The 54,773-nt window shown below is 73.3% G+C and carries 59 protein-coding genes and 1 pseudogene (1 of these 60 running past the window's edge); 25 read left to right on the top strand and 35 right to left on the bottom strand.

The features are described 5' to 3' along the window. Together ACL02O_RS14150 and ACL02O_RS14145 are read right to left on the bottom strand one after the other, a co-directional pair. Positions 1-850, bottom strand: the 5' portion of a protein-coding gene (locus ACL02O_RS14150) for a HAMP domain-containing sensor histidine kinase (RefSeq protein WP_412818511.1). 503 nt of this gene lie to the left of the window's left edge; only the first 850 of its 1,353 coding nucleotides appear in the window; the start codon lies at positions 848-850; its stop codon lies beyond the left edge, outside the window. After that, a complete protein-coding gene (locus ACL02O_RS14145; protein WP_412818510.1) occupies positions 847-1,515 on the bottom strand; it encodes a response regulator transcription factor in 669 nt (222 codons plus the stop codon). The genes ACL02O_RS14150 and ACL02O_RS14145 overlap by 4 nt, the downstream gene beginning before the upstream one ends. 152 nt (positions 1,516-1,667) lie before the next feature. Between ACL02O_RS14145 and ACL02O_RS14140 the strand changes: the two genes are divergently transcribed. From ACL02O_RS14140 to ACL02O_RS14125, 4 genes are all read left to right on the top strand, one after another. Then, a complete protein-coding gene (locus tag ACL02O_RS14140) occupies positions 1,668-2,108 on the top strand; it encodes an STAS domain-containing protein (RefSeq protein WP_412818509.1) in 441 nt (146 codons plus the stop codon). A 9-nt stretch (positions 2,109-2,117) separates the two neighbouring features. Then, positions 2,118-2,462 (top strand): hypothetical protein, encoded by a 345-nt coding sequence (locus ACL02O_RS14135; protein WP_412818508.1) that lies wholly within the window; start codon positions 2,118-2,120, stop codon positions 2,460-2,462. Next, positions 2,459-3,010, top strand: a complete 552-nt coding sequence (locus ACL02O_RS14130) for an STAS domain-containing protein (RefSeq protein ID WP_412818507.1) — start codon at positions 2,459-2,461, stop codon at positions 3,008-3,010. Before ACL02O_RS14135 ends, ACL02O_RS14130 begins: the two co-directional genes overlap by 4 nt. A gap of 65 nt (positions 3,011-3,075) precedes the next feature. Further along, positions 3,076-3,366, top strand: coding sequence for a BON domain-containing protein (locus tag ACL02O_RS14125; RefSeq protein ID WP_412818506.1), 291 nt, complete (start codon positions 3,076-3,078; stop codon positions 3,364-3,366). A gap of 18 nt (positions 3,367-3,384) precedes the next feature. On the opposite strand, the gene ACL02O_RS14120 is transcribed toward ACL02O_RS14125, so the two are convergent. After that, the gene (locus tag ACL02O_RS14120) at positions 3,385-3,486 is read right to left on the bottom strand and encodes a hypothetical protein (protein ID WP_412818524.1); all 102 of its coding nucleotides are present in this window, start codon (positions 3,484-3,486) and stop codon (positions 3,385-3,387) included. A 178-nt stretch (positions 3,487-3,664) separates the two neighbouring features. Here ACL02O_RS14120 and ACL02O_RS14115 point away from each other — a divergent pair, with 178 nt between their 5' ends. Continuing rightward, entirely contained in the window at positions 3,665-5,122 is a 1,458-nt protein-coding gene (locus ACL02O_RS14115) for a cellulase family glycosylhydrolase (protein WP_412818505.1), read from the top strand. 48 nt (positions 5,123-5,170) lie between these two features. On the opposite strand, the gene ACL02O_RS14110 is transcribed toward ACL02O_RS14115, so the two are convergent. Then, positions 5,171-6,064 carry an AurF N-oxygenase family protein gene (locus tag ACL02O_RS14110; RefSeq protein ID WP_412818504.1) on the bottom strand — a complete coding sequence of 298 codons (894 nt, stop codon included), beginning with the start codon at positions 6,062-6,064 and terminating at the stop codon, positions 5,171-5,173. 48 nt (positions 6,065-6,112) lie between these two features. Here ACL02O_RS14110 and ACL02O_RS14105 point away from each other — a divergent pair, with 48 nt between their 5' ends. Together ACL02O_RS14105 and ACL02O_RS14100 are read left to right on the top strand one after the other, a co-directional pair. After that, positions 6,113-6,829, top strand: coding sequence for a TetR/AcrR family transcriptional regulator (locus ACL02O_RS14105; RefSeq protein WP_412818503.1), 717 nt, complete (start codon positions 6,113-6,115; stop codon positions 6,827-6,829). Next, entirely contained in the window at positions 6,826-7,176 is a 351-nt protein-coding gene (locus ACL02O_RS14100) for a DUF4873 domain-containing protein (RefSeq protein WP_412818502.1), read from the top strand. The genes ACL02O_RS14105 and ACL02O_RS14100 overlap by 4 nt, the downstream gene beginning before the upstream one ends. A gap of 147 nt (positions 7,177-7,323) precedes the next feature. On the opposite strand, the gene ACL02O_RS14095 is transcribed toward ACL02O_RS14100, so the two are convergent. The 4 genes from ACL02O_RS14095 to ACL02O_RS14080 form a co-directional block, all read right to left on the bottom strand. Next, positions 7,324-8,031 carry a VOC family protein gene (locus tag ACL02O_RS14095; protein ID WP_412818501.1) on the bottom strand — a complete coding sequence of 236 codons (708 nt, stop codon included), beginning with the start codon at positions 8,029-8,031 and terminating at the stop codon, positions 7,324-7,326. 205 nt (positions 8,032-8,236) lie between these two features. Continuing rightward, on the bottom strand, positions 8,237-10,825 hold the full coding sequence (locus tag ACL02O_RS14090) for a discoidin domain-containing protein (RefSeq protein ID WP_412818500.1): 2,589 nt from the start codon (positions 10,823-10,825) through the stop codon (positions 8,237-8,239). Between the two features lie 326 nt (positions 10,826-11,151). Further along, entirely contained in the window at positions 11,152-11,274 is a 123-nt protein-coding gene (locus tag ACL02O_RS14085; protein WP_412818499.1) for a 50S ribosomal protein L36, read from the bottom strand. 131 nt (positions 11,275-11,405) lie between these two features. Next, on the bottom strand, positions 11,406-12,686 hold the full coding sequence (locus ACL02O_RS14080; RefSeq protein ID WP_412818498.1) for an extracellular catalytic domain type 1 short-chain-length polyhydroxyalkanoate depolymerase: 1,281 nt from the start codon (positions 12,684-12,686) through the stop codon (positions 11,406-11,408). Positions 12,687-12,964: 278 nt separating this feature from the next. Between ACL02O_RS14080 and ACL02O_RS14075 the strand changes: the two genes are divergently transcribed. After that, complete coding sequence (locus ACL02O_RS14075; protein WP_412818497.1) at positions 12,965-13,888, top strand: serine hydrolase domain-containing protein; 924 nt, start codon at positions 12,965-12,967, stop codon at positions 13,886-13,888. A 6-nt stretch (positions 13,889-13,894) separates the two neighbouring features. Here the strand turns inward: ACL02O_RS14075 and ACL02O_RS14070 are convergent, their stop codons facing one another. Next, the gene (locus ACL02O_RS14070) at positions 13,895-14,785 is read right to left on the bottom strand and encodes a winged helix-turn-helix transcriptional regulator (RefSeq protein WP_412818496.1); all 891 of its coding nucleotides are present in this window, start codon (positions 14,783-14,785) and stop codon (positions 13,895-13,897) included. A gap of 83 nt (positions 14,786-14,868) precedes the next feature. Between ACL02O_RS14070 and ACL02O_RS14065 the strand changes: the two genes are divergently transcribed. After that, positions 14,869-16,134, top strand: a complete 1,266-nt coding sequence (locus tag ACL02O_RS14065; protein WP_412818495.1) for an MFS transporter — start codon at positions 14,869-14,871, stop codon at positions 16,132-16,134. 4 nt (positions 16,135-16,138) lie between these two features. Here the strand turns inward: ACL02O_RS14065 and ACL02O_RS14060 are convergent, their stop codons facing one another. Then, on the bottom strand, positions 16,139-16,303 hold the full coding sequence (locus tag ACL02O_RS14060; protein ID WP_412818494.1) for a winged helix-turn-helix transcriptional regulator: 165 nt from the start codon (positions 16,301-16,303) through the stop codon (positions 16,139-16,141). A 43-nt stretch (positions 16,304-16,346) separates the two neighbouring features. After that, the gene (locus ACL02O_RS14055; RefSeq protein ID WP_412818493.1) at positions 16,347-17,420 is read right to left on the bottom strand and encodes a DUF4037 domain-containing protein; all 1,074 of its coding nucleotides are present in this window, start codon (positions 17,418-17,420) and stop codon (positions 16,347-16,349) included. 102 nt (positions 17,421-17,522) lie between these two features. Here ACL02O_RS14055 and ACL02O_RS14050 point away from each other — a divergent pair, with 102 nt between their 5' ends. Together ACL02O_RS14050 and ACL02O_RS14045 are read left to right on the top strand one after the other, a co-directional pair. Then, on the top strand, positions 17,523-17,744 hold the full coding sequence (locus ACL02O_RS14050) for a hypothetical protein (RefSeq protein ID WP_412818492.1): 222 nt from the start codon (positions 17,523-17,525) through the stop codon (positions 17,742-17,744). A gap of 63 nt (positions 17,745-17,807) precedes the next feature. Beyond that, complete coding sequence (locus ACL02O_RS14045; protein WP_412818491.1) at positions 17,808-18,725, top strand: 5'-3' exonuclease; 918 nt, start codon at positions 17,808-17,810, stop codon at positions 18,723-18,725. Positions 18,726-18,839: 114 nt separating this feature from the next. Here ACL02O_RS14045 and ACL02O_RS14040 read toward each other — a convergent pair whose 3' ends face one another. Next, positions 18,840-21,641: a DEAD/DEAH box helicase gene (locus tag ACL02O_RS14040; protein WP_412818490.1), complete on the bottom strand. Its 2,802-nt coding sequence runs from the start codon at positions 21,639-21,641 to the stop codon at positions 18,840-18,842. Between the two features lie 86 nt (positions 21,642-21,727). Between ACL02O_RS14040 and ACL02O_RS14035 the strand changes: the two genes are divergently transcribed. From ACL02O_RS14035 to ACL02O_RS14025, 3 genes are read left to right on the top strand one after another with little or no spacing between them, the layout of a single operon-like run. After that, positions 21,728-22,492, top strand: coding sequence for an HAD family hydrolase (locus ACL02O_RS14035; RefSeq protein WP_412818489.1), 765 nt, complete (start codon positions 21,728-21,730; stop codon positions 22,490-22,492). 36 nt (positions 22,493-22,528) lie between these two features. After that, positions 22,529-23,548, top strand: coding sequence for a helix-turn-helix domain-containing protein (locus ACL02O_RS14030; RefSeq protein ID WP_412818488.1), 1,020 nt, complete (start codon positions 22,529-22,531; stop codon positions 23,546-23,548). A 22-nt stretch (positions 23,549-23,570) separates the two neighbouring features. Then, positions 23,571-24,530 (top strand): EamA family transporter, encoded by a 960-nt coding sequence (locus ACL02O_RS14025; RefSeq protein WP_412818487.1) that lies wholly within the window; start codon positions 23,571-23,573, stop codon positions 24,528-24,530. Here ACL02O_RS14025 and ACL02O_RS14020 read toward each other — a convergent pair. Then, complete coding sequence (locus tag ACL02O_RS14020; RefSeq protein ID WP_412818486.1) at positions 24,493-25,419, bottom strand: diacylglycerol kinase; 927 nt, start codon at positions 25,417-25,419, stop codon at positions 24,493-24,495. The two genes, ACL02O_RS14025 and ACL02O_RS14020, sit on opposite strands and share 38 nt — an antisense overlap. A 152-nt stretch (positions 25,420-25,571) precedes the next feature. Between ACL02O_RS14020 and ACL02O_RS14015 the strand changes: the two genes are divergently transcribed. Beyond that, positions 25,572-26,360 (top strand): RNA ligase family protein, encoded by a 789-nt coding sequence (locus ACL02O_RS14015; protein ID WP_412818485.1) that lies wholly within the window; start codon positions 25,572-25,574, stop codon positions 26,358-26,360. A 76-nt stretch (positions 26,361-26,436) separates the two neighbouring features. On the opposite strand, the gene ACL02O_RS14010 is transcribed toward ACL02O_RS14015, so the two are convergent. The 5 genes from ACL02O_RS14010 to ACL02O_RS13990 all read right to left on the bottom strand — a co-directional run bounded on the left by ACL02O_RS14010 (position 26,437) and on the right by ACL02O_RS13990 (position 31,422). Further along, entirely contained in the window at positions 26,437-26,727 is a 291-nt protein-coding gene (locus tag ACL02O_RS14010; protein WP_412818484.1) for a GNAT family N-acetyltransferase, read from the bottom strand. A 230-nt stretch (positions 26,728-26,957) separates the two neighbouring features. Next, on the bottom strand, positions 26,958-28,001 hold the full coding sequence (locus ACL02O_RS14005) for a zinc-dependent alcohol dehydrogenase family protein (RefSeq protein WP_412818483.1): 1,044 nt from the start codon (positions 27,999-28,001) through the stop codon (positions 26,958-26,960). A gap of 162 nt (positions 28,002-28,163) precedes the next feature. Beyond that, positions 28,164-28,859 carry a cupredoxin domain-containing protein gene (locus tag ACL02O_RS14000; protein ID WP_412818482.1) on the bottom strand — a complete coding sequence of 232 codons (696 nt, stop codon included), beginning with the start codon at positions 28,857-28,859 and terminating at the stop codon, positions 28,164-28,166. A gap of 137 nt (positions 28,860-28,996) precedes the next feature. Then, positions 28,997-31,048: an amylo-alpha-1,6-glucosidase gene (locus ACL02O_RS13995; RefSeq protein ID WP_412818481.1), complete on the bottom strand. Its 2,052-nt coding sequence runs from the start codon at positions 31,046-31,048 to the stop codon at positions 28,997-28,999. Next, positions 31,045-31,422, bottom strand: coding sequence for an SCP2 sterol-binding domain-containing protein (locus tag ACL02O_RS13990; protein WP_412818480.1), 378 nt, complete (start codon positions 31,420-31,422; stop codon positions 31,045-31,047). Before ACL02O_RS13990 ends, ACL02O_RS13995 begins: the two co-directional genes overlap by 4 nt. Positions 31,423-31,618: 196 nt before the next feature. On the opposite strand from ACL02O_RS13990, the gene ACL02O_RS13985 reads away from it, so the two are divergent. After that, positions 31,619-32,503 (top strand): ABC transporter substrate-binding protein, encoded by an 885-nt coding sequence (locus tag ACL02O_RS13985; protein ID WP_412818479.1) that lies wholly within the window; start codon positions 31,619-31,621, stop codon positions 32,501-32,503. 60 nt (positions 32,504-32,563) lie between these two features. Here the strand turns inward: ACL02O_RS13985 and ACL02O_RS13980 are convergent, their stop codons facing one another. From ACL02O_RS13980 to ACL02O_RS13955, 6 genes are all read right to left on the bottom strand, one after another. After that, the gene (locus tag ACL02O_RS13980) at positions 32,564-32,950 is read right to left on the bottom strand and encodes a hypothetical protein (RefSeq protein WP_412818478.1); all 387 of its coding nucleotides are present in this window, start codon (positions 32,948-32,950) and stop codon (positions 32,564-32,566) included. Positions 32,951-33,120: 170 nt separating this feature from the next. Further along, positions 33,121-34,056: a twin-arginine translocase subunit TatC gene (tatC, locus tag ACL02O_RS13975; protein WP_412818477.1), complete on the bottom strand. Its 936-nt coding sequence runs from the start codon at positions 34,054-34,056 to the stop codon at positions 33,121-33,123. An 18-nt stretch (positions 34,057-34,074) separates the two neighbouring features. Continuing rightward, positions 34,075-34,356 (bottom strand): Sec-independent protein translocase subunit TatA, encoded by a 282-nt coding sequence (tatA, locus tag ACL02O_RS13970; RefSeq protein ID WP_412818476.1) that lies wholly within the window; start codon positions 34,354-34,356, stop codon positions 34,075-34,077. 215 nt (positions 34,357-34,571) lie between these two features. Beyond that, complete coding sequence (locus tag ACL02O_RS13965) at positions 34,572-34,820, bottom strand: hypothetical protein (protein WP_412818475.1); 249 nt, start codon at positions 34,818-34,820, stop codon at positions 34,572-34,574. A 10-nt stretch (positions 34,821-34,830) separates the two neighbouring features. Next, positions 34,831-35,838, bottom strand: coding sequence for a helix-turn-helix transcriptional regulator (locus ACL02O_RS13960; RefSeq protein ID WP_412818474.1), 1,008 nt, complete (start codon positions 35,836-35,838; stop codon positions 34,831-34,833). Then, on the bottom strand, positions 35,835-36,833 hold the full coding sequence (locus ACL02O_RS13955) for a helix-turn-helix transcriptional regulator (protein ID WP_412818473.1): 999 nt from the start codon (positions 36,831-36,833) through the stop codon (positions 35,835-35,837). Before ACL02O_RS13955 ends, ACL02O_RS13960 begins: the two co-directional genes overlap by 4 nt. 180 nt (positions 36,834-37,013) lie before the next feature. Between ACL02O_RS13955 and ACL02O_RS13950 the strand changes: the two genes are divergently transcribed. Further along, positions 37,014-38,015: a cation diffusion facilitator family transporter gene (locus ACL02O_RS13950; protein ID WP_412818472.1), complete on the top strand. Its 1,002-nt coding sequence runs from the start codon at positions 37,014-37,016 to the stop codon at positions 38,013-38,015. Between the two features lie 60 nt (positions 38,016-38,075). Beyond that, positions 38,076-39,161 carry a DUF3866 family protein gene (locus tag ACL02O_RS13945; RefSeq protein ID WP_412818471.1) on the top strand — a complete coding sequence of 362 codons (1,086 nt, stop codon included), beginning with the start codon at positions 38,076-38,078 and terminating at the stop codon, positions 39,159-39,161. A 323-nt stretch (positions 39,162-39,484) separates the two neighbouring features. On the opposite strand, the pseudogene ACL02O_RS13940 reads toward ACL02O_RS13945, so the two are convergent. From ACL02O_RS13940 to rfbA, 5 genes and pseudogenes are all read right to left on the bottom strand, one after another. After that, positions 39,485-40,446: pseudogene (locus tag ACL02O_RS13940) on the bottom strand (winged helix DNA-binding domain-containing protein). Between the two features lie 122 nt (positions 40,447-40,568). Then, complete coding sequence (locus ACL02O_RS13935) at positions 40,569-40,787, bottom strand: hypothetical protein (RefSeq protein WP_412818470.1); 219 nt, start codon at positions 40,785-40,787, stop codon at positions 40,569-40,571. Positions 40,788-40,845: 58 nt separating this feature from the next. Further along, positions 40,846-42,204 carry a Pup--protein ligase gene (gene pafA, locus ACL02O_RS13930; RefSeq protein WP_302764030.1) on the bottom strand — a complete coding sequence of 453 codons (1,359 nt, stop codon included), beginning with the start codon at positions 42,202-42,204 and terminating at the stop codon, positions 40,846-40,848. Between the two features lie 68 nt (positions 42,205-42,272). Continuing rightward, positions 42,273-42,896 carry a dTDP-4-dehydrorhamnose 3,5-epimerase family protein gene (locus ACL02O_RS13925; protein ID WP_412818469.1) on the bottom strand — a complete coding sequence of 208 codons (624 nt, stop codon included), beginning with the start codon at positions 42,894-42,896 and terminating at the stop codon, positions 42,273-42,275. Further along, positions 42,893-43,774, bottom strand: a complete 882-nt coding sequence (gene rfbA, locus ACL02O_RS13920) for a glucose-1-phosphate thymidylyltransferase RfbA (RefSeq protein ID WP_412818468.1) — start codon at positions 43,772-43,774, stop codon at positions 42,893-42,895. Before rfbA ends, ACL02O_RS13925 begins: the two co-directional genes overlap by 4 nt. Positions 43,775-43,863: 89 nt before the next feature. On the opposite strand from rfbA, the gene rfbB reads away from it, so the two are divergent. From rfbB to ACL02O_RS13890, 6 genes are read left to right on the top strand one after another with little or no spacing between them, the layout of a single operon-like run. Further along, positions 43,864-44,865 carry a dTDP-glucose 4,6-dehydratase gene (gene rfbB, locus ACL02O_RS13915; protein WP_412818467.1) on the top strand — a complete coding sequence of 334 codons (1,002 nt, stop codon included), beginning with the start codon at positions 43,864-43,866 and terminating at the stop codon, positions 44,863-44,865. After that, positions 44,862-45,749, top strand: a complete 888-nt coding sequence (gene rfbD / locus ACL02O_RS13910; RefSeq protein WP_412818466.1) for a dTDP-4-dehydrorhamnose reductase — start codon at positions 44,862-44,864, stop codon at positions 45,747-45,749. Before rfbB ends, rfbD begins: the two co-directional genes overlap by 4 nt. Then, positions 45,746-46,132 carry a DUF2304 domain-containing protein gene (locus ACL02O_RS13905; RefSeq protein ID WP_412818465.1) on the top strand — a complete coding sequence of 129 codons (387 nt, stop codon included), beginning with the start codon at positions 45,746-45,748 and terminating at the stop codon, positions 46,130-46,132. The genes rfbD and ACL02O_RS13905 overlap by 4 nt, the downstream gene beginning before the upstream one ends. Next, positions 46,125-46,826 carry a glycosyltransferase family 2 protein gene (locus ACL02O_RS13900; protein WP_412818464.1) on the top strand — a complete coding sequence of 234 codons (702 nt, stop codon included), beginning with the start codon at positions 46,125-46,127 and terminating at the stop codon, positions 46,824-46,826. Before ACL02O_RS13905 ends, ACL02O_RS13900 begins: the two co-directional genes overlap by 8 nt. Further along, positions 46,826-48,133, top strand: a complete 1,308-nt coding sequence (locus tag ACL02O_RS13895) for a lipopolysaccharide biosynthesis protein (RefSeq protein ID WP_412818463.1) — start codon at positions 46,826-46,828, stop codon at positions 48,131-48,133. The genes ACL02O_RS13900 and ACL02O_RS13895 overlap by 1 nt, the downstream gene beginning before the upstream one ends. After that, a complete protein-coding gene (locus ACL02O_RS13890) occupies positions 48,130-49,158 on the top strand; it encodes a glycosyltransferase family 2 protein (protein WP_412818462.1) in 1,029 nt (342 codons plus the stop codon). Before ACL02O_RS13895 ends, ACL02O_RS13890 begins: the two co-directional genes overlap by 4 nt. Before the next feature lie 120 nt (positions 49,159-49,278). Here the strand turns inward: ACL02O_RS13890 and prcA are convergent, their stop codons facing one another. The 6 genes from prcA to ACL02O_RS13860 form a co-directional block, all read right to left on the bottom strand. After that, positions 49,279-50,121, bottom strand: coding sequence for a proteasome subunit alpha (gene prcA / locus ACL02O_RS13885; RefSeq protein ID WP_412818461.1), 843 nt, complete (start codon positions 50,119-50,121; stop codon positions 49,279-49,281). A 62-nt stretch (positions 50,122-50,183) separates the two neighbouring features. After that, positions 50,184-51,023, bottom strand: a complete 840-nt coding sequence (prcB, locus tag ACL02O_RS13880) for a proteasome subunit beta (RefSeq protein WP_412818460.1) — start codon at positions 51,021-51,023, stop codon at positions 50,184-50,186. Continuing rightward, a complete protein-coding gene (locus tag ACL02O_RS13875) occupies positions 50,942-51,451 on the bottom strand; it encodes an endonuclease VII domain-containing protein (protein ID WP_412818523.1) in 510 nt (169 codons plus the stop codon). The genes prcB and ACL02O_RS13875 overlap by 82 nt, the downstream gene beginning before the upstream one ends. Before the next feature lie 99 nt (positions 51,452-51,550). After that, a complete protein-coding gene (locus ACL02O_RS13870) occupies positions 51,551-51,757 on the bottom strand; it encodes a ubiquitin-like protein Pup (RefSeq protein WP_073836803.1) in 207 nt (68 codons plus the stop codon). Positions 51,758-51,873: 116 nt separating this feature from the next. After that, positions 51,874-53,391 (bottom strand): depupylase/deamidase Dop, encoded by a 1,518-nt coding sequence (gene dop, locus ACL02O_RS13865; RefSeq protein ID WP_412818459.1) that lies wholly within the window; start codon positions 53,389-53,391, stop codon positions 51,874-51,876. Positions 53,392-53,609: 218 nt separating this feature from the next. Continuing rightward, a complete protein-coding gene (locus ACL02O_RS13860; RefSeq protein ID WP_412818458.1) occupies positions 53,610-54,011 on the bottom strand; it encodes a winged helix-turn-helix transcriptional regulator in 402 nt (133 codons plus the stop codon). A 77-nt stretch (positions 54,012-54,088) separates the two neighbouring features. Between ACL02O_RS13860 and ACL02O_RS13855 the strand changes: the two genes are divergently transcribed. Continuing rightward, positions 54,089-54,598, top strand: a complete 510-nt coding sequence (locus ACL02O_RS13855; protein WP_412818457.1) for a zinc-binding dehydrogenase — start codon at positions 54,089-54,091, stop codon at positions 54,596-54,598. The last annotated feature ends 175 nt before the right edge of the window (positions 54,599-54,773 follow it).

Below are 54,773 nucleotides of genomic sequence, written 5' to 3'. Positions count from 1 at the left end.
ACCGGGCCACCTCGTCGGCGACCAGACCGGCGGCCGTCGCGGTCCGTTCGTCGTGGTGCCCGCGCCGACGGGTCAGCACGCTGGCGGCGGCGGCGAGGGTCTGCAACGGTGAGCGCAGTTCGTGGCTGACGTCGGCGGCGAACCGGCGGTCCCGTTCGTTCCGGCGCACCAGCTGGTCGACCATGTGGTTGAACGAACTGGAGAGGCGGGTGAGATCCGGGTCGGTCGTGGGGTCCAGCCGGGTGGTGAAGTCCCCGGCGGCGATCCGCTCGGCCGCGTCCGCGACCGCGGTCAGCGGGCGAACGCTGTGCCGGGTGGCGTACCAGCCGAGCGCGGCGCCGGCCCCGGCGACCATGATGGCGACCGCGGTCAGGGCCAGCCCCACCACCTGGAGCGTCTCCTCGACCTCGCGCAGCGAGGTCAGCTCGTAGTAGCCCACCCCGCCGGAGAGCGGGATGCCGACCAGCAGGGTGGGCTGCCCGTCGATCCGGACCCGCTGCACGCCCGGCTGGCCGCTGCGGACCAGGTGCTGCAGCTCGGCCGGGATCGCCCTGCCGCCGATCTCGGCGGTGCGGGCGTACCAGCCGTCGGACAGGTGCAGCAGGGGTCGGCGGCTGCTGCCGGTGTCCAGCGACCGGAGCACGGCCACCACGTCCGGGCTGTCGGTGTCCAGCCCCGAGCGGACCACGGCGGCGTCGTAGTAGGCGGCCCGGACAGCGGTGCGTTCCCGCTCCTCGAGCAGGGAGCGGCGGGTCAGGTCGTAGGAGAACAGCGCCATCGACGCCGCGAGCAGCAGCGCGCCGACGGCGAACGCCGCAGTCACCCGGGCACGCAGGCCGAGCCGGGTCATCGTTGCATCTTGTAGCCGAGGCCCCGCAGCGTGACCAGGTGGCGGGGGTTGGCCGGGTCGGGTTCGATCTTCTGCCGGAGGCGGCCCACGTGCACGTCGACCAGGCGCTCGTCCCCGGTGTCGTAGCCCCAGACGCGTCGCAGCAACTGCTGCCGGGACAGCACCCGGCCGGCGTGCTCGGCCAGCTCACACAGCAGGCGGAACTCGGTGCGGGTCACCGCGACCGGCTGGCCCGCGCGGCGCACCTCACCGGCCTCCGGGCTGATCTCCAACTCGCCGAAGATCTGGGCGGGCACCGCGGTGGAGCGGCCTCGCCGGCGCAGGGCTCGCAGCCGCGCGGAGAGTTCCTTGATGGCGACCGGCTTGACAACGTAGTCGTCCGCGCCAGCCTCCAGCGCCGCGACGATGTCATGGGTGTCGTCCCGGGCGCTGACCACAACAACCGGCACGTCGTCGTCGCGGCGCAGCTGCCGGATGCACTCGAAGCCGTCGATACCGGGGAGCATCAGGTCGATCAGCACGTAGTCCGCCGGGGTCTCCCGCTGCCGACGCAGCCCCTCCTCGGCGGTCCCGGCCCCGTACGCCGTGTAGCCCTCCTCCTCGAGAGCGAGCAGCAGCGCGAGCCGGATCCGGTCGTCGTCCTCGATCACCAGTACGGCCGTCATGTTCGCATCATCCCTGGCCGAGGCCCGGTCACCCAACCGTGTCAGCCGCTCCCGGATTTTGTCACCGAACTGACACACAACCGCGGGACGACCTCCAAGATCGCTGCGGACAGTGGTGGACGAACCTGACCCGACGTCAAGGAAGCCGACCGATGACCGCTCCCCCGCAGTCTCCGCAGGAGTGCGCCGTGCCACTGGTCGAGGTGGAGATCACCGAGGAGCTGGACCTCGCCCGGCTGTCGGAGGTGGCCGTGGTCCTCGACCGGGTCCTGGCCCTGCATCCCCGGGAGGTGACCATCGACTTGGCCGAGTGCCGACACGTAGACGCCGCGGCCATCGCGCTGCTGCTGGACGTGCACCGCCGGATGGCGCGCCGTCGCGCCACCCTCACCGTCCGCAACCCGAACCCCCGCATCCAACGCATCCTCGAGACCGCCCGGCTGGGCGAGACCGTGCCGATCGTCCACACCCCCCGACCGCCCCGGCCCGTCGCGAGCGAGCCCACGTCCGGCGCGCCGGTGGGCGGGGCCGCGAGCGAGCCCACATCCGGCCCGCCGGCACGCGGTCGGGCCCGGGTCGCAACGCCCCGCTGAGGAGGAGCCGTGAACGGGACCACGCTCGTGGGCGCGCTCGTTGTCGGACTCGTCGTCGGCGCGCTCGGACGCCTCGTCGTGCCGGGGCGGACGGCCGCTCCGGTCTGGCTGACCCTCGCGTTGGGGGTCGCCGCGGCGCTGCTCGGCGCCATCGTCGTCGGCCTCGTCGGCGTCGACCGGACACGGCTGACGGTGCTGCCGCTGATCGTGCAGTCCGGGTTCGCCGCGGTCGCGGTCGTGCTGGCCGCGGTGACGGCCGGCCGGCCGGGCTCGGACGGGTCGACCCGCCCGCCGACCCCGGCCCGGAAGAGTCGTCCGACCGGGCCGGGCACGGGCCGAAAGGAGTGGCCGTGACGGTCGTTCCCGCAGACCAGTTGATGACGCTCATCTGCGACGGGTGCGGCGACACGGTCACCGGCGCCGGATGCACCCTGCCCGACGCCGAGGTGGTCTGGACGCTGGTGTTCGAGAACGACTGGGTGGGCTCGCCGTTCGCCTCCGGGCCGCACCACTGCCCCCGGTGCAGCGTGCCCGCCGCGACCGACGACGGGCTCGGCGTCGACTACCTGGACGAGATCGGCCACGATGCCGCGGCGCGGGACGTCGACCCGGTCGACCCGGTACGTCGGGCCCTCGCCGAGACGGTCGCCGTCGGCGAGCGGGAACTCGTGGATCTGACCGAGGTCGCGGTGATCGACCCGACCGGGCTCGGGCTGCTGGTCCGCGCGCACCGCGACGCCCGGCAGCGCGGCCGGCGGTTGTGCCTGGTGGCGCCGTCCCGGTTCGTGCTCACCGTGCTGCACACCATGCGGCTGGACGGACTGTTCCCGATCTTCGACAGCCGTACCCGCGCGCTGAGCGGGTCGGCCGACCCGGTGGCGGTCCGATCCGCTCCACGCTGACCCCGCCGTCCGGCCGGCACCGGTCGGACGATCCCGCCCCCACCCCCACAGCAAGGAGATCCCCCGTGGTGATGCCCTGGCCGTACCCCGAGTTCCCGTTCGCCGGCGACGAGCCGGAACCGGACAGCGAGGACATCCGCCTCGCCGCCCTGGTGGCGCAGCGGTTGAGTATCGACTGGACCACCCGCCGGCAGCGCATCGCGGTCCGCGTGCAGAACCGGGTGGTGATCCTCAGCGGGACGGTCGCCGACCGGCAGGCCAGGCAGGCCGCGGGTGAACTCGCCTGGGACGTGCCGGGGGTCTTCGACGTCTGCAACGCACTGGGCCTGTACAGCGGGCGCCGCGAGCGCCAGTGAGCCGCGGCCACGCCGCGATCAGGTCCTGAATCTCGGCCACCGCCGACGGTTGGATGCCGTCGGTCGCTCGTCGAGCAGCAGTAGGCGCGGGCGGGTGACGAGCGCGCGGGCGACGGCCAGTTGCTGCCGCTGACCGCAACGGGCGGTTCCCCGCGGGCGGCCACCGGTTGCATCGATGGGTCGGTCCGCTCTACCCTCTGCGTGGGAGCGCTCCCGAGGTTGCCGCGTCGAACTTTCCGGGCGAGTTCACGACGGGCACCGTCCAGTCACCGCCACCCACCAGATGGGACGATCCCGCATGATCTCGATTCCCCGCCCGTCCCGGCGCGGCCTGCTCGTGGGCGGTGCCGTCGGCGCGCTCGCCCTGGCCGCGACCGCCTTGCTGCCGATGACGAACGCCATGGCGGCGACCGGCTGCGCCGTCACCTACACCACCAATTCCTGGCCGGGCGGTTTCACCGCCACCGTCAGCATCAAGAACCTGGGCGACCCGGTGAACAACTGGGCCCTGGGTTTCACCTTCCCCGACCCGGGGCAGCGGGTCGTCCAGGGCTGGTCGGCGACGTACCAGCAGAGCGGCAGCGCGGTCACCGCGCGCAATCTGGACTACAACGGCACGCTGGCCACCGGCGCGAGCACCACCATCGGGTTCAACGGGTCGTGGACCAGCGCCAACCCGTCCCCGATCTCGTTCACCCTGAACGGCACGACCTGCACCGGCGGGATCGTGCCCACCACCCCGCCACCGACCTCCACTCCCCCGCCCACCGCTCCCCCGCCGACCACCCCGCCGCCCACCACCCCGCCACCCACCGGCACCACGCCGGTGGCGATCAACGGCCAGCTGCGGGTCTGCGGGGTCAACCTCTGCAACCAGTACGGCAAGCCGATCCAGCTGCGCGGCATGAGCACCCACGGGTTGCAGTGGTTCGCCCAGTGCTACAACGACGCATCCCTCAACGCCCTGGCCGACGACTGGCAGGCCGACCTGCTGCGCATCTCGATGTACGTGCAGGAGCAGGGCTACGAGACCAACCCGACCGGTTTCACCAACCAGGTGAACACGCTGGTGGACAAGGCGGAGGCGCGTGGCATGTACGCGCTGATCGACTTCCACACGCTGACCCCGGGTGACCCGATGTACAACCTGGACCGGGCCAAGACCTTCTTCGCCGCGGTCTCGGCACGCAACGCCGCCAGAAAGAACGTGATCTACGAGATCACCAACGAGCCCAACGGCGTGAGCTGGTCGACCATCAGAAGCTACGCCGAGCAGGTCATCCCGGTGATCCGGGCGAACGACCCGGACGCGGTGGTCGTCGTCGGCACCCGCGGGTGGTCCTCGCTGGGCGTCTCCGAGGGAGGCAACTCCGACGAGATCGTCAACAACCCGGTGCGGGCGGACAACATCATGTACACGTTCCACTTCTACGCCGCGTCCCACAGGGACAACTACCGCAACGAGGTGCGGCGGGCCGCGGCCCGGCTCCCGCTGTTCGTCACCGAGTTCGGCACGGTCACCTACACCGGTGACGGCGCGGTCGACACGGCGAGCAGCACCGCCTGGCTCGACCTGCTCGACCAGCTGAAGATCAGCTACGCGAACTGGACGTACTCCGACGCGAGCGAGGGCAGCGCGGCGTTCAAGCCGGGCACCTGCTCCGGCGGCACCTACGCCGGCACCTCGGTGCTGACCGAGTCGGGCAACTTCCTGCGCAACCGCATCCGCACCCCGGACGACTTCCCCACCGCCTGACCCGGTACCGGCGGCGACCCTCCCCAGGTGGGCCGCCGCCGGTCGTCGTCACCGGTCGAGCAGGCCGGCCCGCACCCAGAGCAGCCGGCCCGGCCCGGCCACCAGGCCCAGGCCGGTCAGGTGGTCGAGGACCCGCTGCGCGGACCAGCGCAGGGTCGCCCGCCAGTGCGGGTTCGCCCGGGCGGCGGCCCGGCCGGCCGCGGGCGTGATGCCGACCGCCGCGTACGCCCGCGGGTGGACCAGGCGGCGGGTGATGAGGTACGCGGCGCGGCCGACGACCAGCCGCGCGTAGTTCAGGGCGAGCGGCCCGGCGGCCTCGACCTGGCGGGTCAGCTCGTCCCGGGCGAAGCGCACGTGCCGGGCCTCCTCCACCACGTGGATCCGGGAGACCATCCGGATCAGCGGCTGGAGCGACTCGTCGGCCATGATCTCCCGCTGGAACGCGTCGAGGATCTCCTCGGCGATGAGGATGGCCGCGTACATCTGCGGCCCGGTTGCGGTGGCCTTGAGCCACCGGCCGAGGAGATGGTCGAGCGGGTCGGCCCGGTAGACCGGGCAGCCGGTGGCCTCGATCAGCCGGCCGAACATGATGGAGTGCCGGCACTCGTCGGCGATCTCGGTGAGCGCGTACTGGGCGTGCCGGCTCGTCGGGTCGGCGTCGTAGTAGTGCCGGACCAGCATCTGCATGAGGATCGTCTCGAACCAGATCCCGGCGCTGGCCGCGCTGGCCGCCTCGTGCTTGGTCAGCTCGATCCGCTGCTCCTCGCCCAGCCGCTGCCACAGCGGCGTGCCGTAGAGGCTGCTGCGCTCCGGCGGCAGCCAGTACGCCCCCGGCCGGACCGGCGCCGCCCAGTCGATGTCCACAGTGGGTTCGTAGCTGGTACGCACCGAGGCGGTGAGCAGCCGGGTGGCCACCGCCTCGCGGGGGAAGCCGCTCTCCATGACGCCTCCCTGTTGACGTAACTTCCAGTAACTGTTACGAGTGGTAGCATGCAGCCCACCTCCACCGATGTCAATGGACCCGACACCCCGCACGGGCCGCCCACGCCCCGGCGCACCGGCCGGCGGGACCGCTGGGCCGAGCACCGCGAACAGCGCCGGCAGGAGCTGATCGGGGCGGCCGTGCAGGCGCTGCTGCGGCACGGGCCGCAGGTGGACATGGACCAGGTGGCGGCCACGGCGGGGGTGACCAAGCCCGTCCTCTACCGCTACTTCGCCGACAAGTCGCAGCTGTGGCTCGCGGTCAGCGAGGTGGTGGCGGCCCGGGTCGTCGACAGCATCGCCCCCGCCGTCGAGCAGGTCCGCGAGGAGCGCGCCCTGGTCGAGACGACCATCGACGCGTACCTGCGGATCGTCGAGTCGGAGCCCACCCTCTACCGTTTCCTGCTGCACCAGGCCGGCCACCCCGGCATCCAGCAGGTCGTCGCCGGCACCAGCCGGCAGGTGGCCGCCGGGCTGGCCCGGGTGATCGGCGACCGGCTGCGCGCCCTCGGCCTCGACGCCGGTCCCGCCGAGCCGTGGGCGTACGGCCTGGTCGGGTTCGTGCAGGCGGTCGGCGACTGGTGGACCACGCACGGCCAGCCGATCCGGCGGGCCGCGCTCACCGACTACCTGACCACGCTGCTGTGGAGCGGCATCGAGGGCGTCCGGCGCGGCGCGGACCTCCCGGCGGAGCTGACCCGCGCGCACGAGCGGATCGCGCCGTGAGCTGGCACGGTCCGGCGTGGATCGCCGGCACCGCGGTGCGGCTGCACGGCACCGGACGCTGGGAGCCGGTCGACGGCCGCTTCCACTGGGCCGCGCGGGTCGAGCCCGAGCCCCGGATCGTCCGGCTGCTCCGGTCCGGCCGCCGCGACGTGGAGGTACGCGTCGGAGACCGGAGCGCCCGGGCCCGGCTCACCGAGGTCGACCCGTGGGGCGGGGTGCGGATCACCGGGGTCGGCGAGCCGCCCTGGCACCGCAACCCGGTAGCCCTCGCCCACCACCCACCATCAACCTGCCGCTCTGGTCACCCAGCGGCTCGGCGGTCCGGTAGTCCTGACGCAGGCCAGTGACCTCGTCGCCCTGCGGGTCGTAGCTGACCAAGCCGTGCCGCTCGGACAGATGACACACAGCGTCCACCGCCGCACTGCCCCGGGGTCCGTGGCTGACGGTCATCCTCACGTGGTCGATGCCGACAACGAGGGGTGCCGACATACAGGTCAGTTCGCGGTCACGCGGAACTCGTTGCCGTCGGGATCGGCCAGGATTACGGCGGCATCCTCGCCGACCTCGAGCCGAGTGGCCCCGAGGGAGACCAGCCGGTCGACCTCCGCCTGCTGGTCGCCGCCGGCCGGGGCGAGGTCGAAACGCTGCGGGTTCGGCACCTCTTTCGGGGCCACGGGCGGGCCTCCCCACGCGACCTTCGTGCCGCCGTGCGGTGACTGGATCGCGGTCTCCTGGTCCTGGTCCCACACCAGCGGCCAGCCCAGCGCCTCGCCCCAGAACAGGCCGACCTCCCGGGTGCCGTCGCAGGCGAGCTCCCCGAGCAGGCCGCACCCGGCGAGGAAGGAGTTGCCCGACTCGATCACACAGAACTCGTTGCCCTCGGGGTCGGCCAGGACCACGTGCCCCTCCTCCGGACGCTGCCCGACATCGAGGTGGCCGCCGCCGAGCCCCAGCACCGTCGCCACCGTGTGCTGCTGGTCGGCGGGGCTGGCGCTGGTCAGGTGCAGGTGCATGCGGCGGCTCGGCCCCACCTGCTCCGCCCGGCCCGGGACGAACCGAAGGCCGAGCTGGGTGTCATCGCCGGGCAGCAACGCGCCGCTGGACTCCTCGACCACCTCCCGGCCGAGCACACCGGCCCAGAACCGCGCCAGGCGAGCCGGGTCGTGCGCATCGAAGGTCACCGTCAGCATTCGCGAGAGCATCAACGCACACTAGGCACGCTCCAACAAGGCGACAAGGCGTTTATCCATGCCGCGGTCGGGCCCCGGGCCGTCGGAATGCCGACCTCCACGGGCTGGACCGGTCCCGGCCCGGAGTGTCGGGGCGCGGGCTGACCCGGCCGCCGCTACCGGACCGCCCCGTCGACAGGGGTGCGGGGGCGACGGCGCGCGTCGCCCCCGCACCCGGTCAGGGATAGCTGACCACGTTCACCGGCACGGTGTCCGTGCCCTGCGCCGTGGCGCCGGTGTCGTTGATGACGTGGGTGATCTTCCCGTTGCCGCCCAGCGAGACGGTGAGCAGGTCGTGGAACCGTACGCCGCCGGCGGTCGGCGCCTCGAAGCCGTGGTAGGCGGCGATGGTCGGATCGACGTTGAAGTAGCAGTAGCTGCCCATCCCCCACCCCTCGAACGAGGTGACCGCGTTGGCCACCTTGAACGCGGCGTAGCCGACCATCGACCCGTTCATCCAGGCCGACGCGCTGGGCGGGTCGTACGGCAGCTCGTTCTGGAAGAAGATGGTCCGCCCGTTGTTGCCGTTCCAGATCACCTCGTACTTCTGGTAGTGCTCGACGAACAGGCCGAGTGCGGTGACGTTGTTCCCGTTGACGATCAGGCCGGTGTCGGCGGTGTTCACGGTCCAGCCGACGCCGGTGCCGTGGTCGGCCCGCCAGGCCCAGATGTGGTCGATCAGGGCGTCGTTCTGGTTGACCACCAGGCTGGTGGTCGCCTTGCCGGCGCCCGCGCCGCCGATCCGGAAGAAGACGTCCTGGATCGAGGTGGCGTTGGCAGCGTGGCCGGCGGTCGAGCCGGCCGTGCCGACCTGGAGCAGCACCGGCGAGTTGATCGGGCCGGCGTCGAAGAGCATGCCGGCCAGCCGGACCCCGTCGACGTCGGCGACGGTCATCGGGGTGACGCCGTTCTGCGGGATCAGGGTCGGGTAGCCGATGCCCAGGACCACCGTGTTCGCCCGGTTGACCGTGATCGTCTCGCTGACCGGGTAGATGCCCGGGGTGAACAGCAGGTTCAGGCCCTGCGCCAGGGCCGCGTTGATGGTGGCGGCGCTGTCGCCGGGGTGGGCGACGTAGAACTGGCTCAACGGCACCGACGTGCCGGGGGTGGAGCCGCCCAGCCAGGAGGCGCCGGAGGCGTTCGTACGGGTCGACGGGACGAAGACGTTGTAGTTGCCGGCCGAATCGAGATACAGGTACGGCACGTCCCGGCTGACCGGGGTCTGCCCGAGGGTGGTGTACGGCGGGTTGGGGAAGCTGTTGGCCGGCGCGCCGACGACCCCGGAGTTGACCATGTTCCACACGGCGTTGAGGTAGCCGCCGATGTTGCTGTCCCTGGTGTACCACTGCTGCTGCGAGTAGGGCTGCAGGGTGCCGGTCACCCGGCTGTCGGCGATGTACCCGCCGCTGGCCCAGCCGTAGCCGTTCGGGGCCAGGTTCAGGTCGCCCTGGATGTCCATCCGGCGGAACGGCGCCGCCTGGGAGACCGCCCAGCGGGTGAACCCGGCGGACGGGAAGACCTGCATGTTGGCCGCCGAGCGCCAGAAGTTCTGGGTGGCGTTCCCGTTGAACCAGCCCGCGTCGACGGTGATGTCGCCGTGGATGCGGACGTCGCCGGGGTTCCGGCCGAGCCCCATGATCGAGGTGTAGAAGCCGATCTGGGCGTTGATCCCGGAGTAGTCACCCGGCTTGAACATCAGGGCGTACCGCTGGGTGCCGAACTGATTCGACTCCTGGGTGTGGAAGACCGAGTCGAGCTGGCCCTGGATGGTGGCGGCGGACATCGACGGGTCGAAGGTGATCACGTTGGGCCCGAGCGACCCGCCACCCGGGATGGTGGTGCCCCCACCGGTGGTGTTCACGGCGAACTCCCAGAGCGAGTAACCCCAGCCGGTGGCCCGGACGGTGCCGTACATCCGCACGTACCGGCCGCTGCCGCTGACGGTGAGGTCGTCGGTGCCGCCGTCACCGGTGGTGGTGGCGGAGACGGTGGTCCAGGCGGAGCCGTCGGTCGAGGTCTGGATCTGGTACGCCTTCGCGTAGGCGGTCTCCCAGGTCAGCACCACCCGGCACAGGGTCCGGACGCTGCCCAGGTCGACCTGGAGCCACTGCGGGTCACTGGCGGCGCTGGACCAGCGGGTGCTCAGACTGCCGTCGACCGCCGCGCTCGCCGGGGTGCCGGCGTTCTCGGTCGACGAGGCGGTGGCGGGCCGGCCCTGCGCGGCGTTGGTCGCGGTGTCGCAGCCGCCGCCCCCGCCGGTGCTGCCGTAGACCTGGAATTCCCAGAGCGAGTAGCCGTACGCGGTGCCCCGGGCAGTGCCGTACATCCGCACGTACCGGCCGGTGCCGCTGACGGTGAGGTCGTCGGTGCCGCCGTCACCGGTGGTGGTGGACCAGACGGTGGTCCAGGCGGAGCCGTCGGTCGAGGTCTGGATCTGGTACGCCTTCGCGTAGGCGGCCTCCCAGACCAGGGTGACCCGGGAGATGGTGGCGGTGGCGCCGAGGTCGACCTGGAGCCACTGTGGATCGGCGAAGGCGCTGGACCAGCGGGTGCCGGTGTTGCCGTCGGTGGCGTTCGTGGCCGGGGTGCCGGCGTTCTCGGTGGACGACGCGGTCGTTGGCCGTCCCTGCGACAGCAGCGGATCGGCCGCCCGGGCCGGGGACGGCGGGGCGACCAGCACGGTGGCCACGAGCAGGGTGCCGAGCGTGGCGAGCAGGCGGCGCAGTGTTCGGCGGGCGGGATGGCGGCGCGGTGGAACCGGTGACATGGGGCCTCTCCGGGGACGCGGTGGGACCGGGACGGGAAACGGGACGCGGGCGGCCGCGAAGGCCCGCCCGTTCCGGTGCAGATTTCCCCGGGTAGTGGCGCCTGTCAATGGAGCAGCCGCTCACCCCTCCTTTTTTCGCGTCTTGTGAAAAGTCCGGAACTAAATGCGTGAGCTGCCGGTCGGCAACGGATCGGACCCTCGTGGCAGCCCGAGCACGGCGTGCCCACCCCCGATCCTGAACTTCCGCAACCGGTCGCGGGCGCTCTCTGGCGGACGAGCCGAGCCCGACGCCGTTGGCCTCGCCGCGGCCGTCCGCCACGTCCGGCTCAACCCTGCCGGGCCTTCTGCCGCGGATCGGCCTTGTTGATCACAAAGACCCTGCCGCGACGGCGTACCACGATCGAGTTCACCTTCCGCTTCAGACCGCGGAGGGAGCTGCGGACCTTCATGCCGGGTCACCCCGTTCCCGCTCGACTCTTGGCTGCCCGGTACGCGTACCCGGCCGCGGCGCGCTCATGCCCACCCCGCGCCCGGGCCTCGCCGGCCGTTGCCGTGCGGGCACGGCCGGCGAGCTGGATCGTCAGGCGATTGCGCAGGGCATGCCGTTGAGGGTGAACGAGCCGGGCTTGCCGGTGTTACCGGTGTGGGTGGCCTGGTAGCCGATGTCCACCGACCCGTTCGGGGGGATGGTCGCGTTGTAGGAGACGTTGCGGGCGGTGACCACACCGCTGGACGGGGTGTAGGTCGCGTTCCAGCCGTTGGTGATGGTCTGCCCACTCGGCAGCGTGAACGCGAGGCTCCAGCCGTTCACCGTCGTCGTGCCGGTGTTGGTGATGGTCACCGCCGTGGTCAGCCCGGTGTTCCAGGCGTTGACCACGTACGCCACCCGACACCCGCCCGACGGCGGCGGGGTCGTCGGCGGCGGGCTGCTCGGCGGGGGCGTGGTCGGCGGCGTGCTGTCGAGGCCGAAGAACCGGATCGCCTGGGCGGCGTCGACCGGCAGGTTGTGCGAGACGCCCTGCATGCTGATCGCCTCGACCGGCGCGGTGCCGCCGGTGCCGCCGTAGCGGGTGCGGGTGTAGCCGGACTGCGGGCTGTCCGTGTACGCCGGGGTCTGACTCAGCCCGTTGACGTTGGTCCACTGCTTGATCTCTTCACCGAAGTTCGGGTAGCGCAGGGTCTCGTCGTTCGTCCCGTGCCAGAGCTGCATCCGCGGCCGGTGCCCGGTATACCCCGGGTACGCGTTGCGGACCAGGTCGCCCCACGCCTGCGCGGTCTTGATGACCTGGCCGTTGGCGCACTCGCTGTTCCACTCAGAGCCGTTGGTGGTGGCGAAGCAGCCGAACGGCACCCCGGCGAAGGCCGCACCGGCACTGAACACGTCCGGGTAGTCCCCGAGCAGGACGTTGGTCATCATCGCTCCGGACGAGACGCCGGTGGCGAAGATCCGGTCCGGGTCGACGGGGTAACGCTGCCGGACGTAGTCCACCATCGACTTGATGCCGACCGGGTCGCTGCCGCCGTCGCGGCGCAGCGCCTGCGGCGAGGAGACGTCGAAGCACTGGCTGCTGCGGGTCACCGACGGGTAGACCACGACGTAGCCGTACCGGTCGGCGAGGGCGGCGAACTGGGTGCCGGAGTACATCGCCGGGCCGGTGCCGGTGCAGTAGTGGTTGACCACCAGCAGCCCCGGCCGCGCGGCGGCGGTGTCCGGCACGTACAGGTACATGCGCAGGTTGCTCGGGTTGGCACCGAAGTTCGTCACCTCGGTCAGCGCCGCCGCCGAGGCCGGCGCAGGCAACGTCACGGCCGCCAGTGCGGTCAGCCCGGCGGCGACCACCGCCGCGCCGAGCAGTCTCATCCTTGTTCTCACGCCGATCGGGCGATACGAGGTCTGCATGCGATCTCCTGAGGTGGTGGGGAGGCCGCGCAGGGGTGCCCTGTCACCTGCCACGGCTCGCCGGCGAGGCGCCATGACGGCGGCCCGGACCCTCGGAGACGAGATAGACAACCGCAGATTGAAGCGGTCCGAGTCGGAGTTTAGGCCCCACCACCACGGTGGACAAGCACCTTCCGGAAGGCTTCCGGAACGCAGTCACCGGGCCGCCGGGAGCGACCGCACCGGGGTACGGTCGGCCGATGCCGCCGGTGTCGCAGCTCCAGGGCTCGATTCTCGTCAAGCGGGATGACGTGGTCGTCGCGGCCGCGATCGCGGCCGGCTGCACGCCGGACACCCGATTCCAGCTCGCCTCGGTGAGCAAACAACTCACCGCCGCCGCGATCCTGTTGCTGGCGCAACGCGGCGCGCTGGACCTCGAGGACCGGCTCGGGCGCTGGTTCGGCGCGAGCCCGCCGGAGTGGCGGGATCTCAGCCTGCACCAGCTGCTCGCCCACACGTCGGGCATCGGGCACTGGCACGACTACCCGGAGATCGACCTGGCCCGGCGGGTGGAATGGGAGGAGCTGCTGGCCAGCTTCCACCGGAGGCCGCCGCTGTTCGCCCCCGGCGCCCGGTGGCACTACAGCAGCCCCGCCTACGTGCTGCTGGCGCAGGTGGCCCAGCGGGTGGCCGACCGCCCGTACGCGCAGCTGCTCGCCGAGGAGATCTTCGCACCGTCCGGGATGGAGCGGACCTTCGCCGGATCGCCGGGCGGGCGCGCGGATGTCGCACCGGGGCACGGCCCGGACGGGGAGCTCGTGCCGTCGTGGGACCTCGACATGGTCAACATGGGCGCCGGGGACGTCTGGTCCACCGTCGGCGACGTCCTGGCCTGGCTGGACGTGCTACGCGTCGGCCGGCTGATCGACGAGCCGTACCGGACGCTGATGCTCACCACCCGCACCTCCACCGGGCGCGGTCCGCGCGAGGACGGGTACGGCTACGGCTGGTTCACCGGCACGCTCGACGGTGAACCGTGGTTCCACCACAGCGGGCAGAACGCTGGTTTCCTGTCCTTCGCCGGCTGCCTGCCGGCCTCGCGCCGGCGGGTCGTTCTGCTCACCAATTCCGAGGCGATCGACCGGGGCACCTTCGACACCCTGCTGAGCGTCGCCCTGCGGTGAGCCCGATCAGGTGGTCGAGTCCGCCGTCCGGCGGCGCACCTCGTCGAGCATCTCGTCGACCGAGCCGCCCGGGTCGGTCACCGGGAACTGCACCATCCGCACCACGGCCTCCGGGTCGACCAGCATCGTCAACCGCTTGAGCCGGTCCACCCCGCCGGCCCGGAAGGTGGGCAGCAGCAGGCCGGCGGCGAGCCGACCGTCCTGGTCGGACAGCAGCGGGTACGGCAGCCGGGCGTGCGCGGCGAAGGCACGCAACTGGTCCGGCCGCTGGGTGCTCACCCCGCGCACCTCGGCACCGGCGGCGCGAAAGTGCTCGTGCCGGTCGGCGTACGTCCGGGACTCGAGGGTGCACCCGACGGCGCCGGGGATCTCGCCCCAGCCGGGCGGCACGCCCTGCGCACCCGGGGCGAACGCGCCCGGGAACAGGTAGAGCACGGTCCAGCGGCCGGGCACGACCGGTGACTCCGTCCCGCCGTCGTGCCGGGCCAGGGTCAGCTCCGGTACGCGCCGGCCGACCAGGCGGTGCACCCGGCGCGCCTCGGCCGAGTCGGCGGCTGCGGTGGCGGTGAGCGCCCCGTCGCCCATCACGTGCCGGGTCCCCCAGTCCTGAAGCGCGACCAGCACCGGAAGCAGCCCCTCCCCCTTGGCGGTCAGCAGGTAGTCGTGTCGTGGGGGACGCGTCGAGTAGGGGCGGCGGACCAGGACCCCGTGCTCGACCAGACCGCCGAGCCGTTCGGTGAGCGCCCGCCGGCTGACGCCCAGCTCCCGCTGCAGGGCGTCGAAGCGGGTGGTGCCGCCGGCGACCTCACGGACGATCAGGAAGGTCCACCAGTCAGCGAGCACGCCCAGCGCCTGCGCGATGCCGCAGTCGGCGTCGCCGAGGTCCGCCCGCCGCACATCCCACCTCCCGCTCGTCGTGTCGTCTCGACTATAGTCCGTTTCAGTTTGGAACTAACTGGCTCGGATCGGGGGGTGACGGCATGTCCGTCGGACAGGGAGCCGGGGTGTTCTGGCGCTGGTGGGCCGCCGGCTCGACCAGCCAGGTGGGGTCGGCGGTCGGCGCGGTGGCGCTGCCGCTGACCGCCCTGACCGTGCTCGACGCCTCCGCGTTCGAGATGGGATTGATCGCGGCGGCGAGCTACGTGGCCTGGCTGGTGATCGGGCTGCCGGCCGGCGTGATCGTGCAACGGCTGCCGCTGCGCGGCGCCCAGGTCGGCGCCGACCTGGCCCGGGCGGCCGCCGTGGCGTCGATCCCGCTCGCCTGGGGGTGGGGCTGGCTGACCGTCACGCAACTGGTCGTGGTGGCGCTGGTGGTGAGCTTCGCCAACGTGCTCTTCGACGTCGCCAACGCCACCTTTCTGCCGGCCATCGTGACCCGGGAACAGCTGCACGCCCGCAACAGCCTCACCTCGGCCACCCACGCCGGCACCCAGCTCACCGGCCCGTCCCTGGGCGGCCTCGCGGTGCAGGCGCTCGGCGCGGTCCCGGCCGTGCTGGTGGACGCGGCCAGCTACCTGGTCTCCGCCGCACTGCTGTGGTCGCTGCCCGCGCGCCGGACGGACGCGCCGGACCGCTGGCCCCCGGTCCGCGCCATGATCGGTGAGGGCTGGCGGTACGTCACCCGCCACCCGGTCATGGGTCCGACCATGTGGACGGCCACGGCGGTCAACTTCGTCTGCGGAGCACAGCTCGCGGTCTACCCGCTCTACCTGGTCCGGGAACTGCACGCCCCGGCCGCCCTGGTCGGTGCGCTGCTCGCCGTCGAGGGCGTCGGATCGCTGGTCGGGGCGACCCTGACGCCGTGGATCACCGGACGGTGGGGCACCGCCCGGTCCCTGGTGGTCGCCTGCCTGGTGGCGGTCGGCGGCGCGTTCCTGGTGCCGACGGGCGCCGGCTGGCCCGCGTACGTCGCCTTCGCGGCCGGCAACGTGCTCTTCGCCGGTGGCGTCGTGGTGCTGAGCGTGACCACCCGCACGTACCGGCAGACCGCCAGCCCGCCCGACCTGCTGTCCCGGGTGATGGCCACGGTCCGGTTCGTCTCCTGGGGAGCGATCCCGGTGGGCGGGCTGGTCGCCGGCGCCCTCGCCGGGCTGGCCGGCGCCCGGGTCGCCCTGTTCGCCTTCGCCGCGGCGACGGTGCTGGCCCCGCTGGCCCTGGTCCTGTCCCCGGTACGCGGGCTGCGTGACCTGGCCGACCTGCGCGTCGAGGACCCCGACGAGCGACCCGCGATGGCGTCGGTCGGCTGACGGGTCACCCGCCCGGTCGGCCGTCCGTGCCCCAGTCCCACATCGCGCGCAACACCGGCAGCAGCGCGTACCCCCGCTCGGTGAGCGGGTAGCTCACCCGCGCCGGCCAGGACGCGGTGCGCCGCCGGTCCGGAGCAGGGTTCCAGCACGCCCGTCCCGGCGTGGCCAACCATTTGGTGAGTCACGAGAGGGCCTCCCAGCGTGACCCGCGGTCAGCCCGGCAGGACCGCCGCCGCGACCGCGCGGACCCGGTCGGTGTGGGACAGCACGTCGACGTTGTCGAGGTACTGGTCGACCGCGCCGACCGGCGGCCGCTCGCGCAGCCCCGGGTCGGTGATCTCGGCGCGCAGCGCGGCGACGAACCGTTCCGCGCGCAGCACCAGGAACGGCCGGTCGTGGAACCGCCGCGCCCCGGGATCGACCCGTGCGGCCAGGCCGCTGTCGTTGCTCCAGGTCGCGACCGCCTCCAGCGCCCGGACCAGCCCGACCTGCCGGGTCGGCCAGTCGCCCGGCCCGACCGCGGTGCCCAGCGCGTCGACCACCGGCGCCGCCGCCGGCAGCGCGGCGAAGACGCTGCCGAGCCACTTCGCGTACGGCGGCCAGCGGCGGTGCAGCAACAGGCCGAGACGCATCAGGTCCCGGGCCAGCCCGGCGGCCACCACCCGGCTGCCCAGCTCGTCGCCGACCTCGGCGCACCGGCCGACCAGGTGCTCGGCCTGCCCGACGCGCTGCCAGCCGGTCGCCAGCACGTGCCGCCACACGTCGTCCGGATACCACGCCAGCCCGGCACGGACGGCGGTGAGCGCGCCGTCGAGACCGTCGTGGAAGACCGCTCCCCCGGTCAGTTCGGCCAGCCGTTGGGTCGGCACGGAGAGCCAGTCCGCCACCGTGACCCCGGCGCGCGGGTCGAAGCCCAGCCGCCCGCCCAGCCATCCGCCCAACTCGTCGACGGTCACCCCGTGCCGCTCGCCGTCCGCACGCGCCACCCCGAGCCGGACCTCCGGCCCGCCCACGAACCGGGTCGGCCAGCCGAGGAACTCGGCCGGCAACCCGGCGTCGAGGACCTCCCGGACCCGCGCGACGTCGCCGGGGTCGGCGACGAAGAGCTGGGTGCGCGGCCCCCAGTCGTGGTCGGTGGAGCGCGGGGTGTCGAGGCCGAGCAGTTCCGAGCCGCCGTCGAGCAGGCCGGCGGCGTACCGGAGGCCGGGCAGGCGCCGGAGCAGCAGCGGGGCGACCACCTCGTCGTGGAAGCGGCGGGCCAGGGTCAGCCCGGGTACGAACGTCACAGGATCAGTCTGCCGGGCGCACGCCGGGACCTTCCGCCGTTATCGGTCCATCGGCCGCTGCCCGGCGATAACCTGGGGCAGAGCGGCGGGGAGGGCGGGGCGGTGAGGGAAAGCTGGGGCCGGGAGGCCGTACGGACCCGCCGACTGTTGTGGGCCGGCGTCCTGGCCGTGGTCGGGCTGGCCCTGCTCCTGATCGGCCTGACCATCGCCAACGGGACGCTGGCCTGGGTCGAGGTGGTGCTGGCGTTGGTCCTCCTCGTGGCGAGCTACGCGCTACAGCGGATGGCCCGCCGGCAGACGCTGTACCGCCACGACCGCGGCTGACGCCGGACGGGTCACGGGCACCGGTCCCCCACCACGTCGTACCGCTGTGTCAGGCTGACGGACGTGGCACCGCGACCGATCCTGCTGATCGACTCCCCCAGCCTCTACTTCCGCGCCTACTTCGGCATCCCCGAGTCGGCGGCGAAGACGGACGACGGCCAACCGGTCAACGCCGTCCGCGGTTTCCTCGACATGCTCGCCCAGCTTGTCCGCACCCGCCGGCCGGACCGGATGGTCTGCGCGCTCGACCACGACTGGCGGCCGGCGTGGCGGGTGGAGCTGCTGCCCACGTACAAGGCGCACCGGGTGGCCCCGGAGGGCGGCGAGGTGGTGCCGGACACCCTCTCCCCGCAGGTGCCGATGATCCTGGAGGTGCTCGAGGCGCTCGGCATCACGGCGGTCGGCGCGACCGGGTACGAGGCCGACGACGTGCTCGGCACCCTCTCGGTGACGCAGCCCGGTCCGGTCGAGGTGGTCTCCGGCGACCGGGACCTGTTCCAGCTGGTCGACGACGCCCGCCAGGTCCGGCTGCTCTACGTCGGGCGGGGCGTGGCGAAGCTGGACGACTGCGACGACGCGGCGGTCCGGGCGCGCTACGGCGTCCCCGCCGACCGGTACGCCGACTTCGCCGCGCTGCGCGGCGACCCGTCCGACGGGCTGCCCGGCGTGCCCGGAGTGGGCGAGAAGACGGCCGCCCGGCTGATCGAGCGCTACGACGGGCTGGCCGGCATCCTCGCCGCGCTCGACGACCGGAACCCCGGATTCGCCCCGGGGCTGCGCACCAGACTGGAGGCGGCCCGGGACTACCTGGCCGTCGCCCCGAAGGTGGTGCGGGTCGCCACCGACGTACCGCTGCCGGAGTTGGCCACCGCGCTGCCGACCGCCCCCGCGGACCCGGAGCGGCTGCTGGAGCTGGCCCAACGGTGGAACCTCGCCGGCTCCTGCCGGCGGCTGGTCGACGCGCTCGCGGGCACCGCCTGACCGCCCGGCGCGGCGGGCGGTGCCGCCGGCTCGGCGAGCCGGCGAGGTCCAGGCGGTCGGGACACCGCCACCTCGCCGAGCCGCGGGCTCACCGAAGCTGTGGCGGCCGGGTCGTCACGCGGCGGCGTGGTAGGCCAGCACACCCCGGTTGACTGCGCCGATCGCCTGCCGGGCGGTGGAGCGCAGCTCGGCCGAGGCGCCGCCGGAGTCGGCGAGCTGGCCGAGCAGGTCGACCACCTGGCGGGCCCACCGGACGAAGTCGCCGGCTGGCATCTCACCGTCGATCTGGTGCCCGCTGGCGAGCACCTTCGCGAGGGCCTCGCCCCGGGCCCACCGGTAGATCGGCCAGGCGAAGCCGAAGTCCGGCTCGCGGGTGACGGCGAGGCCGCGCGCGGCCTCGTCGGCCTCGATGTCGCTCCACAGCTTGAGCGTCTCGTCGACCGCGTCGGCGACCGCACCGCGCGGCAGGGAGGCCCGCTCGTCGACGTCCCGGCGTGCCTCGAACACCACCACGGAGACCGCGGCGGCGAGCTCCGCCGGGGAGAGCCCGTCCCACACCCCGCGGCGCAGGCACTCGGCAACCAGCAGGTCCGCCTCGGTCCAGATCCGGCCGAGCATCCGCCCGGCGTCGGTGACCTCGCCGTCGGCGGTGAGGTAGCCGCGCGCGGTCAGCAACGCCACGATCCGGTCGAACGTCCGGGCCAGGGAGCCGGTCCGGCCGGCGACCCGCTGGCGCAGCTCCTCGGTGTCTCGCTCGAGGCGGCGGCGCCGCTCCGCCCAGCGGGCGTGCTCCTCCCGGTCCGGGCAGGCGTGGCAGGGGTGCCGGCGCAGCTCGGCACGGAGCTGGGTGAGTCGGTGGTCCTCACCCGCGGCCTGCCGGGAGCGCCCGCCGCGCCGGCCGCCGTGCCGGTCCAGCCCGGTGCCGCTGACCGCGGCGGCGAGGTCGCGCCGGGCCGCCGGGGACCGGTGGTTGAAGTGCTTCGGCACCCGGATCCGGGTGAGCACCTCGGCCGGGGTGGTGAAGTCGCCGGGGCTGACCCGGCCGGCCCAGCGGTCCTGGGTGAGCACCAGCGGCCGGGGCTCACCGAAGCCGCCGGTGGCCGGGTCGAGGACCACCGCCAGGCCGGCCCGGCGGCCGGAGGGCACCCGGATCACGTCGCCGACCCGCAGCCGCTCCAGCGAGGCGACCGCGGCCGCCTTGCGCTGCGTCTGCCCCTGCCGGGCGATGGCGCGCTCCCGGTCGGCGATGGCCACCCGCAGCGCGAAGTACTCGTCGAAGTCGCCGTGGTGGCAGGCGGCCTCGGCGCCGTACGCCTCCATGGTCTCCGTGTTGCGCTGCACCTGCCGGGCCAGGCCGACCACCGACCGGTCCGCCTGGAACTGCGCGAACGAGGACTCCAGCAGGGCCCGGGCCGGCTCCGCGCCGACCGTGCCGACCAGGTTGACCGCCATGTTGTACGACGGCCGGAAGCTGGACCGCAGCGGGTAGGTGCGGGTGGAGGCGAGACCCGCCACGTGCCGGGGGTCGGTCTCCGGCGCCCAGACCACCACCGCGTGCCCCTCGACGTCGATGCCGCGCCGGCCGGCCCGCCCGGTGAGCTGCGTGTACTCCCCCGGGGTGAGGTCGACGTGCGCCTCCCCGTTGAACTTGACCAGCCGCTCCAGCACCACACAGCGGGCCGGCATGTTGATGCCCAGCGCCAGGGTCTCGGTGGCGAAGACCGCCTTGACCAGGCCGCGGACGAACAGCTCCTCGACGACCTCCTTGAACGCCGGCAGCATGCCGGCGTGGTGGGCCGCCAGGCCCCGCTCCAGGCCGTCCAGCCACTCCCAGTAGCCGAGCACGGAGAGGTCCTCGCCGGGGATGGCGGTGACCCGCGACTCGACCACCCGCCGGATCTCGGCACGCTCCTCCGGGGAGGTCAGCCGCAGCCCGGCGGCGAGGCACTGCTGCACGGCGGCGTCGCAGCCGGCCCGGCTGAAGATGAACAGGATCGCCGGGAGCAGGCCCTCCCGGTCGAGCCGGTCGACGATGTCGGGGCGCATCGGCCCCCGCCAGCGGGGGCCCCGCCGCCCGCCGCCGGGACCGGCGCTGCGCCCCTCCCCCAGCTCCAGCCGGCGCATCGTGTCACGGGTGTAGCGCAGCAGCTCCGGGTGCACGTCGTGCTTGCGCGCCGCGTCGGCGTCGTGGAACAGGTCGAACATCCGCTTGCCGACCAGCATGTGCTGCCAGAGCGGCACCGGCCGGTGCTCGCTGACCACCACGGCGGTCTCGCCCCGCACGGTGACCAGCCAGTCGGCGAACTCCTCGGCGTTGGAGACGGTGGCCGACAGGGAGACCAGGGTGACCGAGGCGGGCAGGTGGATGATCACCTCCTCCCAGACCCCGCCGCGGAACCGGTCGGCGAGGTAGTGCACCTCGTCCATCACCACGTAGGCCAGGCCCTCGAGGGTGGCCGAGCCGGCGTAGAGCATGTTGCGCAGCACCTCGGTGGTCATCACCACCACGGGCGCGTCGCCGTTGATCGCGTTGTCGCCGGTGAGCAGCCCGACCTGCTCGGCGCCGTAGCGGTCCACCAGGTCGTGGTACTTCTGGTTGGACAACGCCTTGATCGGCGTGGTGTAGAAGCACTTGCGCCGGGTGGCCGGCCCCTCGTCGCCCTCGGCGGCCGCCGGCTTCCCGGGCCGGCCACGCAGGGCGAGATGTACGGCGAACTCGCCGACGACGGTCTTGCCGGCGCCGGTGGGGGCGCAGACCAGGACGCCACTGCCCCGCTCCAGGGACTCGCACGCCTCCCGCTGGAAGTCGTCGAGGTCGAACCCCAGGTCTCGGGCGAATTCGTCCAGGGCCGGGAAGGCGGAGGCCTGCGCGGCCCGGCGGCGCGCCGCGGCGTACCGCTCGGCGGGGCTCGACATGTCTCCAAGATTAATCGGTGCGACCGACGACCACCGGCCAAGGCCGTCCGGCAGGACGTTCGGAGCGGGTCGGTAGGGTGCACGACGTGCCGGACCATGCCGAACCACCCCACGCCTCGAGCGGCGCCGACGACGCCGTCCGCCCGAGCCCGTCCCGTCGGCCCGTGGAGGGGGTGCTCTTCGACTTCCACGGCACCCTCGCCCAGGTGGAGGAGCCCCGCGAATGGGTACTCGCCGCCGCGGCGGCGTGCGGGGTGGCGTTGGACCGGGTCCGGGCCACCGCCCTCGCGGACCGACTGCTCACCGCCGGCCGGGCGGGCGGGCCGCTGCCGGCCCGGGTGCCGCCCCGGCTGGCCGAGCTCTGGGCCGACCGGGACCTCTACGAGCACGCCCACCGGGGCGCGTACACCGGGTTGGCCGAGACGGTCGACGCCGGCATCGACGGGTTCGCCGACGCGCTCTACGAGCGGGTGCTGATGCCCGAGGGCTGGGTGCCGTACCCGGACACCGGGGCGGTGCTCAAGCAGCTGCGCCAGGCCGGGGTGAAGGTGGCCGTGGTCAGCAACATCGGCTTCGACATCCGGCCGCTGTTCGCGGCGTGGGGCCTCGACGGGCTGGTCGACGCGTACGCGCTGTCGTACGAGGTGGGCCGCTGCAAGCCGGACCCGGGAATCTTCCTGCGGGCCTGCGGAATGCTCGGCGTCGACCCGGAGCACACGCTGATGGTCGGCGACACCCCCGCCGACGCGGGCGCGGTGCACGCCGGGTGCGGCGTGCTGGTGCTGCCCAGTGCCGACGCCGGGCGCACCAACGGACTGGGCGCGGTGCTGGACCTCGCCCGGCCCGCCTGAACGGGACCACCCGCATAGGATGAGCGCCGGCGACCGGTGACCCAGGGGGAGGACGTCATTCTGCCGCGCCAACTCTTCGACACCTCACAGGTGCCGGAGGCGGACCGCTTCGACCTGTGGGCGGACTTCACCGCGGACACCAACCCCACCACCATCGACCGCGAGGCCGGTCTGCCGTTCGCCGCCACTGCCCAGCTGATCCCGCTCGGCGAGCTGCTGCTGGCCTCGTTCCGGTACCCGTCGCTGCGGCTGCGGCGCAACGCCCGGCACATCCGGCAGGCCGACCCGGAGATCTACCACCTCGCCCTGCCGATCGTCGGGTTCAGCGCGATCCGCCAGGCCCGCAACGAGGCGATCCTCGACCGGGCCGGCTTCACGTTCTTCGACACCTCGCGCCCCTACGAGGCCGAGCATCGCACCGACGGGGAGCAGCCCACCTCCACCATCTGCCTGCAGATCCCCCACGGCCGGCTGCCGCTGCCGGCCACCGCGGTACGGCGGCTGCTGGCCTCGGTCGTCCCGGCCGACCAGGGTACGGGCGTCCTGCTGGCCCGGTTCCTCGACCGGCTCGTCCGCCATCCGGATCAGTACGCCGCCGAAGACGCCGAGCGACTCGGGACCCTCGCCATCGACCTCGCCTGCACGGCGCTGGCCCGGCGCGCCGACGTGGAGCACGCGCTCACCGTGGAGACCCGCGAGCGGACGGCGCGCCTGGGGGTGGTCGAGTTCATCGAACGGCACCTCGCCGACCCCGACCTCAACCCGCGCGGCATCGCCGCCGCCCAGCACATCTCCCTGCGCACCCTGCACCGGCTCTTCGCCGAGGACGACGAGAGCGTCGCCGGGCTGATCCGTCGCCGCCGCCTGGAGCGCTGCCGGCGCGACCTGCTCAACCCGCTGCTGGCCGACCGCCCGGTGCACGCCGTCGCCAGCCGCTGGGGCTTTCGCGACCCGGCCCACTTCAGCCGCGCCTTCCGGACCGCGTACGGGATGTCCCCCCGACAGCTGCGGGCCGCGGTGACGGCGCGCCCGGCTCCCCGCGGCGACCTCCGGTAAGGGACGGTCTACCGTCACGGGCATGACGCCCGACCGAGCCGCCACCCGTCCGCACGGCCGCGGGGGTCGCCTCGGCGCGGTCGGGCTGGTGCTCGGTGGGGCGCTGTCGGTGCAGTTCGGCTCGGCGGTCGCCGCGCTGCTGTTCCCGCGCACCGGAGTGGCCGGAGCGGTGACCCTGCGGCTGACCATCGGCGCGCTGCTGATGCTGGCCGGCTGCCGGCCCCGGCTGCGCGGTCACGGCCGGGGTGGCTGGGCCGCCGTGGTCGCCTTCGGGCTGGCCCTGGCCGGCATGAACTCGATCTTCTACCAGGCCATCGAACGGATCCCGCTCGGTCCGGCGGTCACCCTGGAGGTGCTCGGACCGCTGGTGCTCTCGGTGGTGACCGCCCGGCGGCTCGCTGCCTGGTGCTGGGCCGGTATCGCGCTGGCCGGGGTCGCCCTGCTCGGCCACGGCGGCTTCGACCGGCTCGACCCGGTGGGTGCCGGGCTGGCGCTGACCGCCGGGGCGATGTGGGCGGCGTACATCGTCTGCTCGGCGCGGGTGGGCGGTCGGTTTCCCAGGGCCGACGGCCTGGCCCTCGCGCTGGCCGTGGCCGCGCTGGTCACCCTGCCGATCGGGGTGGTCGGGTCGGGCAGCCGGCTGTGGCAGCCGACGGTGCTGGGGCTCGGCACCGGGCTGGCGCTGCTCGCCTCGGTCCTGCCGTACACCCTGGAGCTGCTGGCGCTGCGCCGGCTGCCCACCTCGACCTTCGCGGTGCTGATGAGCCTCGGGCCGGCGATCGCCGCCCTGGCCGGCTGGCTGGTCCTCGGTCAGGCGCTGCACCCGGTGGAGGTCCTCGCGATCGGCCTGGTGATCGCTGCGAGCATCGGCGCGGTGCGGGCCGGCGGGCCGGCCGCCGTCGCACCGCCGCCCACCGGCGTCCGGTTCGACCGGGCCGAGCTGGTCAACGCAGCAGCCGCACCGCCGCCGGCACCGCGGTGATCCGCACCGGCAGGTCGAACGCCCGCTCCCCGTCGACGTAGGTGGTGATGCCGGTCGCCTCCAGCTCCACCGTGCGGGCCCGGTAGCTGCGGACGAGGGGGTGCGTCACGTGCGTGCCCTGGTAGATCCGCGGCTTGACCCGCATCAGGGTGAGCCGGTCGAACCGCCCGCCGACCACCACGTCCAGCAGCCCGTCGGTCGGGTCGGCCTCCGGGCAGATCCGCATCCCGCCGCCGTAGCTGGGGGCGTTGCCGACCGCCACCAGCACCGCGTCCAGCTCGTGCTCCACCCCGTCGAGGCGCAACCGGTAGCGGCGGGGCCGCAGCCGGGCCAGCTCGACCAGGATGGCCAGGTCGTATCGGCGGGGCCCGCGCGGCCAGGCCATCCGGTTCGCGCGCTCGTTGACGATCGCGTCGAAGCCGGCCGCGAGCACCGCCCCGTACCACCGGTCGCCCCCGTCGGCGGTGGTCAGCCGGGCCAGGTCGACGGCACGGGTCCGGCCGTCGCGCAGCGCGCCCGCGATCACCTCGACGGCCGCGACGGGGTCGGCGGGGAAGCCGGTGTCGACCGCGAAGTCGTTGCCGGTGCCGGCGGGGACCGGGCCGAACGGCACCGCCGTACCGGCGACCGCCTGCAACGCGCGGTGGACCGTGCCGTCCCCGCCGACCGCCACCAACGCGCCGGCGCCGTCGGCGACCGCCGCGTGGCAGGCCGCCTCCGCCTCCGCCGGGGTGGTCGCCTCCAGCAGGCGCACCGGCCGCCCGGCGCCGGCCAGCCGCTCCAGCAACCGGGGCAGCAGCCCTCGGTGCCGCCCCCGGCCGGCGGTCGGGTTGGCGAGCACGGCGACGGGGCCGGACGGGAGATGATCGTGCGCGGTCACGGCGAGCACCGTACGGCACGACCCGCCTCGCTCACCAGGGGAGACGGCACCGGCGACCGGTCCACCGGCCCCGGCCGCGGGGAAATCGAGGGCGGTAACCGCGTCCCTGGCGATACGCTGCGCCGCGCCGCCGCACCGGCGGCCATCCGGGGGGAAACGCCATGCCCAGCTTCGACATCCGCACCGCCGACCTGCGGGCGGTCAACTCGCTGACCAAGTACCCGTCGATCCCGACCTACCACGCACTCGACTCCCGTGACGGCGGACTGGGCGAGGAGGTCGTGCCGTTCACCGGCGCGGTCACCCTCACCGAGAAGGTGGACGGCACCAACAGCCGGATCATCCTCACCCCGGACGGCGAGTACCTGATCGGCAGCCGCGAGGAGTTGCTGTACGCCCGCGGCGACCTGATCGGCAACCCGGCGCTGGGCATCGTGGACGCCCTGCGCGAACTGGCCGAACGGCTGCGGGCGGAGGCCGCCGACGCCGATCGGGTCACCGTGTTCTACCTCGAGGTGTACGGCGGCAGGGTGACCGCCGCGTCGAAGCACTACACGGCCAGCCGCCAGGTCGGTCACCGCCTCTTCGACGTCGCCGAACTCGACCGGTGGGCCGACCTGCTGGCGCTGCCCGCGCAGCGGATCGCCGCCTGGCGGGACGGCGGCGGTCAGCGCTGGCTCGACGAGGCCGTGCTCGTCGACCGGGCGGCCCGGCACGGCCTGGCCACGGTGCCCCGGCTGGCCACGGTCGACGCCACCGAGCTGCCCCGCGACCTGCACAAGACGTACGCGTTCCTGGCCGACCTGCTGCCGCAGACCCGGGTCGCGTTGGACGGCCCGGCCGGCCGTTCCGAGGGACTGGTGCTGCGGACGGCCGACCGGTCGGTCATCGCCAAGGCCCGGTTCCAGGACTACGAACGGACCCGTCGGCGCCGCACCGGCAGCCGCTGACGACACCGCGGGCCGGGCGGGTCCGGGACGTCGCCGAGGTGGTCGGACGAGGGGCCGCCCGGCGGGTCGTCCCGGGTCACCTGAGCTTGCGGGTCGACCGGGCCACGATCGGGGCGTACTCGGGGTGCTTCTCCAGCCAGCCGCTGAGGAACGGGCAGACGGGCACGACGGTCCGCCCCTTGGCCCGCGCGTCGTCCATCACCGCGCGGGCCAGCGTCGATCCGACGCCCTTGCCCTCGAACGCGGGGTCGACCTCGGTATGGGTGTAGACGATGATGTTGCCGGTCAGTTGGTAGGTGACGACACCGGCCAGCGCCCCGGTCTCGTCCCGCGCCTCGAACCGCTCCCGCTCCGGGACGTCGGTCACCGTTGACTGCATCCCGCCATCCAACCACGGCCCCGATCGGTGTCGGACGACGACGCCACCCGGGCCTCGTCGCGACCCGGTCGCGCGGGTGCGGCCGTGATCATCAACGGGTCATCCGACGCGGGACGGCGGGCAGCGGACGGGCACCCGGTTCGAGGCCGTCGTGGACGTGGCCGCCGGGCCGAGGAGGCGGAGCGGCCCGGCGCGGGTGGCCGGGCCCGGAACGGTGGTCAGAAGGTGATGCGGACCTTGAGCGCGGTGCGCTCGTCCATGGCACGGTAGCCGTCCGGCACCCCGTCGAGGGTCACCGAGCGGTCGAAGACCGGCGACGGGTCGATGGTGCCGGCGAGGACGTCCGCGAGCAGCTCCGGGATGTACGCCCGGGCCGGTGCGACGCCGCCGCCGAGGGCGACGTTGCGGCCGAACATCTGGCCGATGTCCACCCCGGCGCTGCCGCCGTGCGGCACGCCGACGTAGCCGACCGCGCCGCCGTCGCGGGCGATGGAGATGGCGGTACGCATCGACTCCTCGGTGCCCACCGCCTCCAGCACGGCGTGGGCGCCCTGCCCCTTGGTCAGCTCCCGGACCGCGGCGACGGCCGCCTCGCCCCGCTCGGCGACCACGTCGGTGGCGCCGAAGGAGCGGGCGATGTCGGTGCGGGCGGTGTGCCGGCCGAGGGCGATGATCTGCTCGGCGCCGAGCCGCCTGGCTGCGAGCACTCCGCAGAGGCCCACCGCGCCGTCGCCGACGACCGCGACGGTGGCGCCGGAGCGGACCCGGGCGGCCAGGGCCGCGTGGTGGCCGGTGGACATCACGTCGGACAGGGCCAGCATGGCGGTGAGCAGCCGCTCGTCGCCGGCCGCCTCGGCGGGCAGCTTGACCAGCGTGCCGTCGGCGTACGGGACGCGGACCGCCTGGCCCTGGCCGCCGTCGGAGCCCGGCGAGCCCCAGAATCCGCCGTGCGGGCAGGAGGTCTGCAGCCCTTCCCGGCAGAAGTCGCAGACGCCGTCGGACCAGACGAACGGCGCCACCACCAGGTCACCCACCCGCACCGACCCGACGTCGGCGCCGACCGTTTCGACCACGCCGAGGAACTCGTGCCCGATCCGCTGCCCCGGCTGCCGCTGCGCCACTCCCCGGTACGCCCACAGGTCACTACCGCAGATGCAGGCGAGCAGGACCCGGACGACGGCGTCGCCGGCGGTCCGGACGGTGGCGTCGGGCACCTCCTCGACGCGGATGTCGTTCGGGCCGTAGATGACGGTGGCGCGCATGGGGCGGTGTCCTCCCGGTGGACGTTCTCGGCCGGCGGGGCATCGGCCCCGGCGCGGAACGCTAGACCCGCGCCGGGTGCCCCGCCAACCCGCCGGTGGCGCGCGTGGCCGGGCTCACCGGCCGGGCCCGCCCCGCACGGGGACGGCCCGGCCGGCGGCGGATCAGCCGACCGTGAGCGGCTTGCTCACCGTCGCGACGCCCGCGCCTTCGATCTTCAGTGTCCAGGCACCCGCGTTGGCCAGCGGCACGATCGTCTCGGCCTCCCCGTTCGGGTCGGCGGAGATCTCGGCGGCCACCTTTCCGGCCGGGTCGACGACCTCGAGCGAGCGGGCGGCGGTGGTCTTGTTCTCCAACTTGAACTCGATCTTCTCGCCCGTCCTTGCGGTCAGCCCGTCGGCGCCCTCGACACCGGACGCGGTCACCTCGACCTCGATCTCGCGGTCGTAGGCCGACTCCGCCTCGGCTCTCGCCCCGGCGCTACCGCCGGAGACGGTGATCCGGGTGCGGATCCCGGCCCCGCTCTGGCCCGGCTTGCAGGCGACCTCGTAGGTCCCGCCGACGAGCGTGGCCGTCAGGTTGCGGCTGAGCCCCGGGGCGACGTTCTCTACCTCGGCGACCACCTTGGTGAAGTCGTCGCCCTGCTGGCCGTAGACGTACACCTCGGTGGTCTGCTTGCCCTTGTTGGTGACCGCGAAGGTGACCTCGCCGGCGGCGAAGCTCGTGGTGGCGACCTCGCAGGTGGTGTCCGTGGCGGTCACCGCCACCCCACCGCCCTTCGGGGCGGCGTCTTCACCACAGGCGGCGAGGGCGGCGGTGGCGCAGATCGCGGCCACGACGGTGACGGTGCGGAACTTCATCGACTCTCCGAAACGCTCGGCCGGGCACGACGCCACGGCGAAGTTAGGTGAGTCTAACCTTCCTTGCCGAACCTTCCCGCACCAGGGCCGACCGGCCCGCACCGACGGGTCGCACGGTCGGGCCGACACCCGTACGGTCAGCCGCCGACGTGGCTCAGCCCGCTGCTGATCACATCGATCCGTCCCCACCTCCCCGGCACGTCCAGCAGCTCCAACCGGCCGAAGCGGGCCGGCACCCGGGGCGTCATGAGCAGGTGCTCCCCGGCCGGCTCCAGGCCGAGCACGGCCCGCAGCAGCAGGAGCGGCGCCCCCGTCGCCATCGCCTGCGGACTGTTCGCGGTCGGATACCGCACCGGGTAGTGGGTCAGTTCGCGCGGGTAACCGGCGAACGCCTCCGGCAGCCGGCCCTCGAAGTAGGCGGCCACGTCGATGATCGCCTCGGCGATCCGGCCGGCCTCCTCGACGAACCCGTACCGGCGCAGACCCCAGGCGATCAGTGCGTTGTCGAACGGCCACACCGCGCCGAGGTGGTAGCCGAGCGGGTTGTACCGGGTCTGCCCCTCGGCGAAGGTGCGCACGCCCCAGCCCGAGAAGAGCCGGGGGGTCATCAGCTGCTGCGCCACCCGGGCCGCTCGCGCCTCCGGGAGGATGCCGCTCCACAGCAGGTGGCCTATGTTGGAGGCGAGCCCATCGACCTGCCGGCCGTCGCCGTCCAGCGCGATCGCGTAGTAGCCCCGGTCGGTGATCCAGAAGTCGCGGTCGAAGCGCTCCCGCAGCGCGGCGGCCTCCCGTTCCAGCCGATCGGCGTACGCCGGGTCGCCCCAGAACTCGCGGGCCAGCCGCGCCCCGCGCAACTTCGCGTCGTACGCGTACCCCTGCAACTCGCAGGTCGCCGGCGGCGGCGCGGGCAGCCGACCGTCGGCGTAACAGATCGCCTCCGGCGTGTCCTTCCAGCCCTGGTTCTGCAGCCCGGTCCGCTCGTTGCGCCGCCGGTACCGCAGGTAGCCGTCGCCGAGGAGATCGCCGTACTCGTCGATCCAGCGCAGCGCCGCGCGGGCCTCGTCCTCGAGTTCCCGGACCAGGTCCGCGTCGCCGGTCCACCGCTCGTACTCGTCGAGCAGGATCACGTAGAGCGGGGTGGCGTCGGCGCTGCCGTAGTACGGCGACTCGGGGCGCTCCTCGAAGGCGATGAGCTCGCTGTAGCGGAACTCGCTCAGGATCTTGCCGGGCTCCTCGTCCCGGAAGTCGTCGAGCACCGACCCCTGGTCGATGCCGAGCATCCGCAGGGTCGCGGCGGCCAGCTGCGGCGCGAACGGCAGCGCCTCGAAGCTGGTGAGGATGCTGTCGCGGCCGGTGATGGTGGCCGACCAGGGCAGACCGGCGGCGGGCATCACCTGGTCCGGCAGGGTCAGCGGCGAGTAGCGCAGCGCCGCCAGGTCCACCAGGCTGCGCCGGTAGGTGGTGGTGAGCACGTCCCAGTCACAGCTCAGGGTCGGCGAGTGGTCCAGCCACGTCGCGAGGTCCTGCCGCCGGTCGGCGGCGTCGCGCCGGGGCCGCCGCTCCAGTTGCTCCCGCACGTCCCGGCCGTCGGGGCGCAGCACCAACCCCTGCACCCGCACGATCGTCGTCCAGGCCGCCTTCGGGGCCACCCGGACGGTGTACGTCAGACCGTGCTCGTCCACCTGCGCCGGCTCGCTGCTGCAGACGACCGTCTCGCGCCGGAACCGGTCGCGCCGGTAGCCGAGTCGCAGCGCCCGGTCCTCGACCCGCCGGTAGAACCGGCCCGGCGGAACGCGCTCCTGACTCAGCGCCAGGATCGGGGCGAAGTCGCTGGCCACGTCCAGCCGTACGGTGAACTCCACCGACTGGTGGTCGTGGTTGAGCACGGTGAGCCGCTCCTCGAACGCGCCGGCGGTGATCGCCCGCTCCCGGATCACCGAGGACTTGGCGTCCACGTAGTGCGTCGGCGCGCCGGGAACCAGGAAGAAGCGCAGAGTGACGTGGTCCCGTTCGGCGATGGAGAGCGGGTTCAGCCGCTCTCCGTTCAGGCTCAGCCGCCACCGCGACAGGAAGCGGGTGTCGAAGTCGAAGAAGCCGCACGGGTTGGCGACGGTCGCCTCGATGTCGCCGTTGTCCTCGCTGAGCACGAAGATGTTGCCGTCCAGCACCCGGGCCAGGCTCGGCTTCATCCGGGCTCCCCTTCCCGCGCGTTCAAAGCGCGCGGATGACGCGCCCCCGGGGGCGGCGCGAAGAGCCGCTCCAGCAGCACCACGAAGCGGAACCGTCCCTCCGCGGTGAGGTCGTTGCGCAGCCACGCGGTGAGCGGCTTGGCCTCGCCCCGGGCCATCCGGACGAAGAACTCCCGGTCGGTGCGGATCACCGTGTCGGCCTCCCGCTCCGTACGGCTCACCGCCACCCGGCCGTCGGCGACGGCCAGGTGCCAGACGTCCACCCCGCCCGCCCCGTCCAGCTCGATCCGGATCCGCCCGGCGGTACGGCGCAGCAGCCGTTCCGGAGCCGCGCGGGCGAGCTGTGCGAAGAACGCCTCGATCGGATCGGACACCGCACGCCTCCGGGGAGAGGGCCGTCGCACCGCAGCCTCCCGCGCCGGCTGACGACCGTGGGCTGCGACGACGGGCGTGTACCGAGCTGGATCCGGCGCCGCCCCAGACTATCGCCGGGTGCGGGTGGGGACGCTCGGATCGACGGAACTGCGGGGGCGGCGCGGTGGGTCCGGCGGCGGCCGGCAGGATGGCGGGATGCGCCTGGTGTCCCTGCTCCCCGCCGCCACCGAGATCGTCTACGCCCTCGGCCTCGGGGACGACCTGGTCGGGGTCACCTTCGAGTGCGAGGTGCCGCCCGCGCAGCGGGCCGGGCTCACCGTCGTGGTGGGCGGCCGGGACACCCGGGACATGAGCCCCGGCGAGATCGACGCGTACGTCAAGGGCCGGCTCGGCGCCGGGGCGGACCTGTACACCCTGCACGCCGGGGCGCTGGCCGGTCTGGACCCCGACCTGATCCTGACCCAGGACCTGTGCCGGGTCTGCGCGCTGCCCTCGGGACGGGTCTCGGACGCGGTGGACCACCTGGGCTGCCGGGCCGAGGTGCTGTCACTCGACCCGTACACCCTGGACGACGTGCTGGGCACGATCCGGGCCGTGGGCGTGGCGGCCCGCGTACCGGATCGGGCGGAGGCTCTGGTGGACGGCCTGCGGGCGCGGCTCGCGGCGGTCGCCGCAGCGGTGGCCGGCCGCCCCCGGCGGCGGGTCGCGGTGGTCGAGTGGATCGACCCGCCGTTCGGCGCCGGGCACTGGATCCCGGACCTGGTCCGGATCGCCGGCGGCGAGCCGGTGGCCACCCATCCCGGGGCCCGCTCCACGCCGACCACCTGGGACGCGCTGCGGGCGGCCCGGCCGGAGGTGGTGCTGGTCACCCCGTGCGGCTTCCACCTGGACGGGGCCGCCGCGCAGGCCGCCGAGGTGGCTCGGCGCCTTCCCGGCACGGAGGTCTGGGCGGTCGACGCCGACGGGCTGATCGTGCGGGCCGGCCCGCGCCTGGTCGACGGCGCCGAGGCGTTCGCGGCGATCCTGCACCCGGACGCGGTGCCGGCCCCGACCGAGGGCCGGATCCGCCGGGTGGCCTGAGCCCCGGCGGTCTGTCGCGGGGAACCCGCGCCCGGCCCGCCGGCGGCCCCGGACGGGCCGTCAGGCAGCCGGGCGGCCGTCGCGGGCGAGCGGAGCCAGCCGGCGCCAGCGCGGCAGCTCGGTGACCACCGCGGCCAGGGCCAGCACGGTCACCGGCACCGCGACCAGCCGGGGCCAGGCCGCCCAGGCCGACACCACCGCGGCGACCAGTTGCAGCAGCACCAGCCCGATGGTCACCAGCCCGGGGACCGGCACGAGCACCTGCTTCTTGTCACCGGGGGTGGCGAACACGGTGGGCAGACCGATCAGCACCAGCACCGACGCGACGGCGAGTACCACGGAGTGCGGGGCGAGCGCCCACGGGGTGGCGACCCAGGCGACCAGCTCGGTCAGGAACCGCAGCGCCGAGGCGAGGTCGGGGCGGCCCGGCTGGCGGTTGTCGATCACGGCCGCCAGTATGCCGCCTTCCCGGTCGGCTCGGGAGGAACTGGTCCGGCGCGGCGCTCGGCGCGGCGCGCACCCCGCGCCGCTGGGCCGCCTGCTCGCCATGCCGGCCCCGGGAACGCGGAACGCCGCCCCCGTGGCAGGGGACGGCGTTCCGGTCGACGGGGCGACCGTCAGGTCATGTCGTCGTAGCGGCGCTCGATCGGCTGCGGCGCCCCGATCGGGGCGGCCGCCTCGACCCGCCCGGCGGCCTCGACCGGCTCGGCGGACAGGTCCAGCGGCGACACCTCGTCGTCGGCGAGATCGGCGTAGATCTCCCGGCCCCGGCCGCGCCGCTTGTCGTTGAGCAGCGACACCCCGACCGCGACGAAGTAGAGCAGGGAGAGCGCGGTGGCCAGCAGCGTCATGCCGAACGGGCCCGGGTCCGGGGTGGCGATCGCGGCGAACGCGAACGAAATGAAGATCACCACACGCCACCAGCTGAGCAGGCGCCGCCCGCTGGCCACCCCGGTGAAGTTGAGCATGAGCAGGATCAACGGGAACTCGAACGCCACCCCGAACAACAGGATCATGTTCGTGACGAAGCCGATGTACGCGGTGACCTCGAACTGGTTGGACAGCCCGCCCACCCCGGACTCCATCAGGAACCCGAGGCCCTTGTCGACCACGAAGTAGGCCAGCACCCCGCCGGCCGCGAACAGCGGCGCGGCGATCGCCACGAAGACGTAAGCCCACTTGCGCTCGTGCCGGTGCAGGCCGGGAGCGATGAACGCCCAGAGCTGATAGAGCCAGACCGGCCCGCCGATGATCAGGCCGAGCCAGAGCGCCAGCTTCAGCTTCAACACGAAACCGCTCGTCGGCGCCAGGGCCAGCAGGTCCTGGCACTGCCCCAGGGCGTTCTTCGTGTCGGGCAGCCGGCAGTACGGCTGCTTGAGCAGCAGGAACGCCGGATCGGCGAGCCAGAAGCCGGCGATCAGGCCGCCGACGATCGCCAGGGACGCGCGGAACAGCCGGGTACGCAGCTCACGGATGTGCTCCATGAGCGTCATCGAGCCGTCGGCGGCCCGCTCGAAACTGCTCGGGCCGCGCTTCTTCACCCCGAAGGCCACGATGATGGGCCTTCCGGATCAGTTCTCGCGGACGCGCTGCACCGGGTCGACCGGCGGGGCGACCGGCTGCTGCGGCTGCGGGGCGTACTGCTGCTGCGGCGGGAGCGGCTGGTAGCCGGTCTGCGCGTCGGCCTTCTCGGCCAGGTCGCGGTCATCGTCTTGCAGGCTCTTGGTCTCGGCCTTGATGATCCGCAGCGAGCGGCCCAGCGAGCGGGCCGCGTCGGGGAGCCGCTTCGCGCCGAAGAGCAGGATCAGCACGACCACGAGTACGGCGATGTGCCACGGCTTGAGGGCACCCATGGGAAGCTCCAGTCGCTCAGATGTGGTGGGGGTGTCGCCGCCCATCGTACGTGGGTCGAAGAGGCTTGCCACCCCCGCCGGACCCCTCGGTGCGGGCCTGGCCGGTGAAGTCTCGACCAACCCGGAGTGTCCCGTCAACCACCCACGGCGGCACGATCGTGCGCGAAGGTGCCGCCGAACGCGCAGCTACCGCGCAGCGAACCGACCGCTGTCGATCACTTTCCGCGCTTCGCCTTGATCAACGCCATCCGTTCCTGCGCGACGGTCACCCGTTCCTGGAGACCTTCAGCCCGCTGCTGGAGCGTCTCGGCCGCGGAGCGCAACGCCTCCGCCTCGGTCTGGCGCCGCTGCAGCGCCAGCGCCGCCCGGCGCAGCCGGGGCAGCCGCGCCAGCACCGGCCGGACCGCCAGGGCCAGCACGACCAACGCGAACAGCACGACCCCGAGCACGATCCACTTCACCACGGCGGTCAGCCTACTGGGTGACGCCGGCCACCGCCGGATCGGCGCGGTCCACCGGCGAGGCGTACGCGTCGAGCGCGGCGACCGCCTGGGCGCGGACCTGCTCGGCCAGCTCGGCCGGGGCCAGCACCGTGACGTCCGACCCGAGCCCGAGCACGAACCGGCGGGCCCAGCCCAGATCGGTGACCCGCAGCGACACCAGCCACTGCTCGCCGTCCGCCTCGACCCGCTCGCACGGGTAGTACTCGGTGACCCACCGCTCGCCCCGGCCGATCCGCAGGGTGATCAGCGGCAGGTCGGTCGAGGGGCGGAACACGCCGTCGCTGAGGTCGTGCGGGCGGGCCTGCGGCGGCACCACTGCCGCCTCCTCCAGCTCGGTGACCGCGTCGATCCGGTCGGCCCGGAACAGCCGCACCGCCTCGGCCCGGCGGCACCACGCCTCCACGTACGCCCGGCCGCCGACCATCAGCATCCGCAGCGGGTCGATGGTCCGCTCGGTGGTCTCGTCCCGGGCGGCGGTGTAGTAGGTGATCCGCAGCGCCCGGCCGCGCTCCACCGCCGCGCGCAGCTCCCGTACCCGGGCGGTGTCGCCGGGCAGCCGCACCTCCACCGGGGCGCCGGCCAGGTCACCGGCCGCGCCCTCGATCTTGGCGAGGGCCCGCTCGACGGCCTCCCGGTTGGCCACCCCGGGCGTCTCGGCGAGCATCCGCAGCGCCACCACCAGGGCGAGCGCCTCGTCCGGGGTGAGCCGCAGCGGGCGGTCGATCCCGGCGTCGTAGGTGATGGTCACCCGGTCGCCGTCGAACGCCATGTCGATCAGGTCGCCCGGCCCGTAGCCGGGCAGCCCGCACACCCAGAGCAGCTCCAGGTCCTCCCGGAGCTGCTTCTCGGTCACCCCCAGGTCGTGCGCCGCCTCGGCGATCTCGATGCCGGGGCGGGCGAGCAGGTAGGGCACCAGGTTGAGCAGCCGGGCCAGCCGGTCCGCCGAGGCGCGGCCGGCACGGGCCGCCGGGCGGGTCACCGGGCACCCCCGGCAGCCGCCAGCTCGTCGTGCCGGGCCGCGATCTCCTTCAACCGCTGGATCACGGCCTCGCGTACCTCCGGTGGGTCCAGCACGCGCACGTCCGGGCCGTACCCGGTCAGCTGGCCGGCCAGGAAGTCCGCGTCGGCGTACGGCAGCACCAGGCGGTCGCCGTCGGGACCGGAGGTGCACTGCACCGCCCAGCGGCGCAGCCCGGCGGCCCGGCCCGGGACGACCAGCACGGTGGCCCGCCCGGTCCGCTCCACCGGCCCGGACCAGCGGGCCACATGGCTGATCAGGTCCACCCCGGCGGGCGGCTCGTACGCCCCGGGCCGGCCGGTCGCCCGGACCGCGCCCACCACCCGGGAGAGCCGGAAGCAGCGGGTGGCCGACCGGTCCAGGTCGTGCCCGACCACGTACCACCGGCCGCGCCAGCAGACCACGCCCCAGGGCTGCAGCCGCCGGCGGGTCGGCGCGTCCCGGTCCGGCACCCGGTAGTCGAAGTTGACCTCGCGACGGTCCCGGGCGGCGGCGGTCAGCGGGGCGAACGCCGGATCGACCGTGACCATCGGCTCCAGACCCAGGGTGGCCTGCGGGTCCACGTCGATGCCGGCGGCGCGCAGTTTGGCCAGGCCGGACGAGGCGGCGGCGGCGAGGCCCGCGTGCTGCCACAGCCGGGCGGCGATGCCCACCGCGGCGGCCTCGTCCGGTTCGAGCGGGATGTCGGGCAGGGCGTACTCCCGGGGCGCGATCCGGTAGCCGGGCTCGGCGTCGAAGACGCTGGCCGTCCCGGTCTCCAGGGGCACCCCGAGCTCACGCAGCTCGGCCTTGTCCCGTTCGAACTTGCGCTGGAACGCCTCGTGGTCCTTGGCGTCGTCCGGATCGTGCTCGTAGCCGGGCACGGTCGCGGCGATCTGCGCGGCGGTCAGGAACCGTCGCGTGGAGAGCAGACAGATCACCAGGTTGACCAGGCGTTCGGTACGGGTCCGCGACACGCCTGAACGCTAGCAGCCCGCGCGGCGTGGGCGTGCACCCGCGCGGGCGCGGCGCGCGGAAGACGCGAGCGGATGACGGCTCCGGCCCGGTTGAGCCGTCCGACGCGATCCGCGCCACATCGTCGGCGGCCGGTTCCGCTCGTCGGGCGGACCGCCGACGGCGGCCCTAGGGTGAGGCGCATGTCGGAAGCGGAAGTCAAGACCGAGAGCGTCGGCACGGTCGTGGTGGCCGGCGCGGCGAACCTCGCCATCGCGGTCGCCAAGCTGATCGCCGGGCTGATCTCCGGGTCGGCGGCGATGCTCTCCGAGGCCGCTCACTCGCTCGCCGACACCACCACCGAGGTGCTGCTCTACCTGGCCCTGCGGCGTGGAGCACGGCCCGCCGACCGCCGGCACCCGTTCGGGTACGGCAAGGAGAGCTACGTCTGGGCGTTCCTGGCCGCGTTGTTCACCTTCGTGGCCGGCGCGGGCTTCGCCATCACCCACGGCGTGACCACGATCCTCGTCCACGAGCACACCGGGAACTACCTGACCTCGTACATCGTGCTGGCGGTCTCCTTCGTCATCGAGGCGATCTCCCTGGCCCGGGCGGTCCGACAGGTGCGCAGGGAGTCCCGCCGCTGGCGCACCACCCCGGACCGCTTCCTGCGGCACACCGCCGACACCACCGTCAAGGCCGTCTTCCTGGAGGACAGCGCCGCCCTCACCGGCCTGCTCCTGGCCGCCGCCGGCGTCGGGCTGTCCCAGCTCACCGGCGACGAGCTGTACGACGGCATCGCCTCCATCCTCATCGGCGTGCTGCTGCTGGTGGTCGCCGCCATCCTGGCCAAGAGCAACATCTCGCTGCTGGTCGGCCGGGCCGTGCCCGAGCGGATCCACCGAGAGATCGAGCGGGAGCTGACCGAGCTGCCCACCGTCGACCGGATCGACACGCTGATGACCATGCAGCTCGGCCCGGAGGACATCCTGGTGGCCGCCAAGGTCGACTTCCACGACGACGCCACCGGCGCCGACATCGAGTCCGCCGCCGACGAGGCCGAACGCCGGCTCACCGAACGCTACCCGGAGATCGCGTACGTCTTCCTCGACCCGACCCGGTCGATGCCCGGCACGGACGGCCAGCGGGCCCGGCGCACCCAGGACGAGGACGGGCGCCCGGTCGGCAGCGCCGGCCCGTCCTGACCGGCGCGCCCGGCGACCCGGCCGCGAACCGCCCCCGCCCCGGCCGATAGCGTGCCGGACATGGTGCGATGGCGGTCCGGGACGGTGGCGGCGGTACGACGGCGCTGGACCGGCGCGACCGAACTCGACGTCGACCTGCCCGACGGCGGCCGGATGCGCGCCCTGGCCTACCCGGCGCTGGTCGGCGACCCGGAGCCCGGTGACCGGGTGCTGCTCAACGCCGGCGCCCTGCTGATGGGCCTGGGCACCGGCGGGTACGCCCTGGTGGTCGCCCTGCCCGACCGGCTGCCCGTCGACCCGCCGCAGGCCGTCGACACCCGGGCCGCCGGCCACCTGGTCAAGGCCCGCTACACCCCGCTGCAACCGATCCTGCTCGGCGTCGACGAGGCGGCCTCCCCGCATCACGACCTGCTGGCCGCCGCGGAGAGCCTGGACGGGATGCCGGTGGTCACCGCCGACCTGCACTCCGCCCTCCCGGCGATCCTGGCGGGCGTACGCGCCGACGCCCCGCAGGCCCGGGTGGCGTACCTGCTCACCGACGGCGGGGCGCTGCCGGCCTGGTTCTCCCGCACCCTCGCCGGGCTCGCCGGCCACCTCGTCGGCACCGTCACCGTCGGCCAGGCCTTCGGCGGCGACCTGGAGGCGAGCACCCTGCACAGCGGCCTGCTCGCCGCCCGGCACGTGCTGCACGCCGACCTCGCGATCGTCGCCCAGGGCCCTGGCAACCTCGGCACCGGCACCCGCTGGGGGTTCTCCGGGGTGGCGGTCGGCGAGGCGGTCAACGCCGTCGCCACGCTGGGCGGCCGGGCCGTCGGCTCGCTGCGCATCTCCGACGCCGACCCCCGTCCCCGGCACCGCGGCGTCTCCCACCACAGCCTCACCGCGTACGGCCGGGTGGCCCTGGCCGCCGCGGAGCTGGTGGTGCCGGACGGCCTCGATTCGGTGCTCGCCGCCCAGGTGGCGGCGGCCCTGGCCCCCCTAGCCGAGCGGCACCGGATCGTCACCGTGCCCACCGACGGCCTCGACGCGGCGCTGCGCGCCAGCCCGGTGGGGTTGTCCACGATGGGACGAGGGCTCGACGCCGACCACGCCTATTTCCTGGCGGCGGCCGCCGCCGGCCGGCACGCCGCGGCCCTCGCGCCCTGACCGGCTCGTCCCGCGCGGCGCGGTACGCGACGAGATGCGCTGCCGGTACCCCCGGATCAGGCGTACCGCCACCCGGGCGCCGACGCTGCCCGGCGACCCGTCGGCGACGAACAGCCCGGCCAGCGCGCGGAGCACCACCTCGGGCAGCGCCAGCCAGGCCGTGGCGTCACCCGGTCCGCCGGTGCAGGAGGAGTAGCAGCTGGCGCACCGCGTGTCGGCGAAGAGGTAGCAGCAAGCACCGCACGGCGGCTCGGCTGACGGCACGTCCCACCCCCTGTCCACGACAGACGATCATGCACCCGGGCCCGCGTCAAGATCTGCCGTCAGTCGACCCGCACCACCCGCTCCCGCAGGTCGGGGCAGGCGAAGGCGAGCAGCCGGTCGGCCTCCGCGACGAGGGCCGCCCGGTCCGCCGCGCCGAGCCGGCGCAACGGCTCCACCCGCAGCGTCGCCGTCGCCTCGTGCCGCTCGACCGTCCAGGTGCCGGCCACGAACCCGTCCACCAGCGCGGTGGCGGCCACCGCCGGGGTGATCACCCGACGACGCTCCCCGTCGCCGAGCACCCGGGTCCGGTCGGCGTACGCCAGCAGGAGGTTGTCGTACTCCGGGAGCAGGCGCGGCGGCAGCGGCGTGTCCGGGTCGGGTCGCTCCGCGTCGGGCAGGTCGAACAGCTCGCGCCCGTGCTCGTCCCGGAATACCCGCAGCTCACCCCGGAGCGGCTCGATCACCTCGGCCAACCGGGTCAGCCCGGACCAGGCCTGCACGTCCCGTACGCTCGCCGGACCGAACGCGGCCAGGTAGCGGCGCACCAGCAGGTCCGTTCGGCCGGGGCCGGCGGGCCGGCCAGCCACTCCCCGGCCAGCGCACACGGACCGTCCACCCGGCCACCCCAGGTGCCGGCCGGCGGCAGGTGAACCAGCGGCAGCAGGTACTGCACCGAGTGCAGCAGGGCGGCCCGGTCCCGGTCCGGCCAGCGCCGCGCCAGCAGCTCCCGCAGCCGGGTCCGGCTCAGCGGCTCCCCCGCCAGCAGCGCGGCGGCGTACGCCGCGAGTTCGGCCGGGTCGACGCCCGCGGTGGCCCGGCCCATGAACTGCCGCTGCAGCCGCACCATCAGCGGTTGCAGCAGCGGACGCAGCCACCGGTAGTCGTCCGCCGCGGTCATGTGCAGGGTGCCGCGCACAGTGGTCGCCCGCACCACCTGCCGTGCCGACAGCAACCTGGTCAGGTCGTCGCGCCGGAACCCGGCCACCCGCGACCACAGCCCCAGGTACGGCGCGACCGGCACCTGACCCTGCAGGCCGACCAGCCGGCGAACCACGTCCAGGGCCGGCCGGTCCGTCCGGTCGACCAGGAACTGCCGGGCGAGGGTGGCCCGGTTGAGCGCCCGGCGGGACAGCACCGGCCTGGTCAGCCGAAGTAGATGATCAGCCCGAGCCAGGCGACCACGATGAGGATCAGCGCGGCCGCCAGCACCCACGTCGGCACCGTGTACTCGCCGCGGCGGTTCCGCTCGACCTCGGCGCGGATCTTCTCCCGGCGCCGGTCGATCCAGTTGAGCTTCTCGGTGCCGGGGTCGCGGCCCGCACGGGCCTCGCGGTCGCGGTCGGAGGGTTCGGAAGTGTTCATCGCGACGCCAGCGTACCGGGGGGCGGCCGGCCGGCGTCGCCCGCCGGCCGGCGCGCCGTCACATGCTGGCGATCAGCCGCTCCACCCGCTCGTCGTACGCCCGGAACGGGTCCTTGCACAGCACCGTGCGCTGCGCCTGGTCGTTCAGCTTCAGGTGTACCCAGTCGACCGTGAAGTCCCGCCGCTTCTCCTGCGCATGCCGAATGAACTCGCCGCGCAGCCGCGCCCGGGTGGTCTGCGGCGGCGTCTCCTTCGCCTCGAAGATCTCCGGGTCGGTCGCCACCCGGTCCACCTCGCCGCGCCGCTCCAGCAACCCGTACAGGCCCCGGCCGCGCCGCAGGTCGTGGTACGCCAGGTCCATCTGCGCCACCCGCGGGTGCGACAGCGGCAGGTCGTGCTTGCGCTGGTACCGCTCGATCAGCTTCAGCTTCGTCACCCAGTCGATCTCCCGGGCCACCGGGTCCAGGTCACCGGTCTCCACCGCCCGCAGCACCCGCGCCCACAGGTCCACCACCCGCTTCGCGGTCTGGTCACCGCCCCGGCGCTCCACGAACTCCGTCGCCTTGGCCAGGTACTCCTGCTGGATCTCCAGCGCCGAGACCTCCTTGCCGGAGGCCAGGCGGACCTTGCGCCGGCCCGTGATGTCGTGCGACACCTCGCGGATCGCCCGGATCGGGTTCTCCAGCGTCAGGTCCCGCATCACCACCCCGGCCTCGATCATTCGCAGCACGATGTCGGCGGTGCCGACCTTCAGCAACGTGGTGACCTCGTTCATGTTCGAGTCGCCGACGATCACGTGCAGCCGGCGGTAGCGCTCCGCGTCCGCGTGCGGCTCGTCCCGGGTGTTGATGATCGGCCGGCTCCGGGTGGTCGCCGAGGAGACGCCCTCCCAGATGTGCTCGGCCCGCTGCGACAGGCAGTAGACCGCCCCGCGCGGCGTCTGCAGCACCTTCCCCGCACCGCAGATCAGCTGCCGGGTCACCAGGAACGGGATCAGCACGTCCGCCAGTCGGCCGAACTCCCCGTGCCGGGACACCAGGTAGTTCTCGTGGCACCCGTACGAGTTGCCGGCCGAGTCGGTGTTGTTCTTGAACAGGTAGATCTCACCCGCGATGCCCTCGTCGTGCAGCCGCTTCTCCGCGTCGACGAGCAGCCCCTCCAGGATCCGCTCCCCCGCACGGTCGTGCGCGACCAGATCGGTGACCGAGTCGCACTCCGGCGTCGCGTACTCCGGGTGCGAGCCCACGTCCAGGTAGAGCCGGGCCCCGTTGCGCAGGAACACATTGCTCGACCGGCCCCACGACACCACTCGCCGGAACAGGTACCGGGCGACCTCGTCGGGGGACAGTCGGCGCTGCCCGCGGTAAGTGCAGGTGACGCCGTACTCGGTTTCGAGGCCGAAGATTCGCCGCTCCATGATGTGACATTAGCCGCCCGGAGGCCCCGTGCGTCAGTGTCGCGGCACTCCTCGCGTGCCGCGGTCGATCACCGTCCGTCCGGCTCCGCCCGGCCGTCCGGCCGCAGGCCGGCGACGAACGCCTGGCAGGCGCCGTACCGCGGCAGCAGACCGGACTCGCGGGCCTGGGCGAGGCTCGGCGCGGCGGCGTCCCGGGCGGAGAGCTGCGGCGCCTCGGCCGGCCACTCGATGGCCAGCTCCGGGTCCAGGGGGTGCACGGTGTGCTCCCCGGTCGGGTTGTAGGTGGTCGAGCAGAGGTAGGTGAGGGTGGCGTCGTCGGTCAGCGCGCAGAAGCCGTGTCCCAGGCCCTCGCTGATGTAGACGGCACGCCGGTCCACGTCGTCCAGCCGGACGGCCTCCCAGCGGCCGAACGTCGGCGAGCCGAGCCGGATGTCCACGATCACGTCGACGACGGCCCCGCGTACGCAGGTGACGTACTTGGCCTGGCCGGGCGGCACGTCGGCGAAGTGGATGCCGCGCACCACGCCCCGGGAGGAGACCGAGAGGTTGCCCTGGGCCAGCCGCAGCGGGTGGCCGACCGCCTCGGCCAGCTTGTCGAAGCGGTACCACTCCATGAACATTCCGCGGGGGTCGCCGTGCTGCTGGGGGGTGATCTCCCAGGCGCCCTCGATGCCCAGTTCCCGGATCTTCATCGGCCCACCTCGTCCTGGGCGGCCAGCAGACCGAGCAGGTAGTCGCCGTATCCGCTCTTGGTCAGCGGTTCGGCGAGCGCCCGCAGCTGCTCGTCGTCGATCAGGCCGGCCCGCCAGGCGACCTCCTCGATGCAGCCGATCTTCATGCCCTGGCGTTCCTCGATGACCCGGACGAACTCGGCGGCCTGCATCATCGAGGTGAAGGTGCCGGTGTCCAGCCAGGCGGTGCCCCGGTCGAGCACCGTCACAGAGAGCTCGCCCCACTCGCGGTAGGTTTCGTTGACCGCGGTGATCTCGAGTTCGCCGCGGGCGCTGGGGGTGAGCTTGCGGGCGATGTCGACCACCCGGTTGTCGTAGAAGTAGAGGCCGGGCACGGCGTAGCGGGACTTCGGCTTGTCCGGCTTCTCCTCGATCGACAGCACGCGGCCCTCGTCGTCGAAGTCGACCACCCCGTACTCCTGCGGGTTGGCCACCGGGTACGCGAACACCCGGCCACCGACCGGGTCGCCGTGGCCGGCGAGCTGGCGGCCGAGGCCGACGCCGTGGAAGATGTTGTCGCCGAGGATCAGCGCCACCGACTCGTCGCCGATGAAGTCCGCGCCCAGCACGAACGCCTGCGCGATGCCCTCCGGGCGGGCCTGGGTGACGTACTCCAGCCGCAGGCCCCACTGGCTGCCGTCACCCAGCAGCCGCTGGAACTGGGCCTGGTCCTCCGGCGTCGTGATGATCAGGATCTCCCGCACGCCGGACATCACCAGCGTCGACAGCGGGTAGTAGACCATCGGCTTGTCGAAGATCGGCATCAGCTGCTTGGAGACCGCCCGGGTGATCGGCCAGAGCCGGGACCCGGTGCCACCAGCGAGAAGGATTCCACGCACCCGGGGAGACTACCTGCACCGCCGCGAACCGGACACCGGGGTCGGCGGCCACCCGGCTGCCCTGGCTCTTCGCGTACACTTCCGGACCCGTGAGGATTCTTGTCACCGGCGGGGCCGGATTCATCGGGTCGGAGTACGTCCGGATGCTGCTGGGCGTGCCCGGCGGCGACGCCGCCGGGGTGCCGGCCATCGAACCCGCCTCGGTCACGGTGCTCGACAAGCTCACCTACTCCGGCAACCTGAGCAACCTCGCCCCGGTGCGCGCTGACCAGCGGCTGCGCTTCGTGCAGGGTGACATCTGCGACCCGACCGTCGTCGACGACGTCGTGGCCGGTCAAGACGTGATCGTGCACTTCGCCGCCGAGTCGCACGTCGACCGCTCCATCGCCGGCGCGGCGCCGTTCGTCACCACCAACGTGCTCGGCACCCAGACCCTGCTCGACGCCGCGCTGCGGCACGGCACGCAGCGCTTCGTGCACGTCTCCACCGACGAGGTGTACGGCTCCATCGACGAGGGCTCCTGGACCGAGACCTGGCCGCTGGCGCCGAACTCCCCGTACTCGGCCTCCAAGGCCGGCTCCGACCTGCTGGCCCTGGCCTACCACCGCACCCACGGCATGGACGTGGTGGTCACCCGCTGCTCCAACAACTACGGGCCGTACCAGTTCCCGGAGAAGGTCATCCCACTGTTCGCCACCAACCTGCTCGACGGCGGCACCGTTCCGCTCTACGGCGACGGCGGCAACATCCGCGACTGGCTGCACGTGCACGACCACTGCCGGGGCATCGCCATGGTCCAGGAGAAGGGCCGCGCCGGCGAGGTCTACAACATCGGCGGCGGCACCGAGCTGACCAACAAGGAGCTCACCGGCCGGCTGCTGGAGGCCTGCGACGCCGGGTGGGACCGGGTCGTCCCGGTCGCCGACCGCAAGGGCCACGACCGCCGCTACTCGCTGGACATCAGCAAGATCAGCGCCGAGCTGGGCTACACCCCGAGCATCGACCTCGACCGGGGCCTCGCCCAGACCGTGCAGTGGTACCGGGACAACCGGGCCTGGTGGGAGCCGCTGAAGGCGAACAAGAGCGCATGACCCGGGTCCTCGTCACCGGCGCCGGGGGCATGCTGGGGCAGGACCTGCTGGCCGTCCTGCGCTCCCGGGACGACCTCACGGTGACCGCCGCCACCCGGGCCACCCTCGACATCACCGACGCCGAGGCCGTCCGCGCCGCCGTCACCGGCCACGACGTGGTGTTCAACACGGCGGCGTGGACCGACGTCGACGGCGCGGAGCAGGCCGAGGCGACCGCGACCGCGGTCAACGGCGACGGGGTGGCCCACCTCGCCCGGGCCTGCGCCGACACCGGCGCGCGGCTGCTCCACGTCTCCACCGACTACGTCTTCCCCGGCGACGCCGGCACCCCGTACCCGGAGGACGCGCCGACCGACCCGGTCAACGCGTACGGGCGCAGCAAGCTCGCCGGGGAACGGGCCGTTGTCCGATTTCTCCCCGATACCGGCTACGTGGTGCGGACCGCCTGGCTCTACGGCGCGCACGGGCCCAACTTCGTGGCCACCATGCTGCGGCTGGCCGAGCAGCGGGAGACCCTCGACGTGGTCGACGACCAGCAGGGGCAGCCGACCTGGTCGTACGCCCTCGGCACCCGGCTGGTCGCGCTCGCCGACGCGGCGCTGGCCGGACGGGCGCCCGCTGGGATCTACCACGGCACCTGCTCCGGCCGCACCACCTGGTACGGGCTGGCCCGGGCGGTGTTCACCCTCGCCGGGCTCGACCCGGACCGGATCCGGCCCACCACCAGTGACCGGTTTCCGCGTCCGGCCGCACGACCGGCGTACAGTGTGCTAGGGCACGACCGCTGGGCCGCGGCGCGGCTGGAACCGCTGCCGGACTGGCACGAGACGCTTTCCGACGCCTTCTCCTCCCCCACTCCGCCCGCCCCGTGGAAGGTCGCATGAAGCTCACCCTCGTCACCGGCCTGACCGGCCTGATCTTGCTGGCCACCATCGTCGAACTGTTGCGCCGCCGGCAGCTCCGCGAGAAGTACGGCATGCTCTGGCTCGCGGTCCTGCTGATCGTGATCCCGTTGTCACTCTTCCCCCGCCTGCTCGACAACGTGGCCGGCTTCTTCGGGGTCGTCTCCGGCGTCAGCCTCGTGCTCTTCCTCGGCATCGTCTTCCTGCTTCTGGTCTGCGTGCACCTCAGCTGGGAGGTCAGCGCACTGGAGGAGGAGACCCGCACCCTGGCGGAGGACTTCGCCCTGCTCCGCGCGGAGATCGACGCGGAGCGGGCGGCCCGGACCGAATCGGCACGAGACGAACTGGCTTCCCACCATGGTTAACGGCAAGCGGGTCCTGATCATCATCCCCGCGCTCAACGAGTCCGGCTCGATCGCCGACGTGGTCGGCGAGGTCCGGGGCGAACTGCCCGGCGTCGACGTGCTGGTCGTGGACGACGGCTCCGCCGACCGCACCGCGGCGGTGGCCGCCGCCGCCGGTGCCCGGGTCGCGAAGCTGCCCTACAACCTCGGCGTCGGCGGGGCCATGCGGCTCGGCTACCGGTACGCCCGGGACCACGGCTACGACGTCGCCATCCAGATCGACGCCGACGGTCAGCACGACCCCCGCTACGTGCCGAAGCTGGTCGACCTGCTCGACGACAACGACCTCGTCATCGGCGCCCGCTTCGCCGGCGAGGGCGACTACACGGTCCGCGGCCCCCGCCGTTGGGCCATGGTCATGCTCTCCCAGGTGCTGTCGCGGGTCGCCCGGACCCGGCTCACCGACACCACCTCCGGCTTCCGGGCCGCCAACCGCCGGGTCATCGAGATGTTCGCCGGCTGGTACCCGGCCGAGTACCTCGGCGACACGGTCGAGACCCTGGTGCACACCGCCCGGCGGGGCTACAAGATCCGCCAGGTCCCGGTGGCGATGCGCAAGCGGATGGCCGGCACCCCCAGCCACTCCCCCGCAAAGGCCATGATCTACCTGGGTCGCGCCTTCGCGGTGCTGACGCTGGCGCTGATCCGCCGGTGATGCGGCGGCTGCTCCGGCTCGTCCCGCCCGGCACCCTCGCCGTGGGTGCCGGGCTGGCCGTGCTCGGCCTGGCCTCGTACGTCCACCTCGCGGTGGCCGGCCACAGCCTCAGCGAGGCCGACTACTCCTCCCTGTCGGTGCTCTGGTCGATCGTGTTCACCCTCGGCATCGGCGTGTTCCTCCCCGTCGAGCAGGAGATCGCCCGGGTCGTCGCCGCCCGCCGCACGCAGGGGCAGCCGCCGGGGCCGGTGCTGGCCCGCGGCGCCGCCCTCGCCGGTGGCACGCTCGCGCTGATGGCGGTGGTCGTCCTCGCCGTGTACCGGCCGCTGGCCGACGGGCTCTTCGCCGGCGACGGCGCGATGGTCTGGACGCTCCTCGGCTCCCTCGCCGCCATGGCGATCGCGTACTCCACCCGGGGCGTCCTCTCCGGCCTGCAACTCTTCCCCTGGTACGGCGGCCAGCTCGCCGTCGACGGCGGGCTGCGCATCGCCCTGGTCGCCGCGCTCGGCCTCGCCGGCGTCACCTCCCCGCTCTGGTACGGCGCGGTCCTCGTGATCGCCCCGCTCGGCGGCGTCCTGCTCACCCTCCCCCCGGTGCTGCGGGCCGTCGGCGGCGGCACGCCCGTCGCCTGGTCCGCCCTGGTACGCGGCCTCGGCCTGCTCACCGTGTCCAGCCTGCTCTCCCAGGTCGTGGTGAACATCGGCGTGATCAACGTACGACTGCTCGACCCGGACGACGTGGCCACCGCCGGGGCGTTGCTCTCCGCGCTGGTCCTGGTCCGCGTCCCGCTGTTCGTCTTCGCCTCGCTGCAGGCGTCCCTGCTTCCCGGCCTGGCCACCTCGGCCGCCACCGGCGACCTGCCCGGCTTCCACAACCTGCTGCGCCGCGCGCTCGGCATCGTCACCGCGCTCGGCGTGCTCGGGGGTCTCGGCGCCGTGGCGCTCGGCCCCTGGCTGGTCGGCGTTCTCTTCGACGCCTCCGACGTCCTCGGCTTCGGCGACTTCGCCTGGCTCTCCGCCGCCACCCTCGCCTACCTGTGGGCGATGGTGCTCGGCCAGGCCCTGCTCGCCCTCAACCGGCACCGCGGCCAGGCGCTCGGCTGGACCGTCGGCGTCGCCGCCCTGGTCGCCGTCACCCTCGTCCCGGTGTCGGTCGCCCTCCGCGTCGAGCTGGCCTACACCGTCGGCTCGGTGGTCGTCGCCGCCACCATGGCGTTGCTGCTGCGCGGCAGCGCCCGTCCCGCGCCCACCCCGACCCGGCCCCTCGACGACGCCGTGGCCACTGGAGTATCCGGAGGCACCCGATGATCCGCCCGCAGGTTTCCGCGGTGATCCTCGCGTACGGGGCAGAGCCGTACCTGGTCGACGCCGCCCGCGCCGTCCTGGACAGCACCGACGTCGAGGTCGAGCTGATCGTCGTCGACAACGGCTGCACCGGGGACGGCGTCGACATCGTCAAGGGCTTCCCCGGCGTCCGGGTCGTCCGCCCCGAGGAGAACACCGGCTACTCCGGCGGCTGCCGGGTCGGCGCCACCGAGGCGACCGGCGAGTGGCTGGCCTTCGTCAACTCCGACGCGATCGTCGCCCCCGACGCGATCGCCAAGGTCGTCGCCGTCGCGGGTGAGCCCAATGTCGGCGCGGCGATGGCCTCGATCCGCCTCGCCGACCAACCGGACGTCATCAACACCTCCGGCAACCCCCTGCACTTCACCGGGCTCTCCTGGGCCGGCGGCAACGGCGAGCCGGCCAGCGCCCACGCCGCCCGCACGGTGGTCCCCTCGCTCAGCGGCTGCTGCTTCGTGATCAACCGACGGCGGTGGCAGGAACTCGACGGGTTCGCCGCCGAGTACTTCGCCTACCACGAGGACACCGAGCTCAGCCTGCGCCTGTGGCAGCGTGGCCTGCGGCTGGAGTACGTGCCGGACGCCGTCGTGCGGCACCACTACGAGTTCTCCCGCAACGCCCTCAAGCTCTACCTGGTCGAGCGCAACCGCCTGGTCACCCTGCTCACCGCCTACGAGACCCGCACCCTGGTGGTGCTCGCGCCCGTCCTGCTGCTCACCGAGGCGGCCATGCTGGCCGCCGCGCTCGGCGGCGGCTGGATCCGGCAGAAGGTCAAGGGCTGGGGCTGGCTCTGGACCAACCGCGCCTGGCTGCGGTCCCGCCGCCGGCAGCTGCAGGCCGAGCGGATCGTCCCCGACGGCGTCATCGCGGAGCTGATGACCGCCAGGATCGCCCCGTCGAACGTCGGCTCGCCGCCCGGCACCGGCATCTTCAACGCCGTCGCCGCCGGTTACTGGTCACTGGCCAAGCCCCTGCTGCGCAGGCACTGACCGCCGCTCGCCGCCGACCGGCCCTCCCCGGTGGGCGAGCTGGGCTCACCGCGGCCGGCCGGGACGGGCCCGGGAACAAGCCGGGGCCGGGATCACCCGGCCCCGGTCGGTCCGCGGCGACTACGCCTCGGGCTGCTCGGGCTGCTCACCCTGCTGGCCCTCCAGGTCGGCCGAGCCCGCCGACGTGGTCGGCTTCTTCGCCTCCTCGGCGGGCACCGTCGGGGTCTTCGCCCGCCCTGGTGCCGGCGCGGTGTCCGCGGCCGCGTCCCCGTCCAGCAGCGCCGTCAGGGCCGCCCCGGTCACCCGGCGGAACGTCCGCCCCACCCGGCGCCGGTCCAGGACCGCGACCTCCAGCTGGTTGGCGGCGATGGCACGGCTCGCGCCGCCCTCCCCGCCCACGCTGCTCAGCGCCTTTACCGCGGCCCGGACCGCCTCCGACAGCGACATGTCCGGCCGGTGCTCGTTCTTGAGCACCCCGGTGATCGCCTCGGCCTGACCGCCCATCGCCATCCGGCCCGGCTCGTCGTTGACCGAACCGTCGTAGGTCAGCCGGTAGAGCGAGTCGTCATCCGGCGTCGCGCCCACCTCGGCCACGCAGATCTCCACCTCGAAGGGCTTCGACTGCTCGGTGAAGATCGCGCCCAGCGTCTGCGCGAACGCGTTGGCCAGGGCCAGACCGGTCACGTCCCGGCGGTCGTAGCTCAGGCCGTTCAGGTCGGCCATTCGCACCCCGGCACGGCGCAGGTTCTCGAACTCGTTGTACCGCCCGACGGCGGCGAAGCCGATCCGGTCGTAGATCTCACTGACCTTGTGCAGGGTGCTGGAGAGGTTCTCCGCGACGAAGAGCACCCCGCCCTCATAACTCAGGACCACCGCGCTGCGCCCCCGAGCGATGCCCTTGCGGGCCAGCTCGGAGCGGTCGCGCATGATCTGCTCGGGCGAGGCGTAGAACTGCATGGCCACGGCGGCGGTTCTCCTTCGGGCGCTGTGCTGCGGACTGCTGACGGGTCAGGTGGGGAGCGGGCTCAGCCGCCGGGGTTCTCCATCCGGCCGGCCACGACGCTCTCCGCGATCGCGGCCGTCTCGGCGTCGGTGAGCCGGTGGGTGCCCTCCGCCGTCGCGGTCATCACCACCGGGTAGATCCTGCGGGTCAGGTCCGGGCCGCCGGTCGCGGTGTCGTCGTCGGCCGCGTCGTACAGCGCTTCGACGGCGAGCCGTACCGCGTCGTCGATCGACAGGCCCGTGCGGAACCGCTTCTTCAGCGCCGACTTGGCGAACAGCGACCCGGAGCCGATCGCGTCGTAGCCGGTCTCCTCGTACGGGCCACCGGTGACGTCGAAGCTGAAGATCCGGCCGGCCCGCGCCGGGTCGCCGGCCGCCAGGTCGAACCCGGCGAAGAGCGGGATCACCGCGAGGCCCTGCATGGCCGCGCCGAGGTTGCCCCGGATCATCGAGGCGAGCCGGTTGGCCTTGCCGTCGAGCGAGAGCATCGCGCCCTCGATCTTCTCGTAGTGCTCCAGCTCCACCTGGAACAGTCGCATCATCTCGATGCCGATACCCGCGGTGCCCGCGATGCCGACCAGCGAGTACGCGTCGGCCGGGTGCACCTTCTCGATGTCCCGCTGGGCGATCAGGTTGCCCATGGTGGCGCGCCGGTCGCCGGCCATCACCACGCCACCGGCGGCCGAGATGGCCACGATGGTCGTCGCGTGCGGCGCCAGCTCGGCGGCCATGCCGGGCGGCAACGGCCGCCGGCCGGGCAGCATCTCGGGGGCGACCTTGGTCAGGAACGCCGTGAAGGAGGACGTCCCCGCATTGGTGAACACATCTGGTAGACGCCCGGATGGATCAAAACCCACTGCCACGTGGTTCCTCTCAGGTACGTGATCGCCCTGGCCCGCCTCGCGGGACTGTCCCGAAACCGGCCAAGACCACCGTTGCAGTTGAAGCAGAGTATCCCGCGCACCCATCCGGTGCGATGATCGTGGTCCACATGTTCCGGATCGGGATCACCGCAGAGCGCGCTGCTTGGTCGCTCCGGTCGCTGGTCATGACAGGGCGTGCCGTACGTGGCACAGCCCGAGCTGTCGGAGCGGTTGCGCGGGAAGTCGGCCACGGGCTCGACAGTTCCACAGTCGGCGCAGAAGCGATGCCCTTCCGGGACTTCCCGGGCCGGCTCCACATCACGGTCGTACCGCTTCTTGGTCCGCTTGACGTGGCCGGTCCTGGAGGGCGCGTTGAGGCTCGGCCTGCAGTAGCCGCCGCGACCGCTGGGACGTTTGCTGCTCGCCATGAATTCTTCGAGCGGCTTCCATTCCCCGCAGTCGCGGCAACGACGTCGGCCGTCCTGGTCAGTCAAGGGAAGCCGCATGCCCGTTCCGCGCCGGTATGTCTACTGACCGCCCTTTTGTACGTAACCGCGCACGAACTCCTCCGCGTTCTCCTCCAGGACGGAGTCGATCTCGTCGAGCAGGTCGTCGACGTCCTCGGTGATCTCGGCGTGCCGCTCCGCAACCTCCGGGTTGGCCTGCGCGGTGACCTCCTCGACCTCCTCGTGCGACTTGCCGGACTGGGTCTGCCCGCCTTCTTGCGTCGCCATGGTGGTGCCTCCTCCACGATCGCCTGCGATCAACTTACCTCGCTCCGGCGACGAAATGCCCGTCGCGCGCCGGGTTCCTCGGCGCGCGACGGGCATGGCGGTACGCGGCGACCCGATCAGCCGCCGGTCAGCATCTCCAGCAGGTCCTTCGCGCTCTCACAGCGGTCGAAGAGCTCGCCGACGTGCTTGCGGGTCCCCCGCTCGGGTTCCATCATCGGCACCCGGACCAGCGACTCCCGGCCCACGTCGAAGATGACCGAGTCCCAGCTCGCGGCGACCACCTCAGAGGCGTACTGGGCCAGGCAGCGGCCGCGGAAGTAGGCCCGGGTGTCCTCCGGCGGCTCGGTCATCGCGGTGCGGGTCTGCTCGTCGGTGAGCAGGGTCTTCATCGAGCCGCGCTGGACCAGCCGGTGGTAGAGCCCCTTCTCCGGCCGCACGTCGGAGTACTGCAGGTCGACCAGCTGGAGCTTGTGCGCGCCCCAGCCCAGCTTCTCCCGCTCCCGGTAGCCCTCCAGCAGCCGCAGCTTGGCCACCCAGTCCAGCTCGTCAGCGCAGAGAAAGGCGTCCCGGCCGAGCCGGTCGAGCACGCTCTCCCAACGGTCGAGCACGTCCGCGGTCTGCGCGTCCACGTCGTCGCCGTACCGGTCGTCCACGAAGGACCGGACCCGTTCCAGGTAGGCCCACTGCACGTCCAGGGCGGTGAGCTTACGGCCGTCGCGCAGCCGCATCAGGTGCTTGAGCCCCGGGTCGTGGCTGACCGCGCGCAACTCGCTGACCGGGTCGGCGATGCCGAGGTCGGGGCCGAGCGCCTTCTCCTCGATCATGGTGAGGATCAGCGCGGTGGTGCCCACCTTGAGGTAGGTGGAGACCTCCGAGAGGTTGGCGTCACCGATGATGACGTGCAGCCGGCGGTATTTGTCGGCATCCGCGTGCGGCTCGTCGCGAGTATTGATGATCGGCCGCTTGAGGGTCGTCTCCAGGCCCACCTCGACCTCGAAGAAGTCGGCCCGCTGGGAGATCTGGAAGCCGGTCTGGCCGCCGTCCTGGCCGATCCCGACCCGGCCGGCGCCGCAGACCACCTGCCGGGTGACGAAGAACGGCGTCAGGTACGCGACGATGTCGGCGAACGGAGTCTGTCGCCGCATCAGGTAGTTCTCGTGGGCGCCGTAGCTGGCGCCCTTGTTGTCGGTGTTGTTCTTGTAGAGGTGGATCGGGTGCGTCCCCGGGATGGTGGCGGCCCGGCGGGACGCCTCGGCCATCACCCGCTCGCCGGCCTTGTCCCAGCGCACCACGTCGAGCGGGTTGGTCACCTCGGGTGTGGAGTACTCCGGGTGGGCGTGGTCGACGTAGAGCCGGGCGCCGTTGGTGAGTATGACGTTGGCCAGCCCGAGATCCTCGTCGGCGAGCGCCTCGGCCGGGTCGTACGCGGCCCCGGAGTAGGTGAAGCCGCGGGCGTCGCGCAGCGGCGACTCCTCCTCGTAGTCCCAGCGCGCCCGGCCACCCCGGTTCAGTTCGGGCCGCGCTCCGTAGGCGTTGACCACCTGCGAGGAGGTGACCATCGGGTTGGCCCCGGCCTGGCCGGGCACGGAGATGCCGTACTCGACCTCGGTGCCCATGATCCGTCTTACGCTCATCGACCTGCCCGCTCCGCTCGCCCGTCCCGGTCCCCCGTCACGTCGAGCGTAGTCGTCGTTACCGGGGAAGGGGGCACGCCGGCCCAGCGTGCCGTGGTGTCGCCGGCGGGGCACGCGGTGGCACGCACGCCGGCGCAGGTCACCCCGGCGGCCCTTCGCCGGTCGCTGCGGGCCCGGCTGGCGAGGACGGTCGAGGTCGCGGCCCGCGGCGGCCGGCCCTAACGCTGGTCGGCGTCGTGCCGGGCGCGGGCACGGTGGACCTCCTCGATGTGCGTCTCGGCCCAGTCCTTGATGGCCCGCTGGACGGGCAGGAGGCTGATGCCCAGCACGGTGAGCTGGTAGTCCACGCGCACCGGGACGGACGCGGTGACCGAACGCGTCACCAGCCCGTCGCGTTCGAGTTTCCGCAGCGTCTGGGTGAGCATCTTCTGGCTCGCGCCGGCGATCGTGCGGGACAGTTCGCTGTAGCGCCGGGGCCCGTCGGCGAGCGCGCTGATCAGCAGCGTCACCCACTTGTCGCTGAGGGTGGCGAGGAGTTCATGTCCCGGGCATTCGGCGAGGTTGGCGTCGTACTCGCGGCGCCGCATCTCGCGGCGCTGCGCGGCGGCCATCGCCGGCATCGGGTGCCTCCCGGGTTCGCTACGTACTCGCAGGTGCCTTCTTTCCTGCGGAGAGTAGCGCTCCTACCGTTCGTGGCATGCGAGCTGTGATCGTCCGTCAGTTCGGCGGCCCGGAAGTCCTGGAAGTCGCCGAGGTACCCGTTCCCGATCCCGGGCCGGGCCAGGTACGCGTCCGCGTGGCCGCCGCGTCCGTCAACCGCATCGATGTCTCGACCCGCAACGGCGCGTTGACCCAGGCGGGGCTCCTCGCCCCGGCGGCCGTGGTGTGGCTCGGCTGGGACGTCGCTGGCGAGGTCGACGTGGTCGGCGCCGCCGGCGCCGGGGTCGCCGCCCACGAGGCGGTGCGCGGTGGCGGCACCTTCGTCGCCCTGGTCGCCCCGTTCGCGCCGCCGCCCCTGCGGGCCACCCGGGTGATCGTGTCGGAGGTGTTCGCCGACGGGGCCCGACTCGCCGAACTGTCCGCGCTCGTCGACGCCGGTCGGATCAGCCCGCGGGTGGCGGACAGCCTGCCGCTCGCCGAGGTGGCGCAGGCCCACCGCCGGCTGGTCGCCGGAGGTACGCGGGGCCGCCTGGTACTCGTGCCGTGAGCCCCGCCGCCTGCCCCGGCACGGCTGGCTGACCGACCCGATGCGACCACGGTCGTCGACGGGACGACCGCGTCCCCCGACGTACCCAGCTCGGGCCCTTCGCCCGCCGGGCGACTGCCCGGGAATCGGCCCGCCATGAACCCGAACGGGCCCGGGGGGGGGGGGGGGGGGGGGG

It is taken from the genome of Micromonospora mangrovicola (assembly GCF_047200535.1).
Lineage (GTDB): Bacteria > Actinomycetota > Actinomycetes > Mycobacteriales > Micromonosporaceae > Micromonospora.
This window is presented reverse-complemented; position numbering and strand designations above follow the sequence as displayed.

Bases quoted from the DNA above. Each gene is read 5' to 3' on its own strand.
- ACL02O_RS14145 (WP_412818510.1), bottom strand. From the start codon at position 1,515: ATGACGGCCGTACTGGTGATCGAGGACGACGACCGGATCCGGCTCGCG.
- ACL02O_RS14140 (WP_412818509.1), top strand. From the start codon at position 1,668: ATGACCGCTCCCCCGCAGTCTCCGCAGGAGTGCGCCGTGCCACTGGTC.
- ACL02O_RS14115 (WP_412818505.1), top strand. From the start codon at position 3,665: ATGATCTCGATTCCCCGCCCGTCCCGGCGCGGCCTGCTCGTGGGCGGT.
- ACL02O_RS14110 (WP_412818504.1), bottom strand. From the start codon at position 6,064: ATGGAGAGCGGCTTCCCCCGCGAGGCGGTGGCCACCCGGCTGCTCACC.
- ACL02O_RS14105 (WP_412818503.1), top strand. From the start codon at position 6,113: ATGCAGCCCACCTCCACCGATGTCAATGGACCCGACACCCCGCACGGG.
- ACL02O_RS14095 (WP_412818501.1), bottom strand. From the start codon at position 8,031: ATGCTCTCGCGAATGCTGACGGTGACCTTCGATGCGCACGACCCGGCT.
- ACL02O_RS14090 (WP_412818500.1), bottom strand. From the start codon at position 10,825: ATGTCACCGGTTCCACCGCGCCGCCATCCCGCCCGCCGAACACTGCGC.
- ACL02O_RS14085 (WP_412818499.1), bottom strand. From the start codon at position 11,274: ATGAAGGTCCGCAGCTCCCTCCGCGGTCTGAAGCGGAAGGTGAACTCG.
- ACL02O_RS14080 (WP_412818498.1), bottom strand. From the start codon at position 12,686: ATGAGACTGCTCGGCGCGGCGGTGGTCGCCGCCGGGCTGACCGCACTG.
- ACL02O_RS14075 (WP_412818497.1), top strand. From the start codon at position 12,965: ATGCCGCCGGTGTCGCAGCTCCAGGGCTCGATTCTCGTCAAGCGGGAT.
- ACL02O_RS14065 (WP_412818495.1), top strand. From the start codon at position 14,869: ATGTCCGTCGGACAGGGAGCCGGGGTGTTCTGGCGCTGGTGGGCCGCC.
- ACL02O_RS14040 (WP_412818490.1), bottom strand. From the start codon at position 21,641: ATGTCGAGCCCCGCCGAGCGGTACGCCGCGGCGCGCCGCCGGGCCGCG.
- ACL02O_RS14025 (WP_412818487.1), top strand. From the start codon at position 23,571: ATGACGCCCGACCGAGCCGCCACCCGTCCGCACGGCCGCGGGGGTCGC.
- ACL02O_RS14015 (WP_412818485.1), top strand. From the start codon at position 25,572: ATGCCCAGCTTCGACATCCGCACCGCCGACCTGCGGGCGGTCAACTCG.
- ACL02O_RS14005 (WP_412818483.1), bottom strand. From the start codon at position 28,001: ATGCGCGCCACCGTCATCTACGGCCCGAACGACATCCGCGTCGAGGAG.
- ACL02O_RS14000 (WP_412818482.1), bottom strand. From the start codon at position 28,859: ATGAAGTTCCGCACCGTCACCGTCGTGGCCGCGATCTGCGCCACCGCC.
- ACL02O_RS13995 (WP_412818481.1), bottom strand. From the start codon at position 31,048: ATGAAGCCGAGCCTGGCCCGGGTGCTGGACGGCAACATCTTCGTGCTC.
- ACL02O_RS13985 (WP_412818479.1), top strand. From the start codon at position 31,619: ATGCGCCTGGTGTCCCTGCTCCCCGCCGCCACCGAGATCGTCTACGCC.
- tatA (WP_412818476.1), bottom strand. From the start codon at position 34,356: ATGGGTGCCCTCAAGCCGTGGCACATCGCCGTACTCGTGGTCGTGCTG.
- ACL02O_RS13950 (WP_412818472.1), top strand. From the start codon at position 37,014: ATGTCGGAAGCGGAAGTCAAGACCGAGAGCGTCGGCACGGTCGTGGTG.
- ACL02O_RS13945 (WP_412818471.1), top strand. From the start codon at position 38,076: ATGGTGCGATGGCGGTCCGGGACGGTGGCGGCGGTACGACGGCGCTGG.
- ACL02O_RS13935 (WP_412818470.1), bottom strand. From the start codon at position 40,787: ATGAACACTTCCGAACCCTCCGACCGCGACCGCGAGGCCCGTGCGGGC.
- pafA (WP_302764030.1), bottom strand. From the start codon at position 42,204: ATGGAGCGGCGAATCTTCGGCCTCGAAACCGAGTACGGCGTCACCTGC.
- ACL02O_RS13925 (WP_412818469.1), bottom strand. From the start codon at position 42,896: ATGAAGATCCGGGAACTGGGCATCGAGGGCGCCTGGGAGATCACCCCC.
- rfbD (WP_412818466.1), top strand. From the start codon at position 44,862: ATGACCCGGGTCCTCGTCACCGGCGCCGGGGGCATGCTGGGGCAGGAC.
- ACL02O_RS13905 (WP_412818465.1), top strand. From the start codon at position 45,746: ATGAAGCTCACCCTCGTCACCGGCCTGACCGGCCTGATCTTGCTGGCC.
- ACL02O_RS13900 (WP_412818464.1), top strand. From the start codon at position 46,125: ATGGTTAACGGCAAGCGGGTCCTGATCATCATCCCCGCGCTCAACGAG.
- ACL02O_RS13895 (WP_412818463.1), top strand. From the start codon at position 46,826: ATGCGGCGGCTGCTCCGGCTCGTCCCGCCCGGCACCCTCGCCGTGGGT.
- ACL02O_RS13890 (WP_412818462.1), top strand. From the start codon at position 48,130: ATGATCCGCCCGCAGGTTTCCGCGGTGATCCTCGCGTACGGGGCAGAG.
- ACL02O_RS13875 (WP_412818523.1), bottom strand. From the start codon at position 51,451: ATGGCGAGCAGCAAACGTCCCAGCGGTCGCGGCGGCTACTGCAGGCCG.
- ACL02O_RS13870 (WP_073836803.1), bottom strand. From the start codon at position 51,757: ATGGCGACGCAAGAAGGCGGGCAGACCCAGTCCGGCAAGTCGCACGAG.
- dop (WP_412818459.1), bottom strand. From the start codon at position 53,391: ATGAGCGTAAGACGGATCATGGGCACCGAGGTCGAGTACGGCATCTCC.
- ACL02O_RS13860 (WP_412818458.1), bottom strand. From the start codon at position 54,011: ATGCCGGCGATGGCCGCCGCGCAGCGCCGCGAGATGCGGCGCCGCGAG.
- ACL02O_RS13855 (WP_412818457.1), top strand. From the start codon at position 54,089: ATGCGAGCTGTGATCGTCCGTCAGTTCGGCGGCCCGGAAGTCCTGGAA.